Here is a 57,125-nt window from a genome sequence, read left to right on the forward strand (position 1 = left end):
TATTTTAGGAACAGGAAACCCAGTCCGACTGCCCATGCCAGCGCGAACCAAATGTAGTTGTCGCGCGTACCCAGCCAAGTGTAGGCAAGGCAGATTATCAGGCAGAGCGTTGAGTTGGTATAAATCTTCAGGCGCGGCAAAGGCTGCCACAGGCGTGAAGAGAATTCGGTTTTAAAGATGAAAAACAGCCAAAAAGCCGTTGCGCTGGCCATAGCTGCACCTTTTGCACCAAATTTCGGTACCAACAGATAGAGCAGGGCGGTATTGACGATAAAGGCAACGATGTTGATGACAGTAATCAGCCAAGTCGAGCGGACGACGTTCAAACCGATGCCGCTGACTTCGGTCAGCGTGTAAAACAGGGGGAAGAGCATACACGAGAGCAGGATAAATTGAACCTGCGTGTATTTTTCCGGCAGTATCCAGGTCGCCATCGGCGAGAAAATTCCGATGAGGCAAATCATTGCGCTGATGAGGACGGTCATGGAAAGCGTGATGTCGCCGATTTTGTCCAGATTGGTTTTTTCTTCTACCCATTTGAACACCAAAGGCGCCCAAATGGTGGAGAACACGCTTTGGAAAATCAAGGCGACGGCACCAAAGCTGACCGCCATTGAATAAATACCCAACTCGTCCAAGCCTGAGATGTTTTTGAGGACAAAACGGTCAATCGAAGTCAGCCCCCAATAGGCCAAGTTGCCGAATGCCAGCGGCAGGCCGTAGCGTAGGCCGTCCCGATGCAGATCGGACGACCATTTTGCATGGGAAACGGCTTGCAAGTCTTGGCGCAGCTGATATATCAACAGTACAACGGTCAGCACTTGGGCGGCGGTGTAGGCAAAAACCAGCGAAGTGGTATTGGCGGGCAGGCCGGAAGCAATCACGGCAAAAACCAACACCAAAATCAAAAATTTCGGCGCAAGCTGGCTGAGTGAAAAAGCCAGTGCCTGCTCTTTCATCCGCAAAATCAAGGCTAAAAAACGGATAATCAGCGTGGTGGCCAAGAAAATCAGGAAAAGAATCCCCAAATTCGCACTGGGGATGTCGAAAATGATTTCAGACGGCCATGATGCGTTTATCAGCAACACTAAAACCACAACCGCCACCGTCAGAATCAATGGCGATAAAAAAACGGATTTGAACAGCGCGGCCTTGTCTTTAACGGCGTAATAGTCGCGAATATAGGACTGGTCCAGCCCCAAGCCCAAGAGCAGAATGCTCAGTCCGGCAATGGTCTGCAAGAGTACGATACGGCCGATGTCTTCCGCAGGGAAGTACCATGAGATGAGCGGCAGGGAAAGCAGGCCGAAGGCGGCGCTTCCTACCGGGCCCAATGCGTAGCCGAGGATTTTTTTCGCGTTCATATTATTTGTTTTCAGACGGCCGGAAGTTCGAGCTGAGCGTTTTTCGTAAGAGATGCGTTGTTACCGTTGCCGGTTTCCCAAGGCCGTCTGAAAAACAAATGGCCTTGGGAAACCGGCCGCCGTCCCGGTCGGGGAAACCGGAGGCAGCCGGATGCGTCTGAAGCAAGATTATGCTTTGATGACTTTAGGATTTTTCACTGGGAATTTGCCGCGCGTATCGACAATCAGTTTGGCATGTTCGGTGATCATGTCATAGTCGAATTTGTCGTGATCGGTGGTCAGAACCACGCAGTCGTATTGGGCGACAGTTTCAGGGGTCAGCGCTTCACTCTTCAAGTCGAAGTAGTGGTGGCCTGGGATGTGTGGGAACTCTGGAACGTGCGGGTCGGAGTAGGAAACCACTGCGCCCAGTTTGTGCAGGCGGTCCATCACTTCCACAGACGGGCTTTCACGCATATCGTCCACGTTTTTCTTGTAGGCGATACCCAATACCAAGATTTTGCTGTCTTTGATAGAACGGTTGTGATCATTCAAAGCCAGGCCGACTTTTTCGATAACGTAGTCGGGCATGTGGGAGTTCACTTCACCTGCCAATTCGATGAAACGGGTGTTTACGCCGTATTCGCGTGCTTTCCAAGTCAGGTAGAACGGGTCGATAGGGATACAATGGCCGCCCAAGCCAGGGCCTGGGTAATAAGCAACGAAGCCGAACGGTTTGGTTGCAGCGGCATTGATGACTTCGTGAATGTCGATGCCCATTTTGTCGGCAACGATTTTCATCTCGTTCACCAAGCCGATGTTTACGGCGCGGTGGATGTTTTCCAAAAGTTTGGTCAGCTCTGCCGCTTTGGTGGAGCTTACTGGAACAACTTTATCGATGGCAGGTTGGTACAGCGCCAGGCCGACTTCCAAACAAGCAGGGGTATGGCCGCCGATGACTTTTGGAATGGTACGGGTTTCAAAGTTAGGGTTACCCGGGTCTTCACGCTCAGGAGAGTAAACCAAGAACACGTCTTGACCGACTTTCAAGCCGCCTTCTTCCATGCGCGGCAGCAATTCTTCTTCGGTAGTACCGGGGTAGGTAGTGGATTCCAAAGACAGCACTTGGCCGGCGCGCAGGTAAGGTTTTACCGCATCGGTAGTGTCGATCACAAAGCTCATGTCCGGCTCGCGGTATTTGTTCAGCGGAGTCGGTACGCACAAAATGACGGCTTCTACTTCGCCGATGCGGGAGAAGTCTGTCGTTGCTTCAAACAGGCTGTTGGAAGCAGCGGCAATTTTGTCGGAAGGGATATGCTCGATGTAGCTTTCGCCTTTGTTGAGCTTGTCGACTTTGTTGGTGTCAATGTCGAAACCCAAAACTTGGTAACCGATATCCACATAGCGCAACATCAGTGGTAAACCGACGTAGCCTAAGCCAACGATGCCGATTTTTGCGGTCTTATCGGCAAATTTTTGTATCGTAATGTTTTTCATGATGTCTTTCGTGTAATGAATGAGTAAATCGGGAGTGTTTGCCCGATGCCTGAGTTGTTTGCTGCAACCGCATAGCCATAGCCGGCTGCCGTATCGTGTGAAGCCTTAAAACCATACTTATAATTACATTAGACAAAATCATAAGCACTTATCTGATTCGTCTCAATCAAAAAAGTTTAACGGTCGTTCAGGCGGCCTCTATGGTATGGAAACGGTATTTTTGAATGCTTAATTTTTAGAAATTACATTCAACCACATGTTTTGATTTTAGATATTGTTTTGTCAAATGTATGATTCATGAAATGAAACTACCGTTTATGCCGTTTAAAACCCTTCTAGAATAAAAACTTTTAATAAATTTTCGTGGCTTAACTTATCTTAATAATCCATTATTTCGTGATGAAAAAAAGGAAAATTTGTCGACAATCGGCTTGAGGATAGTTAACTTAAGTCAAAGTTTTAAATTGGAATACGCTAAAGTCATTATAATATATTGACGAAAAAATTACATTTATTGCTATATAAATGATAGATATATTCTATTTACAATGGTTTAATTATTAAGTTGAGGCAATTAGACGGATTTTTTTTCGGAGAACCCATTTAATGTCCTGCCCGATGATTTCTACCGATTGACTTTGCCAAGGGCCGTCTGAAAGTAGGGCGGCCGGATTTTCAGGGAGGGAGAAAAGAGGTTTGCCTGCGCCTAACAGTTTCGGTGCTTGGTAGAGGACGATTTCATCCACCAAGTCATCCTTCAGGAAGGCTGAAGCAAGTGTTGAGCCGGCTTCTACCAGAACTTCGCCAAAGCCAAGTTCTGCCAGTTGCGGCATGAGTGAAAGAAGATTGATGCGGCCGTTGATGTGCTCAGACGGCCTGATGATGCGGATATGTTCAAATTTACCCAGCGCCTGCAAACGTTGTTCGTCTGAGGAAAGGGTAACGATAACGGTCGGGCTGTCGGTATCGGTCACGAGGTGGCAGTCCAAAGGGATTTGCAGTCGGCTGTCCAAGACGATACGCGCAGGTTGGCGCAGGGTGGGGAAGCTGCGAACGTTGAGTTTCGGGTTGTCGGCAAGTACGGTACCGATACCGGTCAAAACGGCGCAACTTTCGGCACGGAGAATTTGTACGTCTTCGCGTGCTGCTTCGCCGGTAATCCAAAAGCTGCGGCCGTCTGAAAGGGCGGTTTTGCCGTCCAAACTGGCGGCGCACTTGAGACGGACAAACGGTCTGCCGCGTTCGATACGCGACAGGAAACCGCGGTTGAGTTCGCGCGCCTGAGCTTCCAGCAAACCGCTTTCGGTACGGATTCCGGCGGCTTCCAGCATGGATAAGCCTTTGCCTGAGACCAACGGGTTAGGGTCGGTCATGGCGGCAACCACGCGCGTTACACCGGAATGAACCAGCGCTTCGGCGCATGGCGGTGTGCGGCCGTAATGGCTGCAAGGTTCCAGCGTGACATAGGCCGTTGCGCCTTTGGCCGCCGCTCCGGCCTGCCTCAACGCATGAACTTCAGCGTGCGGCTCGCCTGCTTTGACGTGGAAACCTTGTCCGACGATTTGTGCGCCGTGTGCAATTACGCAACCGACGCGGGGATTGGGGGAAGTAGAAAACCGCCCAAGCTTGGCCAGCTCGAGGGCGGTTTGCATCATTTGGGTATCAAGTGCGGAAAACATGGTTTCAGACGGCCTTATTTGGCTTTGCATTCGGCGATGACTTGGGTGAATTCGGAAACGTCTTTAAAGCTTTTATAGACGGACGCGAAGCGGACATAAGCAACTTGGTCGATTTTTGCCAGTTCCTCCATCGCCATTTCGCCAACGATGTGCGAAGCGACTTCTTTTTTGCCCAAACGGTAGAGGCGCTGCTCGATCAGGGCAACGGTTTCATCGATTTGTTCTTGTGTGACAGGACGTTTGTGCAGCGCGCGCTCAAGGCTGGTCTGCAGTTTGTGCGCATTGAAGGGAACCCGTGTGCCGTTGGATTTGATGACTTGCGGCATCCGCATTTCAACGGTTTCAAAAGTGCTGAAGCGTTGTCCGCATTCCAAGCATTTGCGACGGCGACGGATGCTGTTGGTGTCTTCCAGCCATCGCGAGTCGGTTACTTGTGTGTTGGGGTGTTGGCAAAACGGGCACTTCATCGGGTTTCCTTGTCATACGCTCGGCAAGGTCGCTAAGCAATTGAATTTATTGTTTGTGAACTATTATTGTAGCGGATTGCGTTATTTTCGTATAGTAAAGGCTTTTGCGTAGAATTTATGTATAAAAAGGCCGTCTGAAAGGGCAACTTTGGCGAAGTTGAGCCTTTCAGACGGCCTTGAGTTTTTCAGCCAATCAAACGTCAAACCGATACGCCGACGGCACGGGCGATTTCCAAACCTTCTTCCGCGCTCATGTAAACCGGATTGTCGGGGCGGTCGCTGAGGACAATGTCGCCGTCTTGAAACATCACCAATTCATTGACTGCCAATTGCGACCAGGTTTCATCTCGCGTCAGGGGCAGGGTGGCGATGACGGAAACTTTATCGTTCGGTGTGGTCACTTCTGAAAAATCGACCATCACATCATCGTCCAGCAAACGCGCTTTGCCAAACGGGGCTTTGCGCACGATGTAGTGCAGTAAGGTACTGGCGTGGGCAAACAGGCAGTCGCCGTTGGACATGACGAAGTTGAACAAACCGAAGCGGCGGATTTCATGAGTCAGGCCGGCAATGGCGTCAAACAAAACTTCAGGTTCGGGTTTGGTGGCAAAGCGGCTGCGCAGGCGGTTGAGGATAAAGCAGAACGCGCGTTCGGAATCGGTCGTGCCGACCGCGTGGTAGTACTCTCCCTGCTCGGGGAAAAAATCAATCAAATGGCCGTTGTGTGCAAACAGCCAATATTCGCCCCACATCTCGCGCATGAAGGGATGAGTGTTCGCCAACGAGGTCTGGCCTTGCGAGGCCTTGCGGATATGGGCGATAACGTTTTCAGACTTGATCTGATAGGCGCGCACCAAGTCGGCAACGGGAGAGTTGGCGCTGGGCTTGTCGTCGTGAAACAAGCGTACGCCTTTGCCTTCAAAAAAGCCGATACCGAAGCCGTCAGCGTGGTGGTCGGTAATGCCGCCACGGCGGCGGAAGCCTTCAAAAGAGAACATGATGTCTGTGGGAGTGTTGCAATTCATGCCGAGCAGTTGGCACATGGCGTTAACCTTTATTTTTGGGGTATTTATGGGGTTATTATGGTGTATCGGGCAGGCAGTTTCAATATGTAGAGTGTGATATGTTTATAACTGTCTCATACTTGGCGGGCCGTCTGAAAAATTGCTGTCAAAAATTCAGACGGCCTTAAAGTGTTCCCAGACCGGGTGGCATTGTTCGGGTAAGTCGGGGCAGGCGCCGAGTATGCCGCCGCTGAAGTCGTTGGGGCGGTGGAAGTCGCTGCCTGCACTGGCGAGAAAGTCGAAGCGGTCGGCAAGCAGGGCATAGTTGAGGCGGTCGTTTTTACAGCAGTTGCCGCTGTGCACTTCAATCCCTGCGCCGCCGAGATTTTTAAATTCTTGGAACAGGTTTCGTTTGGCGGTGGCGGATAATTCATAGCGCATTGGGTGGGCGATAATGGCCATGCCGCCCGCGCCTGTAATCGCGGCTACGCAGTCTTCCAGTGTGGCCCATTCATGTCTGACGGAACAGGATTTACCGTCGCCCAGATATTTGGTAAATGCCTGCTGTTTGTTTTTAACATGGCCTTCGCGGATGAGGAATTCGGCAATGTGGGTGCGGCTGGCCATTTCTTTGTTGGCGGCCAATGCCAGCGCGCCTTCATACGCGCCTGTTATGCCTTTTTTCTCCAGTTTTGCCGCGATGGCTTCCAATCGTTTCAGACGGCCTTTACGGACTTCGGCAAGCAGGTTTTGCAGGGTTTCGTTGTGTTCGTCAAAGTCCAAACCGACAACGTGGATGGTGCGGCCGCGCCAAGTGACGGATATTTCCACGCCGTTGACGAAGGGGAGGCCGAGGGTATCGGCTTCGGCGCGAGCTTCGGCCAGTCCGCCGGTGTGGTCGTGGTCGGTCAGAGCGAGCAGGGTGCAACCGTTTTGACGGGCGAGTCGGACGACTTCGGTTGGGGAGAGCATGCCGTCTGAAACGGTCGAATGGCAGTGTAAATCAATCATGGTTTTGCTTTGAATTTTCTCAAAAAAGGCCGTCTGAACGTTTCAGACGGCCTTGCTTTAGAACATTAGAACAGAGAGTCCAGTTGTTGTTTGTTATTGTTGCCGGTATTGCTTGGCAGAACTGGGGTTTCGTCTGATTCTTCACGGGCTGGCGCATTGCCGCTCTCGGTGCGGCGGCGGTTTTCATTCGGAACCGCGCGACGGGCAGGTTGAGCGGGACGTGGTGCAACGCCACTGTTGTCCAAGGCCAGGTCGGAGCTGGTGGTCATGCGTTCGCGCATGTACACTTCGCCGCCGTTTGCAACCACGCCTTCAGGTGCTTTCATCGGTTTGACACTGGTGCCTTTCAGGGCAAAGCGCATGTATTCTACCCATACCGGTACGGCGATTGTACCACCGTAACCTGCACGACCCATGCTGCGCGGTTTGTCAAAGCCGATATAGACGGCAGTTACAACGCTAGGGTTGAAGCCGACAAACCATGCGTCTTTGTTGTCGTTGGTAGTACCGGTTTTACCGGCGATGTCGGCGCGGCCAAGTGCGGCTGCACCGCGTGCGGTACCAACACGGACAACGTCTTGCATGATTTTGTACATGATGTAGGCGTTGCGCGGGTCAATGGCCTGAGGTGCGTTTTCACCGGCTACCAAAGGTTGCATTTGCGCTCTCAGACGGCCTTGGCTATCGTAGATTTTGTCGATGACGTGGGCGGACACTTTGTAACCGCCGTTGGCAAAGACGCTGTAACCTTCTGCAATACGCAACGGCGTGGTTTCGCCTGTACCCAAAGCCATAGACAGGCTGGCAGGAATTTCAGATGGCTTGAAGCCGAAGCGTTGGATGTATTGTTGCGCGTAACCGATACCGATAGACATCAGGATGCGGATGGACACCATGTTTTTTGACGCGGTCAAAGCCTGGCGCAGCGTGATGTAACCGGAATAGCGGCCGTCTGAATTTTTCGGGTTCCACGCTTTACCGTTAGCACCTTTGCCCGGCAGGGAAATCGGCGCATCGTTAATCATGGTGGAAGCAGTCATGCCTTTTGCCAAAGCGGCGGAATAAACGAACGGTTTGAACGTCGAGCCGGGTTGGCGCATGGCTTGAGTTGCGCGGTTGAAGGTTTTGCTGTGGTAGTCATAGCCGCCGACCAATGCACGGACTGCACCGGTTTTCGCATCTAAAGACACCAATGCGCCTTGCAACAAAGGCTCTTGAACGACGGTAAAGGTATCGCCGCTGCCTTTAACGCGAATGACGGAGCCGCGACGGATGCGGTCATCACCCATTTTTTCGTTGTTGACGGCACGGGCGGCAAAGCCTAAAGCGTGGCTGTTCAGCGTGACTTTACGGCCGCTCGGCAATTGAATCTGTACACCTTTGCGGGAGGCTTCCAATACAACCGCCGGAATCATTTTATCGACGGTGTAAAGTGTAGAAAGGTATTGGCTGACGGTTTCTTCTACGTTGTCGCTTTTGCTCAGGTCGATGTAGTTTTCTGCACCGCGGTAGCTGCTGCCGCGGTCGAAATTGCGCAGGACTTTACGCAGGGCCTCGGTGGCCACGCGCTGGTGTGCGGTGTCGACGGTGGTATATACCTTGAAGCCTTGAGTGTAGGCATCTTCGCCGTATTTCTCAAACAGCTCTTGACGCACCATTTCGGCAACGTACAGGGCGCTTTGATCGATGTTTTGTACAAAACGCTCGTAATGCAACTCTTCTTTCAAAGCCTGATCGCGTTGCTGCAGGGTAATCATGCCTTCTTCCAGCATATTGTTCAGAATATAAGCCTGACGCAGTTTGGCGCGTTCAGGATTTACAATCGGATTGTAGGCGGAAGGGGCTTTGGGCAAGCCGGCCAACATGGCGGCTTCGGCCAATGTTAACTCGTTAACATTTTTGTTGAAATAAATTTGGGCTGCAGATGCAAAACCATAAGCGCGTTGACCCAAATAGATTTGGTTGAAGTACAGCTCCAAAATCTTGTCTTTGCTCAAAGACTGCTCGATTTTGTAGGCCAACAGGGCTTCGTTGAATTTACGGGTGAACGAACGCTCGCTGCTCAGGTAGAAGTTTTTAGCAACCTGTTGCGTAATCGTACTGGCACCGGATTGGACGCCGCCGGCCATGACGTTGCCGATCGCGGCGCGCGCCACACCCCAAACGTCCACGCCCCAGTGGTCGTAGAAGCGTTTGTCTTCGGCGGCAATCACGGCATTTTTCAAAACTTTGGGAAAGTCACCGATTTTGGTGAATTCACGCCGTTGCTCGCCGTAAACGCCAATCACTTGGCCGTCTGAAGAATAAATCGTCAGCGGCATTTTGGGTTTGTAGTGTTGTAAAGTGTCCAAAGACGGCAGTTTCGGATAGGTGACCAAAATTGCAATTGCAATCAGCCCCACGCCGAAAAGAGCCAGTCCCAATAAGAGACCCAGGCAGGTCGTTATAATCTTTTTAATCATGACTAAGTAATAATTTGCCATTAATGGCGATAAATAAAGTAAAATGGGAAACGATTTCTATCAGCCACAGTTAATACTGTGCAAAGAATAAGAAGTCCTTTACGGATAACGAAACAGTTACTCACTCCTAAATGATACAGGGAAGTCAAATCATGCGCTTATTTAAAAGCACGAAAGATACCAAAACAGGCAAGGCTTCTAGTGGATTGAACAACCGCTCTGCCATCGGTGTCGATATCAGCCAACATGCCATTAAGATGGTACAACTGACAGGCCGTAGTTTAAACCAAATTCAGCTGGAAAAATACGTTATTACCAAATTGCCTAAAAATATTGTCAAAGGCAACAAAATTCAAGACTACGATCAGCTTGCTACTTACATCCAACATACTTACACACAATTACGCAGTTCTTGCAAAAATATTGTTGCGGCCGTGCCACAAAATTTGGCGACAGTCGAGCAAATTATTTACAACCCGCGTGATACCGATTTGGACTTGGAAGAGTTTGTCGAAGCGGAAGTCGGCCAATTTGCGCCTATTGAAGAAATGAACTACGACTTTCAAGCCGAAGAAGTCGGTTCAGGCCAGCATGTTTTAGCTGTTGCCGCCAAAAAAGACGATGTCGAGCCACGCATTGAAATGTTTGAGAATGCGGGCTTGCCTTTGTCCGCTTTGGATTTAGACTTGCTGGCGCAACGCAATGCCTTTGTTCATTGGATGAATACGCATGCTCCCGAAATGGCAGATGAAAAAGTTGCCGTGTTTGGCATTCATGCGACGCAAATGTATGCCCTGATCCTGCAAAACGGCCGTATCCTCTACAAACAAGAAACGCCGGTCAGTACAGAGCAGCTCAATCAGCTGATTCAGCGTACTTATCAGGTAACTGAAGAAAAAGCCGCACAAATGATGGCTTCCCAAAACAAGCCTTCCGACTACCAGTCTCAGATTGCCGACCGTTTTAATGTGCAGGTTGCGCAGGAGGTTCAGCGTGTTTTGCAATTTTACTATACCACGCAGGCCACTGATTCTTTCTCCAATATCAAACACATCCTGCTGACCGGCTTTACCGCGCAGCAGGCAGGTTTGGCGGAAAGCATTTTCTCGCAAACCAATACGGCAACAGAATATCTGCATCCGATTTCATATGTGGAACGCAGTGCAAAAGTAGAATTGCCGCAGTTTCAAATTGATGCGCCGTCACTGACTTTGGCGTTCGGATTGGCATTAAGGGGGCTTTGAGAACATGATCGAATTAACCAGAATCAACCTTCTTCCGTATCGGGAAGAGATTAAACAGCGCAAGCAGCAGCAATTCAAAGTATTGATGCTTGGCGCTTTTGCAGTGGGTTTGGGCTTGGCGGCCGCTACCTATCTCGGTATTGACAGCGCCATCAGTAATCAAGAAGGGCGCAACAACTTCCTGCAAACCGAAATCGACAGACTTGATAGAGAATTGGGCGAAATCGATAAACTTCAGCAAGAAAAAGAAGCCTTCTTGGCCAAGAAACTGAAAGTGGAAGAGTTACAGGAAAAACGCTATCAAGCGGCCTATATCCTTGATTCTTTGAATGCGCTTACACCCGATAATACTTATTTGACTGCGTTGGAAGCGGAAAGCTCGACCAGCTATAAAATCAGCGGCCATGCCGTCAGCGACAATAAAATCGCCGTTATGATGCGCTCCCTGCCAAGTACAGGTATTTTCTTGCAGCCTGAATTGTTGAGCATTAAAAAAGTAGATAACTACCAAGAATTTACTTTGAAATCTTCAATCAACCAAGTGAATACGCCGGCTCCTGCACCGACTGCCCAAAGCAGCGGTGAAATGGCCGAACCTGTGGCAGAACCTGCTCCGGAGGCTCAATAATGGCATCTAAAAACCTGAAACAATTGGACGTACAAAACCTGTACCTGCTCAATATGCCTTCAAAACTTTTGCTGGCGGGTTTATTGATTGTCGGTGTGTTGGCTTTGGGCTATGTCGGCGTATTTAAAGATCAGATTGAGACCCTGAATACGCAGGAAGCTAAAGAGGAAGAGCTGAAGGAAACCTTTACGCGTAAAAGCATTCAGGCGGCAAGCTTGAATAATCTGAAGGCTGAATTGGCTTCGATCCGCTCTGCATTTGATGTTTTGTTGAAACAACTGCCGACCGACGCGGAAATTCCGAACCTGATTCAAGAGCTTCATCAGGCAGGTTCAACCAACGGGTTGCGTTTGGATAGCGTTGCACCGCTCCAACCTGAAAACGATGGTCCGATTCAAAAACTGCCGTATCAGATTTCCATCACAGGCAAATACTCACAGATCAGTCAATTTACCCGTGATGTAGGCGATTTGTCGCGCATTATTACTTTAGATTCTTTAAAACTCGTGAATGCAGGCGAGGACAAAGAAGGCAAAGGCAATAAAGGCGAGTTGACATTGAGCGCGATTGCGACGACTTATAAAGCACGTCCGGCCGAAGAGATTGCTGCCGAATTGGCTGCGCAACAGGCACAAGAAGAAGGCAAACCTGCCGAGAATGAGCAAAAATAAAAGAATAGGGAAATCATGAAAAAAATCATCTTACTCTTAAGTCTTCTTCCCTTGGCAGCCTGTACGCAAAGCTATGAAGATTTGACTCAATGGATGACGCAAACCCGTCAGGAAGCAAAATCCAAGATTATTCCGTTTGAAGAGCCGACGGTTACATTGCCTAAGCCGTATAACCCGCCGAACTTTAAAGGCATGAATGCGTTTGATTCACGCCGTTTGGACACTGCCCCTAAAGGCGGCAATGCGCCGGATGTGAACCGTCCGAAAGAAACATTGGAAGCCTTCAGTTTGGAAAATATGGCCTTTGTCGGAACGCTGCAAAGCGGCGGCAAAGTTTCCGGATTTATCAAGGTCAACGACCATGTTTATACCGTTTATCCCGGAAACTACATCGGTCAGAATTACGGCAGAATCCAAAGTATTACCGAAGATAAAATTATCTTGACCGAGCAAGTTGAAGACAGCTACGGCAACTGGGTGTACCGGAAGGCCGAATTGCCATTGAACAGTAAAGAGGCGGATTCTTCCAATAGCTCAGATAGTTCGAATTCAAATTAATTTAGGGGTCTCACTCGATTATGAAAACCAAGCACATGACAAAATTATTTGCCGGCTTCAGCGTTGCCCTCGCTGTTCAGACGGCCTTTGCAGGCAATATTACCGATATCAACGTTTCCACTTTGCCTGACAACCAAAAAATTATCAAAATCCGTTTCGACAAAGACGTCACTACACCTCATGGTTTTGTAACATCTACTCCGGCGCGTATCGCATTGGATTTTGCCAACACCAATATCCGTTTGCCTCAGCCTGTTTTGGAATATGCCGACCCATTGCTGAATCAAATTACTGCGGCACAAAACAATGACCGCGCACGCGTGGTTTTGGGTTTGAACAAAATCAGCCAATACAATACTGAGATTCGCGGCAACGAAGTTTGGGTGTTTGTAAACGAATCTACTGACCAAACCAATGCAGCCGTTGCAAATGAACGTGCGGCTACGCCGTCTACCGCGCGCGCTGCTCAGACTTATCAAGCCGTTTCAGCAGCCAATATTGATTTCCGCAAAGGCGCACGCAATTCCGGCATTATTGAATTGTCCGCCCCAGGTTTCAGCGGACAGCCGGACATTAAACAGCAGCGCGACCGCGTGGTTGTTACCTTGAAAAACCATACGCTGCCGACACAAGCGCAACGCAGTTTGGATGTGGCTGACTTCAATACGCCTGTACAAAACGTTACGCTCAAACGTATCGGCAATTCTACCCAGCTCATTATCCGCAACAGTAATGCGAATTGGGACATTAATACCAAAGCCTCTTCCGGCCGTTTTGTATTTGAAGTATCGCCTAAAGCCGCCAATACCGAATCCGGCGGCTTGAACCAAAATGCAAACAAATCGTTTAAAGGCCGTAAAATTTCCTTGGACTTCCAAGATGTAGAAGTCCGTACCATTTTGCAGATTTTGGCGAAAGAGTCCGGCGTGAATATTGTTGCCAGCGATACCGTCAAAGGCACCATGACCCTGTCCTTGAAAGATGTGCCTTGGGATCAGGCTTTAGACTTGGTCATGCAGGCGCGCAATTTGGATATGCGCCGTCAAGGCAACATCATCAATATCGCACCTCGCGATGAATTGTTGGCAAAAGACAAAGCCTTCTTGCAGGCGGAAAAAGAGATTGCCGAATTGGGCCCGCTGTATTCTCAAACCTTCCAGTTGAAATACAAAAACGTGGAAGAATTCCGCAAAATTCTGCGTTTGGAAGAATACGACAGCAATAATTCCAATACCCGCAACACTCTGTTGAGCAACCGAGGCAGCGCCTTAATCGATCCGGCCACCAATACGCTGATCGTGACCGACAACCGCGGCGTGATTGAGAAATTCCGCAAACTGATTGATGAATTGGACGTTCCAACCCGTCAAGTGATGGTGGAAGCGCGCATTGTGGAAGCAGAAGATACCTTCTTCCGCAACTTGGGCGTTAAATTCGGTTCCGGTGGTGCAAGTGGCCGTAACGCATGGGGTAGCAACTGGAGCAATGCACAAACCAACTACAATACCAATGCCTCATTTAACCGTGGCGACGTAGGCTACCGCACATGGACTTTGGATCCGAACGTCAGTCTGCCGACCGCAGCCGCAGTCAACAGCATTGCGCTGGTGCGTGCGTTCTCATCCGGTGCATTGGGTTTGGAAATCAGCGCGTCTGAAGAACAAGGTAAGAGCAAAACCATTTCCAATCCGCGCGTGCTGACACAAGACCGCAAAGAAGCCAAAATTGAATCCGGTACGGAAATTCCTTATCAAGAGGCTTCTTCCAGTGGTGCGACTTCGATTACCTTCAAGAAAGCCGTTTTGGGCTTGACCGTAACGCCGAATATTACGCCTGACGGTCAAATCATCATGACTGTGAAGATTAATCGAGATACCCCGATCGACTGTACCGTGGATTCTCTGACAACCAAGTGTATCAACACCAAACACTTGAATACCCAAGCCATGGTTGAAGATGGCGGTACGCTGATTGTCGGCGGTATTTATGAGGAAGAAAGCACCAATGCAGTGAACAAAGTCCCTGTTTTGGGCGATATTCCTGTTGTCGGCAATCTGTTCAAATCACGCGGCAAACGTGAAAACCGCCGTGAGCTGTTGATCTTCATCACGCCGCGCATTATGGATAATGTGGGTAACAATCTGCGTTATTGATTTTAGAATGACAAACAGGCATATCTGCAAAGGTATGCCTGTTTTCGTTTTCAGACGGCCTGAGATGAAAAGGCCGTCTGAAAAACGACGAACTTTTCCACGAAACCACCATATCGTATAAAATGACCCACATGGAAAAAATCAACGGCAATTTAATCTTAATCGGGCTGATGGGCGCGGGCAAAACCACTTTGGGCAAGCAGCTTGCCCAAATGTTTGAATGCCCGTTTTACGACAGCGACTACGAAATCTGCGCTTCTTCGGGCGTATCCATTCCGACCATTTTTGAGATGGAAGGGGAGGAAGGCTTCCGCAACCGTGAAACCAATATGCTGAAGAAGCTCGCTTCCCGGCGCAACATCGTTTTATCGACCGGTGGCGGCTCCGTATTACGCAGTGAAAACAGACAGATTTTGTGCCAAAACGGCACGGTTGTTTATTTGCATGCCAGCCCCGAAACCTTGCTGGAGCGTACCCGTTACGACAGCAACCGGCCGCTGTTGCAAGTTGCCAATCCTTTGGGCAAACTGCAAGAGCTGTATGACCAACGCGATATGCTGTACCGTCAAACCGCCCATCTCGTCATCGAATCCGACAGCTGTCACAAAACGCTCAAACGCCTGATACAGGCTTTAGGCGAATAAATACGCTTTGCAAAGGAATACTATGCGCACACTGACTGTCCAAACCCCGTCCCATCAATACCCCATCTTTATCGGGCATAAGCTGATTGAGCAGGCCGATATGCTGCTTCAGCCCTATCTAGGTAAAAAAGCAGCCATTATTACCAACGAAACCGTTGCGCCGCTTTATCTCAAACAGCTTCAGACGGCCTTAGACAGACTGGGCGTGCCGCATTTCAGCATTATCCTTCCCGACGGCGAAGAATATAAAAACTGGCAGACGCTCAACCTGATTTACGATGGCCTGATGCAAAACCGTGCCGAACGCAAAACCACTTTAATCGCTTTGGGCGGCGGCGTGATAGGCGATATGGTCGGTTTTGCCGCGGCGACTTATCAGCGTGGCGCACCTTTTATCCAAGTACCGACCACATTGCTCAGCCAGGTCGATTCCTCGGTCGGCGGTAAAACCGCCATCAACCATCCGCTCGGTAAAAACATGATTGGCGCGTTTTACCAGCCGCAAGCCGTTTTGGCCGATTTGACCGCCTTGCAAACGCTGCCGCAACGCGAACTTTCCGCAGGCATGGCCGAAGTCATCAAATACGGCGCATTGGGCGATGCCGAATTTTTTGCCTGGTTGGAAGAAAATATGGCCGACCTGATGGCGCAACATCAAGAAAAAATGGCGGAAGCCGTTTACCATTGCTGCAAAATGAAGGCCGATATTGTTGCCCAAGACGAAACCGAGCAGGGCATCCGCGCATGGCTTAATCTCGGCCACACTTTCGGCCATGCCATCGAAGCCGAAATGGGCTACGGCGTATGGCTGCACGGAGAAGCCGTTGCCGCCGGTTGCGTCCTCGCTTCCCGTTTGTCGCAAATCTTGGGCAAAACCCGACAGGCCGACACCGACCGCATTGCCGCTTTAATGGAAGCCGCTTCCCTCCCGTCTGCGCCGCCCGTTTTCTCCTTTGAAAAATGGATTGAACACATGAGCCACGACAAAAAAGTCAGCAGCGGCATCATGCGTTTTGTCGGTTTGGAATACTTGGGCAAAGCCAATATTACCGAAATTACCGATATGGAAATCCTCCGCCAAACCTTGCAACCGTATTTGTGAGGAATGAAGTAGGTTTGCTTCAAAATATAAAAAGGCCGTCTGAAAGTCATTTTCAGACGGCCTTTGGTTTTAAAACGTTTTCATTTATCGGATTAAAGCTAGATAAACCAATTTGGGCGGGTCAATTATTTAAAGCATCTTTTTATCCAACTCGGCAATAATCAACAAGCCGCTGTCAAAGCGTCGGCTGTCGGCCAGTTTCAGACGGCCTTGATGGCGTTTGACAATGGTGTCTGCGATGGACAGGCCAAGTCCGGTGCCTTGTTGTTCGGTGCCGAGAATACGGTAGAAAGGGTCGATAACGCGTTGGCGTTCGCTTGGGGGAATGCCGGGGCCGTTGTCTTCCACCCAGATGTTGAGGTATTCGGCGGTTTCGTCAAAGCCCAAATCGATGCGGCCGCCTTTGGGAGTATAGCGGATGGCGTTGTCGGTAAAGGTTTTGATGAGGGTGTAGATTTCGGTGTCATCGGCGTGGATTTGGCAGTCGTTTTCAACGGCGACGCCGATGTCTTGACCTTTGGCCAGCGCCAGCGGCATGAGTTCCTGCAAGACACGGCGGAACTGGTTTTGCAGGCTGATCAAGGTTTTAGGGCGTTGGGTTTCGGGCGCTTGGGCGCGTGCGAGGGAAAGGAGTTGCTCGAGCAGGTGGCGGTTGCGCTGTATGCTTTGTTGCAACAGGGCGGACTGCTCGCGCGCTTCGGCGGACAGCTGCATATTGTTGAGCCGCTCTGCCTGAAGGGAAAGGGCGGTCATGGGGCTGCGCAATTCGTGTGCGGCATCGGCGATAAAGCGTTGCTGTTGGCGGACGTTTTCGTCGGTACGTTGCAACAGGTTGTTGATGGCGACGACAAAGCCTTGGATTTCGCTGGGAATGTCTTGCGTGTCCATAGGCGAGAGGTCGTTGATTTTGCGCTGTTCCAAATCGTTGGACAGGGTTTTGACGGAACGCATGGCGCGGTGGGTAATCCAGACGGTGAGCAGGATAATCAGGGGTAGGGCGAGGAGCATGGGGAGGATGCTCTGTACGGCGGCCATTTCGGCCAGCTCTTCGCGGTAGTCGCTTTCCTGCATGACGGCGATGCGGCCTTGCTTGGTGTCGCGGGTATAAACGCGGTAGTAATCGTCATCGTCATCGGCCTGAATGGTGTGCAGGCCGTCTGAAATCTTTTCAGGCAGGCTGACAATGGGGTTGGGCGTATTGGGAAATTGAACGGAAATCTTGTTGTCGTTGTCGAGAGAGTGTTTCTCGTCATCGGCATCGCTCGGGTCGAGATAGTTCGCGACTTGGCGCAACAGATCGTCTTGAACCTCTTGGGTCTCGTGATAAGTATCGTAATATGAAAATATGCCTGCAAGAATGGAGAGGGGTAGGAGCATGCAGATCAGGGCGAGGCTGATCCGGACTTGCAGGGATTGTTTGATGGTGTGGATAAGGCGTTGCATGGTTTGTGTGTTGATATTGTTGTGGTTTTTCAGACGGCCTGGTTGTTTTGTGCAACCAGCCAGCCGACCCCGCGGACGTTTTGAATCGCTTCTTTGCCGAGTTTTTTGCGTAAGGCGTGAATTAGGAAGTCAACGGCGTTGCTTTCGACTTCTTCGCCCCAGCCGTAGATTTTGTCTTCTAAATCACTGCGCGACAGAATCATGCCCGGACGCAGCAGTAGGGCTTGGAGGACGGCAAATTCTTTGTTGCTGAGCATGATGGCCTGTTCCTGCCCGACCACTTCCGCCTGATGGGTGGAGGGGTTGAGTGTGATAATGCCGTTGCTCAGCAGCGTTTGCGCCTGTCCGCCGTGTCGGCGCAATACGGCGCGCATACGGGCTTGCAGCTCCGCCATGTCGAAGGGTTTGACGATGTAGTCGTCTGCGCCGCCGTCTAGGCCGTTGAGGCGGCTGTGCAAATCATCGCGCGCGGTCACGATTAAGACGGGAACGGTACAGCCGCCGTTGCGGATTTGCGCCAATACGTCCAAACCGTCTTTGCCGGGCAAACCCAAATCCAAAAGCAGCAAATCGTATGCCTGCGCCGCCACTGCTGCGGCAACTTCCGAACCGCGGCTGACCCAATCGACAGCGTAGCCGGTGTCTTTCAGGTTGGCACTGACGGCTTGGGCAATCATGGCATCGTCTTCAACCAATAATACGCGCATGGAAGTTCTCCGTGAGGATGGGTGGACAGTGATTATAACCGCACTCAATTAGTAAAAATTTAGGAGCTGTCTAAAAACTGATTTTTTGTAAAAGATGAGGCCGTCTGAAATTTCGTTTTTCAGACGGCCTGTATACTTCAATCCCGATTATTTAGGGTTTTTCTCAATCAAGGCAACCAATTGGTCGATATAGCCTTGAACAAAGCCGCGCGCGGATTCGATGAGCTGGCCGTTGTCGTCAAACAGGGTAGGCGAGTTGCCGAGGAACACTTCCGGTTGGCCGGTCAATGGCATATCGAAATACGAAAGGGCAAGGCGCAGATTTTTTTGCGCGCTATAACCGCCCATTTTGCCGACAGAATGACTGATGATGCCGGCAGGTGTTTTTTTCCAGGCAACATCGGCATTGGGTTTGGAGCCGATGTCGATGGCGTTTTTCAGGCAGGCCGGTACGGTACGGTTGTTTTCGGAAGTCACGAACAATACGCCGGCAGAGGCTTTGATGGTTTCACGGAACTCGGTATAGCTGGATGGAGTGGGGAAGTCGGTAACGGCAGGATCGTCGTAGTCGAAGTTGTATAAAGGTAAATGGCCGATTTCGACGATTTGCGCTTCGTAGCCTTCGGGGAACATGGGAATGACGTTTTGTGCGACTTTTCGTGCGAACGAGCCTTTACGCAGGCTGCCGACCAAGATGCTGACTTTCTTTGACATGTTTTTCTCCTGTTTAATAATAAAAATGAAAACAATTCTAAATTTTAGTGTTATCTGGAGAAGCGGTCAAGGTTTCAGACGGCCTGTCAAAATGGTTTATGCTAAAATAACGGTTTCGCTGATATTTCAAATTATTATGCACGCTTCTGATTCGCAAGAGGGTGAAACGGCACACGAATACTACGCCGACGATACCGACTTTCCTGCTAAAACCATTGTCGCCACCTTATTCATCGGCGCATTTTTCGGCTATCTCAACGACACGCTGTTGAATGTCGCGCTTACGCCGATTATGAAGGATTTTGGTGTCGATAAGACCACGGTTCAATGGCTGACAACGGGCTTTTTGCTGGTCATGGGGGCATTTACGCCGATTACGGCAGGCGTGATTCAATGGTTTGAAACGCGCAAAATGGTGCTGTTTACGCAGGCAACGTTTTTAGCAGGATCGCTGATTTGCGTGTTTGCACCGACGTTTGGCGTATTGGTGGTCGGTCGGATGGTGCAGGCAGTGTCTGCCGCGTTTTTTGTCCCGCTTCTGTTTAACGGTGTGTTGTCGATTTTCCCTCCCAACAGGCGCGGAACGGCGATGGGTGTGATTACCATGATGTTTACCGCCGCGCCTGCAATGGGGCCGACGCTGTCGGGCATCATCATCGACCATACGCATTGGCGCGTGCTGTTCGGTTTTACCGCGCCGTTTATGTTGGCGGCGATGGTGCTGGCGGGCAAATATTTAACGGTCAATTTGAGCAACATCAGCCGTCCGAAAATTGATATGTTGTCGGCTGTGCTGTCGATTGTGGGCTTCGGCGGGTTGGTTTATGCGAGCAGTAATTTTGCCCATATGCCGCTGCTGGAATTTATCCTGCTCTTTGCTGCTTCCGTTGTACTGGTGGGGTGGTTTGCGCGCCGGCAGTTCCGTTTGGCTACGCCGTTGTTGAACCTTCGTGCGTTTGAATACAAACAGTTCAGATATTGCGTTGTGATTTTGGCCGGTGCGATATTCCTGTTTTTGGGCTTGGAACTGATGGTGCCGATGTACACGCAGCAAGTGTTGATGCTGACCGGTACGGCAACTGGCCTGATCCTGATGCCTGCCAGTATTGCCCAAGCGGTTGCCGCGCCTTTGTTCGGCAAATTGTTGGACAAAAAGGGCGGACGCTTTGTCGTTTTGCCGGCAACAGTGATGCTGGTGGTGTCGTTGGCGGTATTGTGGCTGTTTTTGCGGATTGATACGCAAGTGGTGATGTTGACGGCGATGTTTACGCTGTTGGCGCTTTCCGTGTCTGCTTGTGTAACCGGCGAAACCCATGGTCTGAACGCGTTGCCGAAAATGCTCAATCCGCACGGTGCGGCGATTCTGACCACCATCAACCCGATTGCCGGTGCCATCGGCGCGGCGTTTTTTGTTGGTGCGACCAATATCGGCGAGAAACTTTCCAGCGCAGATATGCCGCAACAGGCAATGCTGGACGGTATCCATTTGGCGATGGGTTGCGCTTTGGTTGTCGGTGTTGTGGTCGTCATGTTTGCTTTACGTTTGAAAGCGCATCAGAAATAAAGAAAAAGGCCGTCTGAAACGTTCAGACGGCCTAAGCACCTCGTAAGAATTTATAAGATTTTGTAACACAATGAAGTTAAAATGTATTTTATCAATCGGCCTGATGATGGCGGTTTGTCCGTCATGGGCTTTGGATTTCGGGCGTATTCCTGAAAATGAGATTTCTGTTTATGTGCAGGAATTGGACAGCGGCAACGTGATTGCCGAACACCGTGCCAATGAATTGCGCAATCCTGCTTCGACCATGAAGCTGGTAACGGCGTTTACCGCGTTTCGTATGTTGGGCGGTGATTATCGTTGGAAAACTGAGTTTAAAACCAACGGCCCAATCAAAGGCGATACGTTGAAAGGCAATGTGTATTGGGTGGGGAGCGGCGATCCTGTGTTTGACCAGCATGATCTGGTGCAAATGCAGCAACAGATGCGCGATAAGGGCATACGCCATATTGACGGACATCTGATACTCGACCGCAGCCTGTGGGGCGATGTGAAGAATCCGGATGATTTTGCTTCCGATTCTGCCGAAAGCTTTATGACGCCGCCCGATCCTAATATGTTGGGGTATAAAACCGTTGAACTGCGTGCTGAAAAAGAAGAAGACGGAAGCTTGGTCATCCGTACCAATCCGCCGCTTCCGAATCTGAACATTCAAAACAAATTGACACTTGAGAATAAAGAAGGGAAGTGCAGTGTTTTAAAAAACCACATGAAGACTTCCTATAAAAACAATACGCTGACCGTATCGGGCAAGCTGCCGGAAAGCTGCTTGGGCAAAGAGCTGTATCTGAATATGTATAGCATGAAAGAATTTGTCGGCAAAAGTTTTGTCAACCAATGGCGCCAACAAGACGGCACGATTTCAGACGGCCTGACGACAGGTGCTGCGCCTCATGACGCGCATGTGTTGGCGAGTCATCAATCCAAACCGCTTGCCGATATCCTCACCGATATGAACAAGCATTCCAATAATCTGATTGCCCGTTCGGTTTTCCTTAAATTTGCCGGACATATATCTGATTACAAGCAGGCGCAGGCCAAGGCCGCGTCTATCGTAAAAAGTGAGCTGGCGGTTGCCGGTATCAATACGGAAGGGCTGGTGTTGGAAAACGGCTCAGGCCTGTCCCGCGTAGAACGGCTCAATGCGCGAATGATGGCGCAAATGTTGGAAAAAGCCTACTTCAGCCCGTTTAAAAACGAGTTTATCAGTACGCTGCCGATTGCCGGTAAAGACGGCACGCTTAAAACACGCTTGAAACAGCCCGGTGAAAACCTGCGCCTCAAAACCGGTACACTCAAAGATGTCCGCGCACTGGCTGGGTATTGGTTGGGCGAAAAGCCGTTGTTGGTTGTCGTCATTATCAACAGCCAAAAGTCAACCGATTATTTACGCGACTTGGATAAGCTGGTGTCTAAAATTGTTCAGCCCGGTGGCGAACATTGGATTGATGCTAAGGCTTCCTGCATGATTAGGTATCAGGCTTGATAAGCTAAAAAAGGCCGTCTGAAAATGTATTGACGTTTTCAGACGGCCTTTGTGTAAGAAGGACAAGTATTTATGTCTATTTTGAAGGATAATTTAGGGATTTAATGGATAAGCGTTTGGTGTAAATCCGCTTGAGAAAGATGGTTTTATCTTCGGTATTTAAGACGTATGTTTTAAGTTTTATTCCCACCTTCTCTTGTCTAAATAATCGGACTTTTTACGAAAAGGCATAAGGTACAGACGAAAAAAATACCGGTAAAAACCGGTATTTTTTATTTTTAACTTGATGGCGCGGCGGACGGGGCTCGAACCCGCGACCCCCGGCGTGACAGGCCGGTACTCTAACCAACTGAGCTACCACCGCGCATCCATTGTCAGGGACAATGAAAAGTAAAGTGGTGGGTGATGACGGAGTCGAACCGCCGACATTCTGCTTGTAAGGCAGACGCTCTACCAACTGAGCTAATCACCCAAAAAAGGGAGATACTGAAGAATCAGTATTTTTAAATAATGGCGCGGCGGACGGGGCTCGAACCCGCGACCCCCGGCGTGACAGGCCGGTACTCTAACCAACTGAGCTACCACCGCGCATCCACTGTCAAAGACAATGAAAAAGAAACTTGGTGGGTGATGACGGAGTCGAACCGCCGACATTCTGCTTGTAAGGCAGACGCTCTACCAACTGAGCTAATCACCCATGCGCAAAATTGCGAAGACGTTATTAAACCAAAAAATCCTGATGCGCGCAAGATTTATTTGCCGATAATTAGATGTCTCCCTGCAAGCACCAGTTTTCAAAGGAAATAATTTCTTCCTGTTTGCCTGCGACAACCAAAATGTCGCCGGTTTCCAGAACGAAATCAGGGTCAAGGTCTTGGATTTTTCCGGTATTGCGGCGGATAAACAATAGTTTCAGATGATGGGCGGTCAAGGGCAATTCACGGATGGTTTTACCGATGGCATGTGCCTCGCCTTGCAATGGGAAGGCATGGCGGCAGACGGCCTTGCTGTCTTCGTCGGAGAAGCTGTCATCATCACTGCCGACAAACAAGTCTTGCAAAGATGCATAGCGGCTGTGACGGATGTGGGTTATGGTTTGATAAACATGGTTGTAGGAAAGGCCGTGGCCCAACATGGCATAGCTTGCCAGCACCAGGCTGGTTTCTTTGGTATCGGAGACGGTTTCTTCAGCACCCATTTCGGTAAAGGTTTTAACGTAATCGTCATTGGTGGCGCGAACATAAACCGGCATGCTCGGATGCATGGACATGATGTTGCCGAGAACATGTTGGGTTTCATGCATATTGTTCAGCGTGATGACCACCATTTTGGCACGTCCCAAGCCGGCGGCTTCCAAGACTTCACGGCGTTTGGCATCGCCAAAGGAAACCGGTTCGCCTGCGTTGCGTGCCACTTGTACGCGGGCAATATCCAAGTCAAGGGCAAAGTAGGGGATGCCTTCTTGCGCCAATACACGGGCAACCGATTGACCGCCGCGTCCGAAACCGATAATTAGGACGTGTTCGGATTTGCTCATGGTTTCCACCAGCATGGAGTGCAAGTCCAAGGCTTTCATGTCCCAGTCGGATTTAACAAAGCGGCTGACGATGGCATCGCTGCTGCCCAAAATGAATGGTGCGGCAATCATGGAGAGCAAGACGGCTGCAGTGGCTGCTTGTTCCAATTCGGGCGAAACCATATTGATTTTGCTGGAAATAGCCAGCATCACGAAACCGAACTCGCCGCCTTGTGCCAAATAAAGCGCACTCTTGAGGCTGTCGCTCGTAGGGTTTTTCATGCGCAAAGCGATGATGAAGACGACCAGTGCTTTCAAGACCAACAGGATTGCCAACAAAATCAGGATTTGCTGCCAGTTGCCGATCAGCGCCTGAATATCCAGCTTCATACCGACGGTAATGAAGAAGAAGCCCAGCAGGATATCGCGGAATGGACGGATGTCGTCTTCCACCTGAATACGGTATTCGGTTTCGGAAAGCAGCATACCGGCAACGAATGCGCCCAATGCCATAGACAGGCCTTCAAGCTCCGTCAGATAGGCCACGCCCAAAGTAACCAGCAAAACGTTGATCATAAAGAGTTCGGACGATTTGCGTTTGGCAACCAGTCTGAACCAGCGCGACATCACACGGCTGCCGACAACAAACAAAATGCCCAAGGTCAGCAACATTTTCAAACCGGCCAAGCCCAGTTCTACCCACAAGTTGCCTTCGCTGCCGCCAGCAAGTGCCGGAATCAGAATCATCAGCGGTACCACGGCAATATCTTGCATCAGCAAAACACCCATGGCCATTTGTCCATGTGGCTGACCCAGCTCGGTTTTCTCCGACAGAATGCGGCTGACGATGGCGGTGGACGACATGGTCAGTGCGCCCGCAGTGGCAAACGCCCAGTTAAACGGCGTGCCCATTGCCATCAAAATGCCCATAATCGAGAGCATGGTAATGATGACTTGCAAACCGCCCAAGCCGAATACGAGACGGCGCATGGCTTTGAGTTTGGGCAGGGAGAATTCGAGACCGATGCTGAACATCAAGAATACAATGCCTATTTCGCCCAAATAGTCGGTGGCATGGCTTTGCGGAATCAGTTTGAACATACCCGGACCGGCAATAAAACCGACCAAAAGATAACCGAGCATGGAAGGAATGTTGAACTTGCGACAGCAGATAACTGTAATGACGGAAACCAACAAGACAATGACAATGGGTCCGAGGGAGAATTCGTGCATAGAGTGGGCGGCCTTTCGTTAAGAGTAGCTATTGTTATATAGGCCGTCTGAAACACGTCGAAAACCGACAGCAAACCCAAATAAAAACGCACAGAATGAACTTCATTTCTGCGATTTGATTTCCCGTATCATGCTTATTTGGACTTACTGTTTCGAGCGTTATCTAACGGATTATTAAGATTATATCAAGATAGAATGTAAAGTAGTGTTTTGATTGACAAAAAAGGCCGTCTGAAATATTCAGACGGCCTTTAAATAAATGGTTTAAGGCATCAACATGCCGCCGTTGACATGAAGTGTCTGACCGGTAATGTATTTTGCCTGATCAGAAGCCAAGAACAAGACTGCATCGGCAATATCTTGTGCTTCACCGAATTTGCCCAAAGAAGTTTGCGCTTCAAAGGTTTTGCGGGTTTCTTCCGGTAGGGCGCGGGTCATATCGGTGTCGATAAAGCCGGGGGCAACGCAGTTGACGGTAATGCCACGGCTGCCGACTTCACGCGCCATAGATTTGGAGAAGCCGATTAAGCCTGCTTTTGCGGCTGCATAGTTGGTTTGGCCGGCATTGCCCATCACGCCGACAACGGATGTGATGTTGATGATGCGGCCGGCACGCTGTTTCATCATGCCGCGCAATACGGCTTTAGAGGCGCGGAAGACAGATTTGAGGTTGACCTGCATGATGTCGTCCCACTCTTCCTCTTTCATGCGCATTAGGAGGTTGTCGCGGGTAATGCCGGCGTTGTTGACCAGAATATCCAGTTTGCCGAATTCTTTTTCGATGTCGGCAATTAGATTTTCGATGGTTTCAGGTTCGGCAGAATTTAATGCACGGCCTTCGCCACCCCATTGTGCCAAGCGTTCGCCGATTGCAACCGCGCCACTCTCACTAGTGGCAGTGCCGATAACTTTTGCACCGGCCGCAGCCAAAGTATCGGCAATTGCCGCACCAATACCGCGCGATGCGCCGGTTACCAAAGCGATTTTGCCGCTTAAATCTTGTGTACTCATGTTTTATTCCTTAATTGCGATTGGAAAAATGGTTTCAGACGGCCTTATTTACCTGGGGAGGGTGCTTGATACCGTCGTTTGTTGATTCTTCGTAATAAATATTCTCTGTAGTATGCCCATGCTTGCTTTTTTTGTCCTTGTTTCCAAAGCCGTTTGGCTGCTTGTCTAAATTTCCTTTTAGGATTTGGAAAGGGCAACCAAGTTGATAGAGGTTGTTCTAGATATCCGTTATTCCATGGGGAATTCTTAAAATATTGATCATATGCAGGGTGGAAGCCTAATTGATGCCACGGTTTGATATGACCAACAAAATGGACTAAGCGGATATTGTTGGGATTGTCGATTAATTCACTGTATTTTTGATGCCAATGTATCCAGTTAAAGTTTTCTGAAAGCCAGTGTACATGACCTATACAGGCTAAATTCAAAATATCTTGGTCTGGACAGGAGAGTTTAAAATTCTGTTTTTCTACGGCTTGCATTTTTTCAGACAAAATTTTATCTATTGCCATATCATTCCATTTGTCAATATTGAATAGAATGACCCCAGAGTTGAAATAAGGCTCAGTATCTGTAAAACCAAATTGATTGAGTTGTTTTATATATGCTCTGTATAAGATTGCATCAGGTACGGCAGCAATCAAAGAATTTGAAATGTCGATTTCAAATAAATCATCAATGTTGCCCAAGCACAGTACATCAGTATCTAAATAAAGCGCAGTATGAGCAATACCTTTTAATAAGCAAGGGATACTCATACGGTAATACATAGCGATAGTAAAATAATGGGTAGTCTGCAGGGTAGAAAAGTATTCTGTATTTAAATGGTAAACGCTTATTGCGTAGTTTTGATTTGATGTTTCAATTTGATCGAAAATATTAAAATCATAACCTTCTGAACCACTAACTAACAAATGAAAATGTATTGGATTGGTATTGTTTTGCAGCACAGAAAGTAACGCAGTGCCGATGTGTTTGATATAGTTTTGATCGGCTGCATAAACAATATGTCTCGGCTGTTCAACGAATTCTCGTTTGCGGATATGAGCAGTTTCTAATACTAATTTTTCTCTATCAAACATTTAAATTCTCCACAACGTCTCTATCGATTTCAGGCAATCCGATAGGGATATTCGGTTCAATATCAAATGCGCAGCTGATCCAGTTGCTGAAGCTGTATTTGTGCTTCAAACCTGGGGCAAGCGATACATACGGCAAGGTCAGGAAGGCTTTGAGTTCTTCAAGGTTGCTTCCGTCCCAGTAGAACATATTGTTCGGGTGATAAAAATCGTAATGTACGATGGTAGGATTGGTCGTAATCAGTTTTTTGTCCAAACCAATCGCTTCGAAAATCCGCAAAGAGAGACCGTAGTGCTTGCGGTTGAGGAAATCCACCAATACGGAGGATTTGGCCGCTTCTTCTAAGTTTTGACGATAGGAGAGGGCGTTTTCAAAGGAGAAAAACTCGACTTCGGGAATGCCCAAAGCCGCTTTTTCTTCTTCGATTTTCTTGCTGGCCAAGCGGAAATCTATTTCTAAACCGATTGAACGTGCAGCTTCGCAAAATGCGCGGATGTCGTTGTTGCGGTCGGCGGCGTACGAGCCGATAAACAAGATTTTGTTTTGCGGGTTTTCAGACGGCCTGAAGCAGTCAAAGTAGAAGCTGGTGGTTGGAAAGAGTTTTTCGGTGTATTCGGGATGTTTGCCCTGGTCAAACGGATCGAAAAAGTAAAACTTGTCAAAAAATTCGATGTTGTCGAAGTCTTCTTTTAAGAAGGTCAGGGCTTCCCAGTTGTAATACACCATTAATTTTGAATGTGCTCTGAGCTTGGCGATGAAGTCTTTCGGATAGGCCCCCAGCCAAATCATGAAGCAATAATCCGCTTGTTCGGGATGTTCGCTTAACAGGGTATTGAGGCGTTCTTCTACGGCGCGGAACATGGTCCGTTTTTTGAAGTCTTTTTGCCCAAGAATATTTCGATACCAGATTTTTTTCAGCCGTTGAAATACATTTTTGTATTTGAACTCTTTTTCTTCATAGGTCAGAGACAGCACTTCAAATCCGCATTTTTCCAAGTTCTCAATAATGAGTTCGTGGATTTTGAAGAGTTCCGGCATGGCGAGAATGACTTTTTTCTTACTCATAATGTATTTAATTTAATATTTTGTCAGGCAGGTATATTTGCCATAGGCAATAGGGTTAATCAATGCCGAGCAGGCGGTTCAGCCATTGTGTAAATGAATAATAGGCTTTAATTTCAGGGGCAGGTTGCTGATACGGGCGTGCCAAAAATTCAGGCAATGCGTCTAAACTACCGCCGTCCCATACGAACACGCGGTCTGGGTGGTATAGGTCGGTCTCTAAGATATGTTTGTTGGTGGTAATCAGTTTTTTATCGAAACGCAACGCATCAAAGATACGGAATGATAAGCCGTAATGTTCGAATTGTGCAAAATCGACGACTGCACCGCAACTTTGCACTTGGCTGAGGTTTTCTTCAAAGCTGAGGATGCTGCTGCGGTCAAGATAGCGGATGCCGTTGTGTCCAAAGGCTTTTTCAGCCCTGTCGTCTTTGCAGTAGATATGAAAATCCAAGGGTAAATTGAGGCGTTCGGTTTCTTGGATAAAGCGTTTGGTTTGTTCTTCGCGTCTAAGTTCGTAGCCGCCCAAAAAGTAGAGTTTGTTGGTGGGGGCATATTCCGCCACGGGAAAGTCAAAGTAAAAATTGGTGGTGGCTTTGAAACGGCATTGTGGATATTTTTGAATATCGTCGGGATCGAAAACCCAACATTGATCAAAATAATCCAAATATTCAATAATGTCTGGGAAACGACCTACGCCATCCCATTGATAATTCACGCAAACATTGCTGTATTCGCGGATGGTGGCGATGATTTCTTTGGGGTAAATATTGGCGCGGATACAGAGCGCATAATCGGCTTTTTTACCGTTTAGCGAGGCCAATTTTTGCTGAATGTCGTCGAGGTGGCGGCTGTATTTGAGGTATTTTTTATAGTTGCCGTCTTTGGTGATGTGTTTGTGATAGAGGTTTTTGAGTCTGCTGCCCAAGTTCGGGTAATAGGAATCCCGGTCGTCATAGCACAGGTTAATGACCTCAAAACCAAGAAAACGCAGATTTTTTTCGATACATTGATCCAGTCCGTACATGTAGGGAACGGCAAGAATAATGGTTTTTTTCATAATGTATTCGGATTGGAGTGGAGCTGATTTTTCAGACGGCCTTGCCTGACAGGATAAGGCCGTCTGAAAACGTTTTAATGGGCTTCGATAAATGCAGCCACTTGGTCGGCATTGGTCAATGCGCTGCATACGGCTTCTTTGTTAATGCGTTTGGCGAGGCCTGCGAGGACTTTGCCGGGGCCGCATTCGGCGGATTCGGTGATGCCTTCGGAAACAAGCGCGTTGACGGTTTCTGTCCAGCGCACCGGGCTGTACAGTTGGCGTACTAGGGCATCTTTGATTTTGTCGGCATCATCGTAAGAGGCAACATCGGCGTTATGGATGACGCGGATTTGCGGTTGTTTGATGGTGATGTCTTTCAATGCTTCGGCAAGTTTTTCCGCTGCGGGCTTCATGAGGCTGCAATGCGAAGGAACGGAAACAGGCAGCGGTAGGGCGCGTTTGGCTCCGGCTTCTTTGGCGGCAGCCATAGCGCGTTCGACTGCGGCGGTGTTGCCGGCAATCACGACTTGGCCGGGGGAGTTGAAGTTGACGGCTTCAACGACTTCGCCTTGTGCGGCTTCAGCACAAATGGCTTTGACTTGTTCGTCTTCCAAACCCAAAATAGCGGCCATTGCACCTACGCCTTGCGGTACGGCAGATTGCATGAGTTCGGCGCGCAGGCGGACCAGTTTGACTGCGTCTGCAAAATCCAATGCGCTGGCGGCGACGAGGGCGGTGTATTCGCCGAGGCTGTGGCCTGCAACGACGGAAGGGGTTTTGCCGCCTGCTTCTAAGTAGGCGCGGTAGGTGGCAATGCCGGCAGCCAGCATGATGGGCTGGGTGTTGACGGTTTGTCCGATTAATTCGGCATCTTCGCCGTTAATCATTGCCCACAGGTCTTGACCCAATACGGCGGAAGCTTCGTCAAATGTGGCTTTAACGATGGCTTGCTCGGCAAAGCCGTTCATCATGCCTAGGCTTTGTGAGCCTTGTCCGGGAAAGAAGAATGCGAAAGACATGGTAATTCCTTATTGGTTTGAATGTTTGAGGGTGTCTGCCAGCAGAAGGAGGGTGGCGGCAGTATTGGTTGCAGCACTCAGCCGGAAGGTGCGGACAAAACTGAGTTTGCTGGTTTTATGCCGGAATGCGAGGCTGCTGCAATAACCGCCCGGTCAGCCGCCAAGCAGATTGAGCAGGTGCAATTTTGCTTCGGGTATGCGTCTGCCGTGGTTGCGTGCGCGCTGTTTGTCTAGGTAGTAAAGCAGGAAAACGTATGCACTCAGTGCGAGATAGGCGATTGCCAGTTTGGGCAATATTATAGCCGTTATGCTTAAAAACAGGCTGCTGATGCAGAGTGCAAACGTTAGGGATTTCATGGGTTTTAGCAGAATAGGCTGTCTGAAAGGGATGTTCAGACGGCCCAACCGTTAGTATTTTACTAAGACCGCACCCCAGGCAAAACCGCCGCCGATGCCTTCGAGCAAGAGGTTTTGTCCGCGTTTGATTTGGCCGTTTTTAATACCGACATCCAGTGCCAGCGGAATAGAGGCAGCGGACGTGTTGCCGTGGTCTTGGACGGTCAGGATCACTTTGTCCATGCTCAAGCCCAAGTGTTTGGCGGTAGAGTCGATAATGCGCTTATTGGCTTGGTGCGGCACAAGCCAATCGATTTGATTGGTGGTATAACCGGCTTCTTCGATAACGTCATCTGCGATTTTGGACAGCATTTTGACGGCAAACTTGAATACGCCGGGGCCGTCCATGCTGATGTAGGGCGAACCGCAAATCTGGCCGTTGGCAATTTGTCCCGGGACGTTCAAAAGGTTGAGGTAGTTGCCGTCGGCTTTGAGTTTGCTATGGATAATGCCCGGTTCGTCAGATGCACTTAAGACAACCGCGCCCGCACCGTCACCAAAGAGGACGCAGGTGGTGCGGTCGTTCCAATCGACGATGCGGCTGAAGGTTTCAGCGCCGATAACCAAAGCGTTTTTCGCCATGCCACTTTTGATGTAGGCATTGGCAGTGGTCAGGGCATACATAAAACCGGCGCACACGGCTTGTACGTCAAAGGCAGGGCAGCCGTTGGCAATGCCCAATTTTTGCTGCACGATGGTTGCCGTAGAAGGGAACTGCATATCGGGGGTAGCTGTGGCGACGATAATCAGGTCGATATCGTCAGCCTGCAAACCGGCATCTGCCAAGGCGCGGCGCGCTGACTCGGCGGCCAAATCGCTGGTTTTTTCGCTGTCGTCTGCAATATGGCGAAATTTGATACCTGTACGCGTGGTAATCCACTCGTCGGAAGTGTCCACTTTTTTGGCAAGGTCGTCATTGCTGACGCGGTTGGCAGGAAGGTAGCTGCCTGTACCGGAAATTTTGGCATATTGCATGAGAACGGCCTTTTTAGAGAGTTGATTCAGATAGTCGGGTATTGTAAGCGAAAATGGGAAAATTCCCAATATTAAGAATGAAGTCGGTGATTAAAGATAAAAACAGGCCGTCTGAACTTTTTGGAGTTTCAGACGGCCTGTGTATATCAGCCTTAAGCTTCCGTTGCTGGAGTAGCGGTTTCTTCCAGTTCGGCTGCTGCTTTGGCGGCTTCCAAAGCAGCCAACTGGGTGGCTACGCCTTGTTCGATTTTAGCGAGGCCGGCGGATTTGGCTTCGTGGTAGGCTTCTTCCAAAGCATAACGGAAGCCGACTTCGTCGGTTCCACCGTGGCTCTTAATCACAATACCGCGTAAACCAAGCAGGATGGCGCCGTTAAATTTGCGCGGATCCAGTTTGCCTTTCAAACCTTTGAGTGCGGGCAGGGCGGCAATGGCGGCAAGTTTGTTGAACAGGGTGCTTTTGAATTCACGACGGATGGCGCCGCTCATGAATTTAACCGCGCCTTCGATGGTTTTGAGCATAACGTTGCCGACAAACCCGTCTGCGACAACGACATCGGCTTCGCCATACAAAACGCTGTTGCTTTCGATATTGCCGATAAAGTTGAGTTTGCTGCTGCTCAACAGTTTAAAGGTTTGTTTGACGGCATCCGTACCTTTGATGTCTTCTGTACCGACGTTCAAGAGGGCGACGCGCGGGCTACCTTTTTCGGGGTGTAGCGCGTGTACCAGCTCGCTGCCGATGATGGCAAATTGAACCAGTTGTTCGGGCGTACAGTCGACGTTAGCTCCCAAATCCAAAGCCAGAGTAACGTGTTCGCTGTCGGAAGGCAGGAATTTGGCGATAGCAGGGCGCTCAATGCCGGGAATGGTTTTGAGGACGAATCGGGCGGTCGCCATCAGTGCGCCGGTATTGCCTGCCGATACGGCAGCTTGCGCGTTGCCTTCTTTAACTTGGTTGATGGCGATGCGCATGGATGATTCTTTTTTATTTTTCAGCGCAGATTGCGGTGCTTCATCCATTTCGACGACTTGCGCTGCATGGCAGACAGTAATGCGGTCCATAGGTGCGCCTGCCGAGCTTAATGCTTGGCGGACTGCTGCTTCATCTCCGACCATAATCAGATGTACGTCGGATTGCTGTTTCAGGAAATCCACTGCACCGGGGACGGTAATCGCAAGGCCTGCATCTCCGCCCATGGCATCTACGGCCAGTGTAATCATGTTGTTCTCCGGTTTGTGTGTTTCAGACGGCATCAAACAATCGGAAAAGCACACTCATCCGATTTTCAGGAGATTAAATGGAAAATCAGATGAAAAGGCTTGTTGCGATGGTCGTACCAGATTTATTGGTTTTGCGCGGCCAATTTGTTGTGTTCGTCGATGTCCAGCGCGTCCCAAGGATAGTTGATCCACCAGTCTTCAACGGTGATGCCGCTGAAATAAGGGATGCCTTCGGGAATCTTGCCAACTTTGGCTTTGATTTTTTCATGCAATACTGCCACGCCGATAGTGCCGAAATCTTCTTTCAACAATTCGTTCAGGCAGAATTCCATGGTAACGCGGCTGTCGTCCACTTCGTCAACAACCAGTACGTTTTTGCCTTTCAGTACATCGGGAACGGGATCGAGCCATTGGACTTTTTTCACTTCCTCGGTCACTTGACCTTCGTGATCGTTGTCGTAGTAGGCTGTGGTCACGGCGTAAATCGGAATTTCCAAGAAGCAGCGCAACATGCGGGCAGGGATAAAACCGCCGCCGCCAATGGCAATCATGGCATCGTATTTGGTGCCGGAGTTTTGGATTTTTTCCGCCAATCCTTTGATTACGCGGTGGATGTCGTCGTAGGTGTACCAGATTTTACGTTTCATGGTGTGCTTCCGAAGAGGAAAATACAGGGTGCAATGCAAAAAAGCCAGTCATTGCATGGCAATATTCTGGCTTTTTCAGTCAGACGAACGGATTATTCGCCTTTAGCTTTTACCACTTTACGGCCACGGTACATACCGTTTGGAGAAATGTGGTGTGGACGATGCACTTCGCCGGTTGCGCTGTCAACAGACAGAGAAGGCGCAGTCAGAGCGTCGTGTGAACGGTGCATACCGCGTTTAGAAGGGGATTTTTTGTTTTGTTGAACGGCCATTTCAAGCTCCTAGATAAATAAACTGTGTCCTAATTAACTGCTTTTCAAACCTGCTAAAACAGCGAAGGGGTTTGGTTTGTCCCGATTGACTTCGTCCAGTGTTCCATTGTTGCCGCAGTCTTCGTGTCGAGGGGAGAAAGGGAGCGACATCAGGATTTGGTCTTCAACCAGAGTCCGCACGTCAAGCTCTTTTTCGAGCAGCATGCCTTCCAATTCTTCATCGGTAAGCATGGCTTCGTCCAAACTCTCTTCATCGGCAAACAGGACGATACGGCTGGTTTCATCGAGTAGAAACGGCATGGGCGTAATGCAACGCTGGCAAATCAGGGGCATGTCGGCTTTGACGTTTAAATCGAGAAACAGACGTTGCAGCCGGTCGCGACCGCCTTGCAGCGTAAACGACACGCGTGTCTGTTTGTCGGCCGGATAATCGTGCGAACTGACTCGTTCATCCAATTCTTCGAGCAGGAAGCTGCCTTGCAGATTCTGCCCTTCGGCGGCGAAAACTTCTGGGTCAATCAAATTAGGGTATGACATAAACGGAGTATGATATAATTTTGGCAGTCTAACGTCAATGTTTTTAAGTAAAAATATGGAAGTAAAACTGCCTTTGGTTTTAGGGTCGAGTTCGGTTTTCCGCTGCGGACAGCTTCGCCGTTTGGGTATCGATTTTCAGACGGCATCGCCTGATTTTGACGAAACGCCTATTGCGGGCGAACATGCAGGCGAAACGGCGCTGCGTTTGGCGGAAGGCAAAGCCCGTTCATTGGCGGCAGCTTTTCCTGCCGCGCTGATTATCGGTGCAGACCAAGTGGCATGGTGCGAAGGACGTCAATTGGGTAAGCCGATGAACGTCGCAAATGCACAACAGATGCTGGAAAACTTAAGCGGAAAACGGATTGAATTTTACAGCGCAATCGTGCTTTTGAATACTGCTACGGGCAAGGTTCAGCATCATGTCGATCATACGGTGGTTGCCATGCGCCAGTTGTCGCAGGAACAAATCAGCCGATATTTGGAACGCGAGCCGGATGCAGTTTATTGCGCCGGTGCGGCGAAAAGCGAGGGTTTGGGCGCCGCTTTGTTGGAGCGGATTGAAAGTACGGACCCGAATGCTTTGATCGGCCTTCCGATTTTCCGTCTGATTGATTTTTTGAAAAACGAAGGTGTGGAAGTTTTATAGTTTGAGGCCGTCTGAATGTGTTCAGACGGCCTGAGATTTTTTGGAGTTGCAAGAATGAAACCGATTTTGTATTTGATTCCTACCCCTTTGGGTGCGCCTGATACGCCATGCCTGTTGCCGCATGAACAACAGGCGATTGTCGGGCTGACGGATTTTGTCGTAGAAGCGGAAAAAACAGCGCGCGCGCATTTGAAACATTTGGGCGTAACTACGCCTATCCGCGAGCTGAATCTGCAAACGCTGAATGAACACACGGATTTGAAGACTTTGCCGGAATTGCTGAAACCTTTGCAAGAAGGGCGCAGTATGGGTATTGTCAGTGAGGCAGGTTGCCCGGCTGTTGCCGACCCGGGCGCGAATTTGGTGGCGTTGGCGCATAAACACGGTTTTGAAGTACGACCTTTGGTCGGGCCGTCCAGTTTGTTGCTGGCGCTGATGGCTTCGGGTGCGAATGGTCAGAACTTTGCGTTTAAGGGTTATTTGCCGTCTGAAAAAAATGAGCGGATTCAGTGTTTGAAGGCTTTGGAACAACGTTCGCGCCAGCAGAATGAAACGCAGCTGTTTATCGAAACGCCGTATCGCAACGATGCGTTGTTGGCTGATGCGGTGGAAAACCTGCATCCTGAAACGCGATTATGCGTGGCCACGGACTTAACCTTACCGACACAGGAAATCATCAGCCAAACGATTGCGCAGTGGCGGAAAAGAAAAGAAATGCCGAATTTGAAAAAACGCCCGACGATTTTTGTGCTTCATGCCGCTTAAAACTGGATTGGGTTCAATCTCAAACTGTATTTGTTTGAGGAAATAAAAAAGGCCGTCTGAACAACAGACGGCCTTTATGTTGCCTAAGCTTTTATCAAGAAACGACTTCGCCTTGGGCGCGTTGTTTTTCGATGCTGCGGTTGATGTGCCATTGTTGGGCGATGGTCAAGAGGTTGTTGACTACCCAGTACAGAACCAAACCGGCAGGGAAGAAGAAGAACATGATGGAGAAAATCAAAGGCATGACTTTCATCATTTTCGCCTGCATAGGGTCGGTTGACGGCGGATTCAGATAAGTTTGTGCAAACATGGTCGCCGCCATAATCAAAGGCAGGATGTAGAAAGGATCCGGACGGCTCAAGTCGGTAATCCAACCCAACCAAGGCGCTTGACGCAATTCTACGGAGGCGAACAATGCCCAGTACAGACCGATGAAGACGGGGATTTGCAACAGCATAGGCAGACAGCCGCCCAGCGGATTGATTTTCTCGTCTTTGTAAAGCTGCATCATGGCTTGTTGTTGCGCCATGCGGTCATCGCCGTATTTCTCTTTGATAGCTTGCAATTTAGGTGCAGCGGCACGCATTTTTGCCATAGAGCGGTAAGAGGCGTTGGTCAACGGGTACAGCACGGCTTTGACGATGATGGTCAAAACGATGATTGCCCAGCCCCAGTTGCCGATGATGTTGTGCAGTTGGTTCAAGAGCCAGAAGAGCGGGGAGGCGAACCAGTGTACTTTGCCGTAGTCTTTGGCCAGTTGCAGTTTGTCGGCGATGTTGGCGATAACGGAAGTGGTTTGCGGACCGGCATACAGGTTGATGGCGGTTTCGGCTTTCGCGCCGGCTTGAATGGCGGCTAAAGGCACGCTGACGCTTGCGCTGTACAGGTTGTCGTTGCGACGTTTGATGTCGATACGGCAGTCGCCTGCGGCGCAAACGCTTTGGCCGTCTTTAGGCTGCAAAATCCAAGTGGACATGAAATGGTGTTCAATCATGCCGAGCCAGCCGGTCGGCATTTTGCGGATGTATTCGGCTTCGGATTTGCCGGATTTGGCATCGTCGTCCAAATCAGAGAAGCTGACTTTTTGGAAGCCGCCTTCAGGGGTGTAAACCACCGGGCCGACGTAAGAGCGGGTAAAGTAGCCTTGGCCTTCAGGTTCGCTGTGGTCGCGGACGATGCGGTAGTCTGCGCTCAGGTTGACGGGTTGGCCTTTGCTGTTGGTAATGTCGAAACGGACGTTAACCAAGTAGCTGCCTTTGGTAAAAGTATAAACTTTGTCGATTTTCAGGCCGTTGGTTTCAGGTGCGCTCAGGCGGACTTCAACTTTGTCGCCTTCCAAACTGTATTGTTTTTGCGGAGCGGTAAAGCTGATGCCTTTTAGTACGTTGTTACCTTGTGCGTCCAAAAGCTCGGATTGGGCAACGTAGGTGTATTCCTTGCCGTCGTTAAACAGGACGAAAGGTTTGTGTTCGTCACCGGTTGCTTTGTATTGCAAGAGGGTCAGCTGGCGCAGATCGCCGCTTTTTTCATCGATGACGGCTTTGACCGTGTCTGTGGTAACGGTAATGGGGGTGGCTGGAGCAAGCGCGGCTTCGGCAGCGGCTTTTGCCGGAGCAGCGGCCGTTTGCTGTTGCGCGGCTTGTTGCGCCGGATTAGGTTTGGGGCTGGGGAAAAAATGTTCCCAGCCGGCAAAAATTGCCACTGAAATGGCAAAAAACGCCATTAGTCTTTTAAAATCCATAAGAGATTCCTGGAATTGACGGATAGGTAATCGAGATGAAAACTGCTTCAGACGGCATTATATAGAAACCGACGGGAAATTAAAGGAAATCGTGTTCTTTAAATGGTTGACAGCAGCATTATGGAACAGGGTCATGTCCGTGTCCGCCGAAAGGATGGCATCGTGCGATGCGTTTGATTGCCAGCCATCCGCCTTTGAATGCGCCGTATTTTTTGACGGCTTCGACTGCGTATTGTGAACAGGTCGGGGTATAGCGGCAGCGCGGCGGAATGAGGGGGCTGATGCAGTATTGGTAAAAGCGGATGAGTGCAAGGAGGAGCTTGGAAAGCAGGGTATTCATCAGCGTTTTTTCATCAGCTGGGCAAGTTGGTTTCGAGCTTCCGGGGCAGTTTCCCGATTAAACGCCTGACGCACGCGCACAACAAAATCATGCGGCGGCAGCTGGTGTTGATTCAGCCTGAACCAGTCGCGGATGACGCGCTTCATATAATTGCGGTCATGGGCGCGTTTGGCGGTCTTTTTGCTGACGACCAAACCAAGGCGCGGATGGCCGAGCGCGTTGTCTGCGGACTGGGAGACTTGCAGCAAATCGCGGCTGCGTCGGTTTTTCAACGCAAAAACGGATGAAAAATCATCCGTTTTTAATAAGCGATACTGCTTTGAGAAGCCGTAATTCAAAATTATACAGCCAAGCGTTTGCGGCCTTTGGCGCGACGGGCAGCCAATACTGCGCGACCACCACGAGTTTTGGAGCGAACCAAGAAGCCGTGGGTGCGTTTGCGTTTGGTAACGGAAGGTTGATAAGTGCGTTTCATGATGTTTCCTAAAAATTGGTAGATAATTAAACCGTGAATTACACTCCAATTTGCCGCTTTTGTCAATCAATATAAAAACTTTTCGTTGGCCAAAGTGTGACAACGGGTTTTATGCATTGATAGAATTTGTGGATAAAATTTTGCGGCGGTTGTGGATAAAAAAGAGCAGAATGGGTATAATCGCCCAACCTTGCTTTTCTCTGTGCGCAAGGCCGTCTGAAAGCAGCGGGAGTATCGTAAGAATTTGATTTTTATCGGATTGCCTGTCTGCTCTGCCTTCTTGTATTTCCCAAATCTTCCATTTTCCGAGCTTAATCTCATGACGTTAGCTGAATTTTGGCCGCTGTGCCTTTGCCGCCTTCACGAAATGTTGCCTGCCGGGCAGTTTGCGCAATGGATTGCGCCTTTGACCGTGAGCGAAGAAAACGGCGTATGGGTGGTGTATGGTAAAAACCAATTTGCCTGCAATATGCTCAAAAGCCAGTTTGCCGCCAAAATTGACGCCGTGCGTGCCGAATTGGTGCCTCAGCAGGCTGCTTTCGCGTTTAAGCCGGGCGTAGGTACGCATTATGAAATGGCGGCTCAGACTGTTGCGCCGGTGCAAGTGCAAGAAGTCATTGAAGTTGAAGAATTTGTAGAGCCTGTTCAAATGCCTTTGCAAACTGCTGCGCCAATGGAAGAAGATAGGCCGTCTGAAACGGTTTCCAAGCCTGCCACTGCCATGACGGCTGCCGAGATTTTGGCACAACGCATGAAAAACCTGCCGCATGAGCCTCAAGTGCAAACTGCCGCTCCGGCTGAGTCTAAAGCAGTTGCCAAAGCCAAAACCGACGCACAACACGATGCGGAAGAAGCGCGCTACGAACAGACCAATCTGTCGCGCGACTATACATTTGAAACTTTGGTGGAAGGTAAGGGCAACCGCCTTGCCGCCGCAGCCGCCCAAGCGATTGCTGAAAATCCGGGGCAGGGCTACAACCCGTTTTTCTTATACGGCAGTACTGGTTTGGGTAAAACCCACTTGGTGCAGGCCATCGGCAACGAATTGTTGAAAAACCGTCCTGATGCCAAAGTGCGCTATATGCACTCGGACGACTATATCCGCAGCTTTATGAAGGCTGTGCGCAACAATACTTACGATGTATTCAAGCAACAATACAAACAATATGACCTGCTGATTATCGACGATATTCAGTTCATCAAAGGCAAAGACCGCACGATGGAAGAATTCTTCTATCTGTACAACCATTTCCACAACGAGAAAAAACAGCTGATTCTGACGTGCGACGTATTGCCTGCCAAAATCGAGGGCATGGACGACCGTCTCAAATCCCGTTTCTCATGGGGTTTGACGTTGGAACTTGAACCGCCCGAATTGGAAATGCGCGTGGCGATTTTGCAGAAAAAGGCAGAAGCAGCCGGTATCAGTATCGAAGACGAAGCCGCTCTGTTTATCGCCAATCTGATCCGCTCCAATGTGCGTGAGCTGGAAGGTGCGTTCAACCGTGTCAGCGCCAGCAGCCGTTTTATGAATCGTCCTGTCATCGACATGGATTTGGCGCGTACGGCTTTACAGGATATTATTGCCGAAAAACACAAAGTCATTACCGCAGACATCATCATCGATGCGACAGCCAAATACTACCGTATTAAAATCAGCGATATATTAGGCAAAAAACGTACGCGCAACATTGCCCGTCCGCGCCAAGTTGCCATGAGCCTGACCAAAGAGCTGACCACGCTCAGCCTGCCTTCTATCGGCGATGCCTTTGGCGGCCGCGACCACACGACCGTGATGCACGGTGTCAAAGCGGTGGCGAAACTGCGTGAAGAAGATCCCGAATTGGCACAAGACTACGAAAAACTGCTGATTTTGATTCAGAACTGACCCAATGCAATATTCAGACGGCCTGATGTCAATGTGAGGCCGTCTGAATACAAAAAATATTTTAAAATACCCAAATCAACCGATTTCAAATTCAAAGGAATGGAACATGCTGATTTTACAAGCCGATCGCGACAGTCTGCTCAAGCCGTTGCAAGCCGTTACCGGTATTGTCGAACGTCGCCATACTCTGCCGATTTTGTCCAATGTGTTGCTGGAAAGCAAAGACGGACAAACCAAACTTTTGGCAACCGACTTGGAAATCCAAATCAATACCGCCGGCCCTGAAAGTCAGGCAGGCGATTTCCGCATTACGACCAACGCTAAAAAATTCCAAGACATTTTGCGCGCCCTGCCTGACAGTGCGTTGGTGTCACTGGATTGGGCGGACAACCGTTTGACTTTGCGCGCGGGCAAATCCCGTTTTGCCCTGCAAACCCTGCCTGCTGAAGACTTTCCGTTGATGAACGTCGGCAGCGACGTCAGCGCGACTTTCTCGCTGACTCAAGAAACCTTCAAAACCATGCTTTCGCAAGTGCAATACAGCATGGCGGTTCAAGATATCCGCTATTACCTCAACGGCTTGCTGATGCAGGTTGAAGGAAACCAATTGCGCCTTGTTGCAACCGACGGCCACCGCCTTGCTTATGCGGCCAGCCAAATTGAGGCAGAACTGCCGAAAACGGAAGTGATCCTGCCGCGCAAAACGGTATTGGAGCTCTTCAAGCTGTTGAACAATCCGTCCGAGTCCATCACCGTTGAGCTTTTGGACAATCAAGTACGCTTCCAATGCAATGGCACGACTATTGTCAGCAAAGTCATCGACGGCAAGTTCCCTGACTTTAACCGCGTGATTCCTTTGGATAACGACAAGATTTTCCTCGTGTCCCGTACCCAGCTTTTGGGTGCGCTTGAACGTGCCGCCATTCTTGCCAATGAAAAATTCCGCGGCGCACGACTGTTTCTGCAGCCTGGTTTGCTGAGTGTCGTATGTAGCAACAACGAGCAGGAAGAAGCGCGCGAAGAGCTGGAAATCGCTTACCAAGGCGGAGAACTGGAAGTCGGTTTCAACATCGGCTACTTGATGGACGTGTTGCGTAACATCCACTCCGACGATATGCAGCTTGCTTTCGGCGATGCTAACCGTTCAACGCTGTTTACCGTGCCAAACAATCCGAACTTCAAATACATCGTAATGCCGATGCGTATTTGATTCGGAAAACAAACAAAAAGAGCGTGTAGGGTACACGCTCTTTTTTATAGGCTTGAATCAAAAGGCCGTCTGAAAATTGTTTTTCAGACGGCCTTTCTATCAAACCGGGATGATTCGGCTAAATAGGAAGACTGGGATTAACGTGGACGTGGTTCGCAGTTTTTCACCAGGAATGAGCCGTTAGGGGCGTTCACGCCAACTACTTCAGAAGTAGTGTGGGTGTTTTTGTCGATGAAACCGGCAGACATTACATAGCCGCGACGGTTGGTGAAAGTAGTGCCAGTGCTGTCAGAACGTTTTTTGTCGACAACCAAAGAGGCTTTTTTACCACCGGCGTTTACGTCGGCAGTAACTGCGCGACCGCTGCGGTCGAAACCGTACATCACGTTCAGTGATTTGCCGCCGTCACAACGGTAAGAAACGAAGCCGGCAGGCGCAGCGGCAGCAGAGAAGGAAACAGTAGCCAATGTGGCTGCAGTGATAACAGAAAGTAATTTCATGATCTAAGCTCCATATGAGGGTTGTGTGTTATCTTGCAAAGTGAGAAAGGGTTTCCGTTTGCAGATGAAGCGTATTTTAGGCGTTTTGTCGGTAGTGGCAATTAGGTAAATTGCAAAACAGTGTTTACTTATGCTTACCCGATTGTTTATTAATAGAAAGTTGTTCGTAATTTGGTGTTGCAAAGTGGTGATGCGGGTTGTTGCGGAATATATACATTAATGATTCTTTAAGAAATATAGCGAAAGAATACAAAAAAGGCCGTCTGAATATTCAGACGGCCTTTGATATGAAGCTGTTTACAAGAAGAAAATTGAAGCGATAGTCACAGCGATGATGCCATAGATGCTCATCGGGATCACAGTTTTCTTGATGATGGCGCCTTCGGCGTTGTTTACGTTCAACACGCTGCACACGGCGATGATGTTGTTGATGCAGACCATGTTGCCCATTGCGCCGCCAACGGATTGCAGGGCGAGGATGAGGGTAACGGACAGGCCGGTATCAAGCGCGATTTGTTGTTGAATCGGACCAAAGGTCAGGTTGGATACAGTGTTGGAGCCTGAGAAGAATGCACCGATTGCACCCAAGTATGGGGAGAAGTACACCCAGTGTTCGCCGGCCATATTGGCAAATTCTTTACCGATGATTTTCACCATGGAGTCGTCGCCGCCAACCATCATCAGTTGAACCATAATCAGCGCACCCATCAGGGCAAGCAGAGGTTTTTTGGTTTGGTTGAAGGTTGCAGCGTAGAAAGACCATGCGTCTTTGAATTTGGTTTTGTACAGCAGGATGCAAATCCAAACGGTGAAGACAAACGGAATCCAAGCCGGAACGTAGAGGGTTTGGTAGGAAGCGTTGACGCCTTGGCCGAAGATGTTGCCGAAGGTGATGGTCAGGGAGTCGCTGACGGTGATTTTGGACAAATCAAACGGCAGTTGGAAGCTGAACCATTCTTCTTTGCTGGTCAGCAGGCCTTTGATGCCCAGCTGTTTGATGCGGGTGACCACCAGCATGCCGATCAGCATACCCAAAGGAGCCAGTGCTTTGGCAACTTGTGCGAAAGGTACTTTTTCTGCATTCGGGTCTTTGGCGTAATCTTTGCTCAAGCCCCAGCCGCGGTTTGCTGCGAATACGGAAACCATCAGGCCGATTGCGCCGGCAACCAGAGATGGGAATTCTTCATTGACCATTGCCAATGCAACGTAAGGAAGGGTACAGGAGAATACGGCGATACCGATAAAGCCCAAGTTTTTGCGGATTTCAGCCCAAGGTACGATGAAGCTCAAGCCGATCACAGGGATGATGAAACCAGCAAAGAAGTGCATTACGCCGGTTTGCATACCGATTTCCATAATGCTCTTTTGATCCAAGCCCAAAGGCGCGAAGCCGAACCAAGTCGGGGTACCTACTGCACCGAAGGACACGGGTACGGAGTTCATGACCAAAGTGAAGATGGCTACTTTTAACGGGTTGAAGCCCAAGCTCATCAGGATTGGCGCGGCAATGGCGGCAGGCGTACCGAAACCGGATGCGCCTTCAATCATAAAGGCGAAAGACCAGCCGATGATCATCAACTGGGCAATCGGATTCGGGCTGATGGTAGCCAGCCATTTGCGGATGACGTCGATACAGCCGGTGGTTTCCATCATGCGGTTGAACATAATGGCACCGAAAATCACGGTAATCGGGGTCAGGGTAGAGACGAGGCCGGACGCTGCCGTTGCGTTGAGCAACATGGCATTGTCGCCGAAATAAAACAGTTTGATGGCATAAATCAGCGCGGCGGTAATCGGTAGCGCGACATAGGACGGCATACTGTTTTTCTTAACCATCAGCCAAATCAGCAGCACGATGGGAAAAATACTGAGAAAGAGAGCCATAGGAATATCCTCGGGGCAACGGGCACCATAACCGTCAATCAATGGCGGTTTGATGCGATGTGTTGAGTAATAGATGTTTTTCGAATAAAGATTGCCACTTTTTTAGATGCAACCAGTTATCAGGTAAATTGGTTTTACCAATTTATGAAAACTGTTGCACACTTTACGTAATCTTATGTAATCGGTCAAGAGGTTTGTAACAAAAAAGGCCGTCTGAAATTGGGTTTTCAGACGGCCTGAGAGCTTTGCCAGTAGTGCATTTGGTCGAATATCGAATGGTATTTACATTCAATATTTTGTAAAGGTTTTGTTTTTAATTGATTTCAAACGAATTATTCTATTCCTGCCCATTTATGCGTTTGTACGCTCAATTGCCAATGGACGGGGGCGTCGGGTCGGCTGTTTAATACGCCGATTTGGCGGATGGTGTCGTAGATATTCATCACACCGTCTTGCTCGCAAGGCGAGAGGTAGTAATGTTGGGCGCGGATTTTGCGTTCCATCTCTTGGCAAAACGCAATGACATCGCCGTCGGCAACAATGCGCACTTCGTCGGCTTTTTCGATGCAGCCGGATTCATATTTGGCGGCGTAGCAGGCTTTAGGGCTGGTGGCAACGTAGTCGATTTGCGGCGGTGCGGGGTTGAGGCCGTTGGTTTCGATACACAGGAAATAGCCTTCGGCTTTGAGTGTGTTGAGCAGGGTATCCAAATGCGGTTGGATGGTGGGTTCGCCGCCGGTAATGATGATATTGCGCGCCGTGTAGGTTTTCAGACGGCCCAAAATATCGGACAGGCTCATCATGCCGAATTTGAGGTAGTCGGTATCGCACCAGCTGCACGCGAGATTGCATTTGCCCAAACGGATGAAAACGGCGGGCATGCCTGTATTCCAGCCTTCGCCTTGCAGGCTTTCAAATATTTCGACAATGCGGTATTGGGGATTGTTCGGCGTGATGTGAATGGTCATGAATGTCGGGTGTGCGGGATTGAATCGTTGTGGTGAAGCGTTTTGAGAAATCGGTTGAGGCAGCCATTCTTTCTGTCAGTTCAATAGGAAAGAATGGCTGGTGTGTGCTTAAGCGGCAATGACGGCTGCTGCGGCCAAAAATGCCGGCAAGCCTTGTTTGAGCAAAATGCCTTTATTGCCGGATGAAAACGCGCCCCATGCGGCGGCGATGAGGACAAAGCCGAGGAACAGGATGGTCGCGCCGTAAACGGCGTTGTCAGGTGCGGCAAAGCGAGCCCATACCAAGCCGATGGCGAGGAAGCCGTTGTACAGGCCTTGGTTGGAAAACAGGGTTTGTACGCGTTTTTGTTCCATAAATTCGTAAGGCATATTGAACAGCTCTGACGCTTTTTCGCTTGGGATTTGCGTCATTTCGAGCCAGGCGATGTAGAAATGTTCGACAGCGATGAAGAGGACGAGGAGGGTGGAGATGATTTTCATGAAGATTCCTTTTGATGTTTAGCGGATGGGTGTGTTTGGGGAACAGGCCGTCTGAAAAATACAAAATGCCGGTTTATTCTCTTTCATATTCCGCACATGAAGTCGGCGTTTCCCATAATTTCACGCTGCACACTTTGACACCGGCGTTTTTCAGACGGCCATACATTTCTACGCTCATGTTTTCGGCTGTGGTGCGGCAGGGCAGGCACAGGGTTTTCATGTTCCAGCCTTCCAAAAGCGCGGCGATTTGGCTTTCGCGTTCGTTGTTGCCGTGATAGATGAAGGCATGGTCGAACGGGTCGGTAATGTGTTGTTTGACGATGGCTTTCAGGTCGGTAAAGTCCATCACCATGCCGTCTTTTGCGCCGCCTTGGATAACGGGCGCGGAGACAGTGATTTCGAGTTTGTAGGTGTGGCCGTGCAGGTTTTGGCATTTGCCGTCATGCCCGTCGAGCATGTGCGAGGAATCGAAGGTAAAAATTTTGGTGATTTTCATGAGATGAGGGAAGCTGATGAGGCCGTCTGAACGGTGTAAAACCTGTTTCAGACGACCTTGGGATTATTGTTCGGAAGGGAGTTTGAGGAAATGCTCGCGATAATGGCGCATTTCTTCGATGCTTTCGAGGATGTCGTCCAATGCCTTGTGCGAACCGCGTTTGACCACGCTTTTGGCGACGGCCGGATTCCAGCGTTTGGCCAACTCTTTCAGCGTGGACACGTCTAAGTTGCGGTAGTGGAAATAGGCTTCCAAACGCGGCATGTATTTGACCATGAAGCGGCGGTCTTGATGGATGGAGTTGCCGCACATGGGCGTGGATTTCTCGGGTATCCATGCGGACATGAAGTCCAACAGGTTTTGCTCGACTTCAGCTTCGGTCAGTTTGGATTCGCGCACGCGTTGGGTCAGACCGGTGCGGCCGTGGGTGGCGGTGTTCCACTCGTCCATGCCGTCGAGCAACTCGTCGCTTTGATGGATGACGTAAACGTCCGATTGTGCCAGTACGTTCAAATCGGAATCGGTAATGATCATGGCGACTTCGATAATGCGGTCGTGTTCCGGGTTGAGGCCGGTCATTTCCATATCGAGCCAGCAGAGGTTGTTTGCGTTTTGGGTCATTTCAGACGGCCTTGTGTTTTCAGTTGGCAGTATTATAAAGGATAAAGGTTCGGGCCGTCTGAAAGCATTTGTAACAAGTTGTGCAATCTCTTGATATAATCGTCCGTTACACAAAAAATCACCGCCAAAAATCATGAACCCAAGCCCTTTGCTCGATATTATCGATACGCCTCAGGATTTGCGCTGTCTGGAGAAAAAACAGCTGCCGCAAGTCGCCGCCGAATTGCGCGAATTTCTGTTGGATTCCGTCGGTAAGACGGGCGGCCATTTCGCCAGTAACTTGGGCGCGGTCGAGCTGACGGTGGCGCTGCATTATGTGTACGACACGCCAGAAGACCATTTGGTCTGGGATGTCGGCCATCAAAGCTATCCGCACAAAATCCTCACCGGCCGCAAAAATCAAATGCACACCATGCGCCAATACGGCGGTTTGGCGGGTTTCCCAAAACGCAGCGAGTCGGAATACGACGCGTTCGGCGTGGGGCATTCTTCCACATCCATAGGCGCGGCTTTGGGCATGGCCGTTGCGGACAAACAGTTGGGCAATAACCGCCGCAGCGTCGCTATCATCGGCGACGGCGCCATGACGGCGGGTCAGGCGTTTGAAGCCCTGAACTGCGCAGGCGATATGGATGTCGATTTGCTGGTTATCCTCAACGACAACGAAATGTCGATTTCCCCCAATGTCGGCGCGCTGCCGAAATATCTTGCCAGCAACGTCGTGCGCGATATGCACGGCCTATTGAGCACCATCAAAGCCCAATCGAGCAAAGTATTAGATAAATTGCCCGGAGCGATGGAGCTTGCCCAAAAAGTCGAAAACAAAATCAAAACCTTGGCAGGCGAAGCGGAACATGCCAAACAGTCGCTGTCTTTGTTTGAAAACTTCGGTTTCCGTTACACCGGCCCGGTGGACGGCCACAACGTTGAAAATCTGGTGGACGTATTAAAAGACTTGCGCGGCCGCAAAGGCCCTCAGTTGCTGCACGTCATCACCAAAAAAGGCAACGGCTACAAATTCGCCGAAAACGACCCTGTCAAATACCATGCTGTCTCCAAGCTGCCGAGCGAAGTGCCTGCGCCGGAAGTCAAACCTGCCGCGGCTAAACCGACTTATACGCAAGTTTTCGGCCAATGGCTGTGCGACCAAGCGGCGGCTGACGAGCGTTTGGTTGCCATCACGCCTGCCATGCGCGAGGGCAGCGGCTTGGTTGAGTTTGAACAGCGATTCCCCGACCGCTATTTCGACGTCGGCATCGCCGAGCAACACGCCGTTACCTTTGCCGGCGGTTTGGCATGTGAAGGCATCAAGCCCGTCGTGGCGATTTACTCCACTTTCCTGCAACGCGCTTACGACCAGTTGGTACATGACGTTGCTTTGCAAAACCTACCTGTTTTGTTCGCCATCGACCGTGCAGGTATTGTCGGTGCAGACGGCCCGACCCATGCCGGTTTGTACGACTTGAGCTTTTTGCGTTGCGTGCCGAATATGATTATTGCCGCACCAAGCGACGAAAACGAATGCCGCCTGCTGCTCTCAACCTGCTATCAGGCAAATTCGCCGTCTGCCGTCCGTTATCCGCGCGGTACAGGCACGGGCGCAACCGTTTCAGACGGCCTGGAAACCGTTGAAATCGGTAAAGGCATCATCCGTCGCGAAGGCGAGAAAATTGCCATTATCGCCTTTGGCAGCATGGTTGCCCCATCATTGACCGCCGCCGACAAGCTGAACGCGACCGTTGCCGACATGCGCTTTGTCAAACCGATAGATGAAGAACTGATCGTCCGTCTTGCCCGAAGCCATGACTACATCGTTACCGCTGAAGAGAATGCCGAACAAGGCGGCGCAGGCAGCGCGGTGTTGGAAGTGTTGGCGAAACACGGCATCTGCAAACCGGTGTTGCTGTTGGGTGTAGAAGACAAAGTTACCGAACACGGCGACCCGAAAAAACTGCTGGACGACTTGGGTTTGAGTGCCGAAGCGATTGAAAAACGCATTGCCGGCTGGATTAAGGCCGTCTGAAAAATGATTAAAACCTATCAATACATTGCATAATTTATGGGAAAAAAACTAATCAGCATCAGCATGGTGCGCAACGAAAACGACGTTATCGAATCGTTTGTCCGTCATAATCTCGAGCTGATGGATGAAATGCACATCATCGATCACGGCAGCAGCGATGGAACAAGGGAAATCCTGATTCAATTGAAAGAAGAAGGTTTGCCGATATTTATCTATCAATATCAAGCGCTCAAGTACAATCAAGAGCAATTGGTAAACCTGCTTATGAAGCAGCTTGTAGCAAAAGATGAAGCGATAGATTTCGTTTTTCCGCTGGATGCGGACGAATTTATTTCATGTCCTAGCCGTATCATGCTGGAACAACTTTTGGATGTCATCGGCGAAAACAGGATCGGCATGTACCTTTGGCGCGGCTATTTGCCGACATCGTTGCAATACAATCCCGATTTCACCACTCAATTTACCGAGCAACGCCTCGAAACGCTCTTTACCCCCAAAGTCATTATTCCTAGATGGGCTGCCGAATCTTGCAGCGTGATTATCGGCTGCCATTACATGTTGGATAAAGATGGCAACAAGGTTAAATCAACCCTGTTTCATTCGCCGGATTATCGAGGTTTACATTCCTGGTTTATCGAGCAGTTTTCCGCCCAATTTGCGGAGACCGATTTGTTGTGGCTGGGGCATTTCCCAATCCGCTCCTTGAACCAGCACATCAAAAAAATCCTCGAAAAGTCCATCTTGATTGCCATTAAAGACGGAAGCAACGATATTGCCTGGGAAAACCAGTTGCGCGAATTGCTGGACAACGGCATGAAGATGGACTTGAACGATTTACGGCTGTTGGCATACAGATACCGCGCCGGTTCTACAAGTTTGGAAGACCCGCATTGTAAAGTCAGCCATTACGAACCCTTGCGTAAAAAACCGCTGATGCTGAAATACACCTCGCCGGAAGCAGGTGATCCTTTGATGACTGTCGGACATTTGGTACTTGCATTGGCAAGCGGCGCACAAGATTCCTCTTTAGGCCTTAAGGCCGTCTGAAAAACACAGCCCGCACACACAATAATAGGAAAATTATGATCAGCATCTTTGATATTTTCAAAATCGGCATCGGCCCGTCCAGCTCGCACACCGTCGGCCCGATGAAGGCCGCGGCCGCTTTTGCTGATTTGCTGAATGCCGAAAACTTGGATACACAAGTGGCGCGCATTGTCATTGAAGTGTACGGTTCACTTGCTTTGACCGGTATCGGACACGGCACATTCGACGCATTATTGCTCGGTTTGGAAGGCAGCCTGCCGCACGATATCCCGCTTGCGGACATCCCTCAACGCTTGGAACGTATCCGCACGCAGCACGTTTTAAAACTCAACGGCCGTGAAATGGCCTTCAATCCTGAAAAAGATTTGGATATCCGCGGCGACAAAGTGTTGCCCAAACATCCGAACGGTTTGAACTTTATCGCCTACCATTCAGACGGCCTGAAGCTGAAAGAGCAGATCTATTATTCGGTCGGCGGCGGTTTTGTCGTTACAGACGAAGGGTTTGCACAAGAGGCGCAGGAAAATGCCGATGTGCCGTATCCATACAAAAACTGTGATGAGTTGCTGGCACAATGCCGTCTGAACCAGTTGAATATTTCCGAAGTCGTGTTGGCCAATGAAGCAGCGTTGGCAGGTTGCGATGAAGTGGAAGTGCGCCGCCGTGTGGCTGCCGTGGCCGATGTGATGGAAAACTGCATCAAGCGCGGCTTGGGTGCGGAAGGGCAATTGCCGGGCGGCTTGAATGTGCGCCGCCGCGCGCCGCAGTTGGCAGCTAAACTCAAAGTCCTACGCGAGAGCGAAATCGTCAATACCCAACTTTGGCCGATGGTGTACGCCATGGCGGTCAATGAAGAAAACGCCGCTGGCGGCCGCGTCGTAACCGCACCGACCAACGGCGCGGCAGGCATTATTCCTGCCGTCTTACACTATTTCCGCAAATTTAATCCGCACGCCAACCAATCGCGTGTAGAGGACTTCCTGCTGACTGCCGGCGCCATCGGTATTTTGTACAAAACCAATGCGTCGATTTCCGGTGCGGACGTTGGTTGCCAAGGCGAAGTCGGCGTGGCATGTTCTATGGCAGCAGGTGCATACGCCGAAGTTATCGGCGGTACCCCGAAACAAGTGGAAAACGCCGCCGAAATGGCGATGGAACACCACTTGGGCTTGACCTGCGACCCTGTCGGCGGCTTGGTGCAAATCCCCTGTATCGAGCGCAACGGCATCGCCGCCGAAAAAGCCCTCAAGCTCGCCACCCTCGCGCTTTTGGAAGATGGCATAGACAAAAAAGTCTCACTTGATGAAGTGATTCAAACCATGTTGCAAACCGGCCGCGATATGAAGGCAACCTATAAAGAAACCTCGCTCGCAGGCTTGGCCATTACCTTGCAGAAAAAAGCCATACCTGTATCCGTGCGCGTGGTGGAATGTTAGCAATAGGGTAGGGGATATGCCCGATAAAAAAAGGCCGTCTGAGAAACTTTCAGACGGCCTTTTTTTGTATGGATTGAATAACTAACCGTTTTTTTGATAAGGGTTTTCCAGCCCGGCCATTAAGTCGCGGAAGTATTCGCGCAACTGTTTTTCGGAGCAACCCATCAGCAGGGCGTCTTCAAAGGCGTCCTGCGCTATTTGGTACAGTTCGTTCAAGTTTTCGGTCATGACTTTGACTTTTTCGGTGCAGGAAACAATCTGACCGTCGTCGTCATACCATTTGGGCATTTGCGGCATTGCCATAGCTCACCTCAGTTTAAGAAACGGGAAGGGTCGTTTTTCTTTACACGGCGGCCGAAGGCGTATTTCGCGCTCCAATATTTGTGGCCGAGGCTGGTAATTTCGATACGTTTGCCCGTCCTCGGTGCGTGAATGAAATTGTTGTTGCCGATGTAGAGGCCGACGTGGGAAATACGGCCGCGACCCATGGTGCGGAAAAAGACCATGTCGCCCGGCTGTAATTCGGAACGGCTCACGGCAACGCCCATTTGCGCTTGTTCGGCAGAAGTGCGCGGCAGGTTCAGGCCCATGGCGCGTTTAAAGATGTGTTGCATAAAGCCGCTGCAGTCAAAGCCGGTGGAAGCCGATGTGCCGCCGTAGCGGTAGGCCACGCCGAGCAAGCCCATGGCGCTGCCGATTAACTCATCTGCGTTGCCCGAAGGTGCGCGCGTATTGTTGCTTGCGGCAGAATAGGTATTGGTGGGATGGACAGGGGTTGCCTGACGCGTATTGCCGTAAACATTGGCATTGTCGTTGAACTGGTTTAAAACACGCTGACGGGTGGTAATCAGGTTTTCCAAATCATCAGCGTAAGAAAAATTGACGCTCGCGAGCATGGCGACCGAAGTCCAAACTGCTGCGAGCCGGAGTAAAAAATTCATTGTACAAACTTCCGTTTCAGAAGGCATTCCCTGCCGATTGCAGGCACATTGCCGGTTTCTGAGATGTTATCCCGTATCATTCTCTTGTTATCTGCTTGATTGTATTAAAAAACTGTCTTTTTGGCAAAAAAACTGCTGTTATTTTGCGTTAAACCCTTGTTTCCAAACGAACTAGAAAAACATCGGGCGCGGTTTCGCTTGATTTATCCGCCGCTGCAACCATATAAGCGGCATTCATTGATTTATTTTCAGAGACTGACATGACACAAAATCACAGCGATATCCGTACACGCTTTATCTTTGACGATATGCCCATCCGCGGTATGCACATCCGCCTTGAAAAGGTTTGGCAACACATCGTCAACCAAAAACATTATCCTGTCGCCATCCGCCGCGCTTTGGGCGAGTTGCTGGCCGCCGGATCTTTATTGTCTGCCAACCTTAAAAACGAAGGCACGCTGATTGTTCAGGTTCAAGGTCAGGGCCGTCTGAAAATGTTGGTGGTGGAAGCGACTTCTGAAAATACTGTCCGCGCTACTGCCCGTTGGGACGAAACCGCTGAAATCCGTGATGACGAAAGCCTGACTGCGCTGTTGGGCGAAAACAGCGTGTTCGTTTTAACCCATCAGCCTAAAGATGCCGACCCTTGGCAAGGTGTTGTCCCACTGGAAGGCGACAGCATTGCGCAAATGCTGGTCAACTATATGAAACGTTCCGAGCAGCTCGATACTTATATTACGCTTGCCGCCGATGACCACGCCGCAGGCGCATTATTGCTGCAACGTCTGCCGGAAGAAGAATTGGATGATGCCGCGTGGGAACATGTGACCACGCTTGCGCAAACGCTTACTCCGCAAGAATTGACCGGTTTGGACGCTCATCACGCCCTTTACCGCCTTTACCATGAAACCCCGCCCCGCGTTTTTGAACCGGAAGCCATTGAATTTGCCTGCACCTGTTCCCGCGGCAAAGTCAGCGATATGCTGTTGATGCTTGGCGGTCAGGAAGTCGGCGGCGTGGTGGCGGAGCAAGGCAGCATTCAAATTGACTGCGATTTCTGCCATAGCAAATATGTGTTTGATGAAACCGATGTCAACGCTTTGTTTGGTGCGGACGTGGTGAATGCCGTCCGTCAAGAGAATGAGCGTTTGCAGTAATCGCGCGATAAAAGTTGCTTAAAAAATTAGATTATTTAATAGGAGGGCAGGTGTAAAACCTGCCCTTTCTTTTTGGGAAAACTGAATATCATCAATATAAAATGCCGTCTGAAAAAAAGCGAGGGCTGATTTCAGACGGCATGATTGTTTTAAACGATGCGTTTAATGTTTAAAGATTATTTCCAAACCAATAAAGCGTGGTTGCGTTTGCCGCGGCGGACGATGGTGTATTTGCCGAAACGTTTGTGTTCGTCGGTCAGTATATAGGCATCGTCAGGTTTTTCAGCGGCATGGTTCGGATTGTTGGCTTCGGCAGGTTTGCCGTTGAGCAAAACCGCTTTGCTGTTGACAAAGCCGCGCGCTTCTTTGTTGGAAGACGCCAAACCGGTTTTCACCAAAGTTTCCACCACGTTGAGGCTCTCGGAAACTTCAAAAGTCGGCAGGCCGTCGAGTGCCAGCTGCTCGAAGTCGCTTTCGGTGAGATGGCTTTGGTCTTCGGCAAACAGGCTTTCAGAAATGCGTTGGGCGGCGGCAAGGGCTTCTTCGCCGTGAATCAAGCGGGTCATTTCCTCTGCAAGAATGCGTTGCGCTTCAGGTTTGGTGCCGCTGGCTTTGTCTTTGGCTTCGATGGCGTCGATTTCTTCGATAGACAGGAAGGTAAAGTATTTCAGGAATTTATACACATCGGCATCGGCCACTTTCAGCCAGAATTGGTAGAACTGATACGGAGAAGTTTTCTTCGCGTTCAACCATACTGCGCCACCTTCGGTTTTGCCGAATTTGGTGCCATCTGATTTGGTTACCAAAGGCAGGGTCAGGCCGAATACTTGTTTTTGGTGCAGACGGCGGGTCAAGTCGATACCGGCAGTGATGTTGCCCCATTGGTCGGAACCGCCGATTTCCAAAACCGCGCCGTGGCGTTTGTTCAATTCGGCAAAGTCGTAGCCTTGCAGCAGGGAATAGGCGAATTCGGTGAAGGAAATACCCACATCGTCGCGCTCGATACGCTGTTTGACAGATTCCTTGTTCAGCATGGCGTTGACGGAGAAATGCTTGCCGATGTCGCGCAGGAAGTCGAGGCAGTTCATGCTGCCGAACCAGTCGGCATTATTGGCCATAATGGCCGCATTGTCGCCATCAAAGCTTAAGAAAGGGGTCAGTTGGTTGCGGATGCTTTCAACCCAACCGGCAACGGTTTCGGCAGAATTCAAGCTGCGTTCGGCGGCTTTAAAGCTTGGGTCGCCAATCATGCCGGTCGCGCCGCCCACCAAAGCAATCGGCGTATGGCCGGCTTGTTGGAAACGGCGCAATGCCAATACAGGCAGCAAGTGGCCGATGTGCAGGCTGTCTGCTGTCGGGTCAAAACCGCAATAGAGGGAAATTTTTTGTTCGTTCAACAAAGCGTCTAAGGCTTCGATGTCGGTAGTTTGGGCGATTAAGCCACGCGATTGTAGGTCTTGGATAACTGATTTCATTGAAACTTCCGTTGATTAAAATAGGCTAGATATTGATTTAGCAATTTCATGAATTTAATTATTTCTAAATTTTTGATCTTTTGAACATTATTTATACGGTCAAGTTATGTTTTTTATATAATTTAGCTACGGTCCATTTGTGAAAAATTGTTTCTATGTAATGAAGCTCAGTTAATGCTTGGAATCTTAAAAATCTTATTTTTATTTTGTCAGCTATTTTAGCAGCTTCTTCTAAATGTTTCGGATAGTTAGCGGGAAAATGCTCTCCTGATGGATAAAAACTTTCAGCTTTCTTATTGAAATACCACGCTGATTTTCCATTATCGTCATTGTATCTAGGCTCCCATTCCGGAACTTGTATGTAGCTTCTTAGGTTGATATATTCATTTATAATTTCTTTTAGTTCGGTATCGAAATAGCATGAAATATGACTGGAAAAGCGTGTGCATTGTTTTTTCTCGCTAATATCATTACTTAAAATATCTATATCTACAAAAAATTCACTAGAAACACAACGATGGGAATAAATACTTGAATCTAAGTATAAAATCCTATTTTCTCCAATTCGTTCAATTATTTTCCTAGCATTTTGAATATCTTGTTGAAGTTTGCTTTCAAATACTGGGCGAAGAACCGCAAATAATCCTGCTGACGAACCAATAAAATAAAATATATTTTTTACAATATCTATAAGATTGATATTAGACATTTTCCCTAAACTTTGAAGGAAGGTAGGCTAAGAAAAGCTTAGCCTACCAAATTTGATTTGCATTCTTTATGCTTTCAGACGACCTTACTTACACGTTAAACAAGAAGTGCATCACATCGCCGTCTTGTACGACGTATTCTTTGCCTTCCACACGCATTTTGCCTGCTTCTTTGGCTTTGGCTTCGCCGCCTAAAGCGATGAAGTCTTCGTAGGAGATAACTTGGGCACGGATGAAGCCGCGTTCAAAGTCGGTGTGAATTACGCCGGCGGCTTGTGGCGCAGTGTCGCCTTTGTGGATGGTCCAAGCGCGGACTTCTTTGACACCGGCGGTGAAGTAGGTTTGCAGGCCCAAGAGGTCGTAGCCGGCACGAATCAGGCGGTTCAGGCCCGGTTCTTCCAAGCCCATTTCAGCGAGGAATTCGGCTTTTTCGTCGTCTTCCAATTCAGCGATTTCGCTTTCCATTGCAGCGCATACTGCCACAACCGGCGCGTTTTCTTTTGCAGCCAATTCTTTCAGGCGGTCGAGGTGCGGGTTGTTTTCAAAACCGTCTTCGGAAACGTTGCCGACGTACATGGCGGGTTTGGCAGTCAGCAAGAACAGCGGCTTGAGCATGGCGAGTTCTTCTGCGTCCAAACCGAAGGAGCGTACAGGCTTGCCTTCGTCCAAATGCGGCAGCAGTTTTTTGCACAGATCGACCAGTTTTTGCGCGTCTTTGTCGCCTGAGCGTGCGCGTTTTTCTTCGCGGACGATGGCTTTTTCGACACTGGCCAAGTCGGCCAGTGCCAACTCGGTGCCGATGGTTTCGATGTCGGCGATCGGATCGACTTTGCCTGCAACGTGAACGATGTTGTCGTCGTCAAAGCAACGTACGACGTTAACAATCGCGTCAGTCTCGCGGATGTTGGCAAGGAACTGGTTTCCCAAACCTTCACCTTTGCTCGCACCTGCAACCAAACCGGCGATATCGACAAATTCGACGATGGCAGGCTGCATTTTTTGCGGATTGACGATTTTTGCCAATTCGGCCATACGCGGATCGGGGACTTCAACGATGCCGACGTTGGGTTCGATGGTACAGAAAGGATAGTTTGCCGCTTCGATACCCGATTGGGTCAGCGCGTTAAAGAGGGTGGATTTGCCGACGTTGGGCAAACCGACGATGCCGCATTTCAAGCTCATGGTTTTTCCTGAAAAGATAAAAGTTTAACGGCGGATTATAGCATATTGTGAAGGTACTCAAAACAGCCGCAATGCTGGTGTATATTCATCATAAAAAGGCCGTCTGAAAATTGTTTCAGACGGCCTTTTTTCCGTGCTGCCTTAACCGGTATTTCGCAAACCTTGCGCTACGCCGTTGATGGTCAAGTGAACCATCAGCAGGGCGTGCGGATTGTCGGGCTCTCTGCGCAGGCGTTTGAGCATGGCGACTTGCAGGCCGTTGAGGGCGTTCAGGTATGGAATCCTCAAGGCAAGCGAACGGGCGAGGCTGCGGTTGTCGCGTAGGAGCTCTTCGGTTTGCAGCAAGTCGAGCAGTGCTTTGCGGCTGCGTTGGTATTCTTCCTTGATCATGCCGAAGATGACTTTTGCTTTATCGGGTGATTCGCTTAAGCCGGCATAGTTTTCCGCCAAGGTGATGTCGGTTTTTGCCATTACTTGCTCCATATTGGAGAGCATGGCTTGGAAGAACGGATTGCTTTGGGCGTGTTCGCGCAGGGCAGTGAGGGTTTCGGGTTTGCCTTCGCACAAGGTTTCCACTGCGCTGCCGAAACCGTACCAAGCCGGCAGCATGAGGCGGTTTTGCATCCATGAGAATACCCACGGAATCGCGCGCAAGTCCTGAATCCGCGCCAAGGTTTTGCGGCTGGCGGGACGGCTGCCGAGGTTGAGAGTGGCGATTTCCTGAATCGGGCTGGTTTGCAGGAAGTAGTCGATGAA

The 57,125-nt window shown here is 49.7% G+C and carries 55 protein-coding genes and 4 tRNA genes (2 of these 59 only partly in view); 17 read left to right on the plus strand and 42 right to left on the minus strand.

Features of this window, described 5'->3' with window-relative positions; genetic code table 11:
- The 7 genes from ACTHUR_RS07925 to ACTHUR_RS07955 form a co-directional block, all read right to left on the minus strand.
- Positions 1-1,364: the 5' portion of an oligosaccharide flippase family protein gene (locus ACTHUR_RS07925; protein WP_070695471.1), read on the minus strand. The gene continues 64 nt to the left of window position 1, outside the view; only the first 1,364 of its 1,428 coding nucleotides appear in the window; it begins with the start codon at positions 1,362-1,364; its stop codon lies beyond the left edge, outside the window.
- Between the two features lie 168 nt (positions 1,365-1,532).
- On the minus strand, positions 1,533-2,840 hold the full coding sequence (locus ACTHUR_RS07930; protein WP_004520865.1) for a nucleotide sugar dehydrogenase: 1,308 nt from the start codon (positions 2,838-2,840) through the stop codon (positions 1,533-1,535).
- A 560-nt stretch (positions 2,841-3,400) separates the two neighbouring features.
- Positions 3,401-4,519, minus strand: coding sequence for a bifunctional diaminohydroxyphosphoribosylaminopyrimidine deaminase/5-amino-6-(5-phosphoribosylamino)uracil reductase RibD (gene ribD, locus ACTHUR_RS07935; protein ID WP_049344287.1), 1,119 nt, complete (start codon positions 4,517-4,519; stop codon positions 3,401-3,403).
- A 14-nt stretch (positions 4,520-4,533) separates the two neighbouring features.
- Entirely contained in the window at positions 4,534-4,986 is a 453-nt protein-coding gene (gene nrdR / locus ACTHUR_RS07940; protein WP_004520863.1) for a transcriptional regulator NrdR, read from the minus strand.
- A 200-nt stretch (positions 4,987-5,186) separates the two neighbouring features.
- Positions 5,187-6,029, minus strand: coding sequence for a class II glutamine amidotransferase (locus ACTHUR_RS07945; RefSeq protein WP_039862509.1), 843 nt, complete (start codon positions 6,027-6,029; stop codon positions 5,187-5,189).
- Positions 6,030-6,164: 135 nt separating this feature from the next.
- The gene (locus ACTHUR_RS07950) at positions 6,165-7,001 is read right to left on the minus strand and encodes a PHP domain-containing protein (protein WP_039862508.1); all 837 of its coding nucleotides are present in this window, start codon (positions 6,999-7,001) and stop codon (positions 6,165-6,167) included.
- Positions 7,002-7,066: 65 nt separating this feature from the next.
- Complete coding sequence (locus ACTHUR_RS07955) at positions 7,067-9,463, minus strand: penicillin-binding protein 1A (protein ID WP_070503954.1); 2,397 nt, start codon at positions 9,461-9,463, stop codon at positions 7,067-7,069.
- Between the two features lie 152 nt (positions 9,464-9,615).
- Between ACTHUR_RS07955 and pilM the strand changes: the two genes are divergently transcribed.
- The 7 genes from pilM (at position 9,616) to aroB (ending at position 16,463) form a co-directional block, all read left to right on the plus strand.
- Positions 9,616-10,707 (plus strand): type IV pilus assembly protein PilM, encoded by a 1,092-nt coding sequence (pilM, locus tag ACTHUR_RS07960; protein WP_049336959.1) that lies wholly within the window; start codon positions 9,616-9,618, stop codon positions 10,705-10,707.
- A 4-nt stretch (positions 10,708-10,711) separates the two neighbouring features.
- Positions 10,712-11,335, plus strand: coding sequence for a PilN domain-containing protein (locus ACTHUR_RS07965; protein WP_049336960.1), 624 nt, complete (start codon positions 10,712-10,714; stop codon positions 11,333-11,335).
- Positions 11,335-12,006, plus strand: coding sequence for a type 4a pilus biogenesis protein PilO (locus ACTHUR_RS07970; RefSeq protein WP_049336961.1), 672 nt, complete (start codon positions 11,335-11,337; stop codon positions 12,004-12,006). The genes ACTHUR_RS07965 and ACTHUR_RS07970 overlap by 1 nt, the downstream gene beginning before the upstream one ends.
- A 15-nt stretch (positions 12,007-12,021) precedes the next feature.
- Complete coding sequence (locus ACTHUR_RS07975) at positions 12,022-12,564, plus strand: pilus assembly protein PilP (RefSeq protein WP_049336962.1); 543 nt, start codon at positions 12,022-12,024, stop codon at positions 12,562-12,564.
- 20 nt (positions 12,565-12,584) lie between these two features.
- Positions 12,585-14,717: a type IV pilus secretin PilQ gene (pilQ, locus tag ACTHUR_RS07980; RefSeq protein ID WP_049336963.1), complete on the plus strand. Its 2,133-nt coding sequence runs from the start codon at positions 12,585-12,587 to the stop codon at positions 14,715-14,717.
- A gap of 122 nt (positions 14,718-14,839) precedes the next feature.
- Positions 14,840-15,361 carry a shikimate kinase gene (locus ACTHUR_RS07985; RefSeq protein ID WP_083296575.1) on the plus strand — a complete coding sequence of 174 codons (522 nt, stop codon included), beginning with the start codon at positions 14,840-14,842 and terminating at the stop codon, positions 15,359-15,361.
- Between the two features lie 22 nt (positions 15,362-15,383).
- Positions 15,384-16,463 carry a 3-dehydroquinate synthase gene (gene aroB, locus ACTHUR_RS07990; protein ID WP_070503951.1) on the plus strand — a complete coding sequence of 360 codons (1,080 nt, stop codon included), beginning with the start codon at positions 15,384-15,386 and terminating at the stop codon, positions 16,461-16,463.
- Between the two features lie 129 nt (positions 16,464-16,592).
- On the opposite strand, the gene ACTHUR_RS07995 is transcribed toward aroB, so the two are convergent.
- The 3 genes from ACTHUR_RS07995 to ACTHUR_RS08005 all read right to left on the minus strand — a co-directional run bounded on the left by ACTHUR_RS07995 (position 16,593) and on the right by ACTHUR_RS08005 (position 19,327).
- Complete coding sequence (locus ACTHUR_RS07995; RefSeq protein ID WP_070695464.1) at positions 16,593-17,906, minus strand: sensor histidine kinase; 1,314 nt, start codon at positions 17,904-17,906, stop codon at positions 16,593-16,595.
- Positions 17,907-17,935: 29 nt separating this feature from the next.
- Positions 17,936-18,613: a response regulator gene (locus ACTHUR_RS08000; protein ID WP_070460434.1), complete on the minus strand. Its 678-nt coding sequence runs from the start codon at positions 18,611-18,613 to the stop codon at positions 17,936-17,938.
- 147 nt (positions 18,614-18,760) lie between these two features.
- Positions 18,761-19,327 carry an NADPH-dependent FMN reductase gene (locus tag ACTHUR_RS08005; RefSeq protein ID WP_070587528.1) on the minus strand — a complete coding sequence of 189 codons (567 nt, stop codon included), beginning with the start codon at positions 19,325-19,327 and terminating at the stop codon, positions 18,761-18,763.
- 136 nt (positions 19,328-19,463) lie between these two features.
- Between ACTHUR_RS08005 and ACTHUR_RS08010 the strand changes: the two genes are divergently transcribed.
- Together ACTHUR_RS08010 and dacB are read left to right on the plus strand one after the other, a co-directional pair.
- On the plus strand, positions 19,464-20,891 hold the full coding sequence (locus ACTHUR_RS08010) for an MFS transporter (RefSeq protein ID WP_049336971.1): 1,428 nt from the start codon (positions 19,464-19,466) through the stop codon (positions 20,889-20,891).
- Between the two features lie 70 nt (positions 20,892-20,961).
- The gene (gene dacB / locus ACTHUR_RS08015) at positions 20,962-22,374 is read left to right on the plus strand and encodes a D-alanyl-D-alanine carboxypeptidase/D-alanyl-D-alanine endopeptidase (RefSeq protein WP_049336968.1); all 1,413 of its coding nucleotides are present in this window, start codon (positions 20,962-20,964) and stop codon (positions 22,372-22,374) included.
- A 287-nt stretch (positions 22,375-22,661) separates the two neighbouring features.
- Here dacB and ACTHUR_RS08020 read toward each other — a convergent pair.
- The 16 genes from ACTHUR_RS08020 to ACTHUR_RS08095 form a co-directional block, all read right to left on the minus strand.
- Positions 22,662-22,738: transfer RNA gene (locus tag ACTHUR_RS08020), tRNA-Asp, on the minus strand.
- A 32-nt stretch (positions 22,739-22,770) separates the two neighbouring features.
- Positions 22,771-22,846: transfer RNA gene (locus ACTHUR_RS08025), tRNA-Val, on the minus strand.
- Positions 22,847-22,885: 39 nt separating this feature from the next.
- A tRNA-Asp gene (locus tag ACTHUR_RS08030) sits at positions 22,886-22,962 on the minus strand.
- 33 nt (positions 22,963-22,995) lie between these two features.
- A tRNA-Val gene (locus tag ACTHUR_RS08035) sits at positions 22,996-23,071 on the minus strand.
- Positions 23,072-23,140: 69 nt separating this feature from the next.
- Positions 23,141-25,123, minus strand: a complete 1,983-nt coding sequence (locus tag ACTHUR_RS08040; protein ID WP_049336355.1) for a monovalent cation:proton antiporter family protein — start codon at positions 25,121-25,123, stop codon at positions 23,141-23,143.
- 264 nt (positions 25,124-25,387) lie between these two features.
- A complete protein-coding gene (gene fabG, locus ACTHUR_RS08045; RefSeq protein WP_049336356.1) occupies positions 25,388-26,134 on the minus strand; it encodes a 3-oxoacyl-ACP reductase FabG in 747 nt (248 codons plus the stop codon).
- Positions 26,135-26,178: 44 nt separating this feature from the next.
- Positions 26,179-27,216, minus strand: a complete 1,038-nt coding sequence (locus tag ACTHUR_RS08050; RefSeq protein WP_070695462.1) for a glycosyltransferase family 8 protein — start codon at positions 27,214-27,216, stop codon at positions 26,179-26,181.
- On the minus strand, positions 27,209-28,279 hold the full coding sequence (locus ACTHUR_RS08055) for a hypothetical protein (protein ID WP_440361209.1): 1,071 nt from the start codon (positions 28,277-28,279) through the stop codon (positions 27,209-27,211). The genes ACTHUR_RS08050 and ACTHUR_RS08055 overlap by 8 nt, the downstream gene beginning before the upstream one ends.
- 55 nt (positions 28,280-28,334) lie before the next feature.
- Positions 28,335-29,336 carry a hypothetical protein gene (locus ACTHUR_RS08060; RefSeq protein WP_440361220.1) on the minus strand — a complete coding sequence of 334 codons (1,002 nt, stop codon included), beginning with the start codon at positions 29,334-29,336 and terminating at the stop codon, positions 28,335-28,337.
- A 74-nt stretch (positions 29,337-29,410) separates the two neighbouring features.
- On the minus strand, positions 29,411-30,337 hold the full coding sequence (gene fabD, locus ACTHUR_RS08065) for an ACP S-malonyltransferase (RefSeq protein ID WP_440361208.1): 927 nt from the start codon (positions 30,335-30,337) through the stop codon (positions 29,411-29,413).
- 153 nt (positions 30,338-30,490) lie between these two features.
- Positions 30,491-30,694: a DUF1294 domain-containing protein gene (locus ACTHUR_RS08070; protein ID WP_224783389.1), complete on the minus strand. Its 204-nt coding sequence runs from the start codon at positions 30,692-30,694 to the stop codon at positions 30,491-30,493.
- 51 nt (positions 30,695-30,745) lie between these two features.
- Positions 30,746-31,708: a beta-ketoacyl-ACP synthase III gene (locus ACTHUR_RS08075; protein ID WP_049336364.1), complete on the minus strand. Its 963-nt coding sequence runs from the start codon at positions 31,706-31,708 to the stop codon at positions 30,746-30,748.
- 152 nt (positions 31,709-31,860) lie between these two features.
- The gene (plsX, locus tag ACTHUR_RS08080; RefSeq protein ID WP_049336419.1) at positions 31,861-32,931 is read right to left on the minus strand and encodes a phosphate acyltransferase PlsX; all 1,071 of its coding nucleotides are present in this window, start codon (positions 32,929-32,931) and stop codon (positions 31,861-31,863) included.
- Between the two features lie 122 nt (positions 32,932-33,053).
- Positions 33,054-33,578, minus strand: a complete 525-nt coding sequence (locus tag ACTHUR_RS08085) for a phosphoribosyltransferase (protein ID WP_049332638.1) — start codon at positions 33,576-33,578, stop codon at positions 33,054-33,056.
- 92 nt (positions 33,579-33,670) lie between these two features.
- Positions 33,671-33,850, minus strand: a complete 180-nt coding sequence (gene rpmF, locus ACTHUR_RS08090) for a 50S ribosomal protein L32 (protein WP_002240035.1) — start codon at positions 33,848-33,850, stop codon at positions 33,671-33,673.
- A 33-nt stretch (positions 33,851-33,883) separates the two neighbouring features.
- A complete protein-coding gene (locus ACTHUR_RS08095; protein WP_049336368.1) occupies positions 33,884-34,387 on the minus strand; it encodes a YceD family protein in 504 nt (167 codons plus the stop codon).
- 55 nt (positions 34,388-34,442) lie between these two features.
- Here ACTHUR_RS08095 and ACTHUR_RS08100 point away from each other — a divergent pair, with 55 nt between their 5' ends.
- Both ACTHUR_RS08100 and ACTHUR_RS08105 read left to right on the plus strand, forming a co-directional pair.
- Positions 34,443-35,033: a Maf family protein gene (locus tag ACTHUR_RS08100; RefSeq protein ID WP_049336421.1), complete on the plus strand. Its 591-nt coding sequence runs from the start codon at positions 34,443-34,445 to the stop codon at positions 35,031-35,033.
- A gap of 54 nt (positions 35,034-35,087) precedes the next feature.
- The gene (locus ACTHUR_RS08105; RefSeq protein WP_049336370.1) at positions 35,088-35,798 is read left to right on the plus strand and encodes an SAM-dependent methyltransferase; all 711 of its coding nucleotides are present in this window, start codon (positions 35,088-35,090) and stop codon (positions 35,796-35,798) included.
- A 94-nt stretch (positions 35,799-35,892) separates the two neighbouring features.
- Here the strand turns inward: ACTHUR_RS08105 and yidC are convergent, their stop codons facing one another.
- From yidC to rpmH, 4 genes are all read right to left on the minus strand, one after another.
- Positions 35,893-37,539 (minus strand): membrane protein insertase YidC, encoded by a 1,647-nt coding sequence (gene yidC, locus ACTHUR_RS08110; RefSeq protein ID WP_049336372.1) that lies wholly within the window; start codon positions 37,537-37,539, stop codon positions 35,893-35,895.
- Between the two features lie 118 nt (positions 37,540-37,657).
- Positions 37,658-37,879, minus strand: coding sequence for a membrane protein insertion efficiency factor YidD (yidD, locus tag ACTHUR_RS08115; protein WP_003682178.1), 222 nt, complete (start codon positions 37,877-37,879; stop codon positions 37,658-37,660).
- The gene (gene rnpA, locus ACTHUR_RS08120) at positions 37,879-38,217 is read right to left on the minus strand and encodes a ribonuclease P protein component (protein WP_049343532.1); all 339 of its coding nucleotides are present in this window, start codon (positions 38,215-38,217) and stop codon (positions 37,879-37,881) included. Before rnpA ends, yidD begins: the two co-directional genes overlap by 1 nt.
- 2 nt (positions 38,218-38,219) lie before the next feature.
- Positions 38,220-38,354 (minus strand): 50S ribosomal protein L34, encoded by a 135-nt coding sequence (gene rpmH, locus ACTHUR_RS08125; protein ID WP_002214728.1) that lies wholly within the window; start codon positions 38,352-38,354, stop codon positions 38,220-38,222.
- Positions 38,355-38,673: 319 nt separating this feature from the next.
- Between rpmH and dnaA the strand changes: the two genes are divergently transcribed.
- Positions 38,674-40,242: a chromosomal replication initiator protein DnaA gene (gene dnaA, locus ACTHUR_RS08130; RefSeq protein WP_049343534.1), complete on the plus strand. Its 1,569-nt coding sequence runs from the start codon at positions 38,674-38,676 to the stop codon at positions 40,240-40,242.
- Between the two features lie 106 nt (positions 40,243-40,348).
- On the plus strand, positions 40,349-41,452 hold the full coding sequence (gene dnaN, locus ACTHUR_RS08135; RefSeq protein WP_004520410.1) for a DNA polymerase III subunit beta: 1,104 nt from the start codon (positions 40,349-40,351) through the stop codon (positions 41,450-41,452).
- A 137-nt stretch (positions 41,453-41,589) separates the two neighbouring features.
- Here the strand turns inward: dnaN and ACTHUR_RS08140 are convergent, their stop codons facing one another.
- From ACTHUR_RS08140 to orn, 6 genes are all read right to left on the minus strand, one after another.
- Positions 41,590-41,952 (minus strand): ACP-like domain-containing protein, encoded by a 363-nt coding sequence (locus ACTHUR_RS08140; protein WP_440361207.1) that lies wholly within the window; start codon positions 41,950-41,952, stop codon positions 41,590-41,592.
- A 297-nt stretch (positions 41,953-42,249) separates the two neighbouring features.
- Positions 42,250-43,836 carry an L-lactate permease gene (locus ACTHUR_RS08145; protein ID WP_070587511.1) on the minus strand — a complete coding sequence of 529 codons (1,587 nt, stop codon included), beginning with the start codon at positions 43,834-43,836 and terminating at the stop codon, positions 42,250-42,252.
- Between the two features lie 332 nt (positions 43,837-44,168).
- Positions 44,169-44,804, minus strand: a complete 636-nt coding sequence (locus ACTHUR_RS08150) for a 7-carboxy-7-deazaguanine synthase QueE (RefSeq protein ID WP_440361206.1) — start codon at positions 44,802-44,804, stop codon at positions 44,169-44,171.
- Between the two features lie 108 nt (positions 44,805-44,912).
- On the minus strand, positions 44,913-45,284 hold the full coding sequence (locus tag ACTHUR_RS08155; protein ID WP_440361205.1) for a DUF1304 domain-containing protein: 372 nt from the start codon (positions 45,282-45,284) through the stop codon (positions 44,913-44,915).
- Positions 45,285-45,357: 73 nt separating this feature from the next.
- Entirely contained in the window at positions 45,358-45,780 is a 423-nt protein-coding gene (gene queD / locus ACTHUR_RS08160) for a 6-carboxytetrahydropterin synthase QueD (protein ID WP_440361204.1), read from the minus strand.
- 63 nt (positions 45,781-45,843) lie between these two features.
- A complete protein-coding gene (gene orn, locus ACTHUR_RS08165) occupies positions 45,844-46,401 on the minus strand; it encodes an oligoribonuclease (protein WP_039862353.1) in 558 nt (185 codons plus the stop codon).
- 133 nt (positions 46,402-46,534) lie between these two features.
- Here orn and dxs point away from each other — a divergent pair, with 133 nt between their 5' ends.
- From dxs to ACTHUR_RS08180, 3 genes are read left to right on the plus strand one after another with little or no spacing between them, the layout of a single operon-like run.
- Positions 46,535-48,424 carry a 1-deoxy-D-xylulose-5-phosphate synthase gene (gene dxs / locus ACTHUR_RS08170; protein WP_004520402.1) on the plus strand — a complete coding sequence of 630 codons (1,890 nt, stop codon included), beginning with the start codon at positions 46,535-46,537 and terminating at the stop codon, positions 48,422-48,424.
- Positions 48,425-48,460: 36 nt separating this feature from the next.
- Positions 48,461-49,471, plus strand: a complete 1,011-nt coding sequence (locus ACTHUR_RS08175; RefSeq protein ID WP_004520400.1) for a glycosyltransferase family 2 protein — start codon at positions 48,461-48,463, stop codon at positions 49,469-49,471.
- A 35-nt stretch (positions 49,472-49,506) separates the two neighbouring features.
- Positions 49,507-50,907, plus strand: coding sequence for an L-serine ammonia-lyase (locus ACTHUR_RS08180; protein WP_004520399.1), 1,401 nt, complete (start codon positions 49,507-49,509; stop codon positions 50,905-50,907).
- Positions 50,908-50,988: 81 nt separating this feature from the next.
- Here the strand turns inward: ACTHUR_RS08180 and ACTHUR_RS08185 are convergent, their stop codons facing one another.
- Together ACTHUR_RS08185 and ACTHUR_RS08190 are read right to left on the minus strand one after the other, a co-directional pair.
- Entirely contained in the window at positions 50,989-51,210 is a 222-nt protein-coding gene (locus tag ACTHUR_RS08185) for a hypothetical protein (RefSeq protein WP_004519529.1), read from the minus strand.
- Between the two features lie 8 nt (positions 51,211-51,218).
- On the minus strand, positions 51,219-51,848 hold the full coding sequence (locus ACTHUR_RS08190; RefSeq protein WP_049343546.1) for a C40 family peptidase: 630 nt from the start codon (positions 51,846-51,848) through the stop codon (positions 51,219-51,221).
- 260 nt (positions 51,849-52,108) lie between these two features.
- Between ACTHUR_RS08190 and hslO the strand changes: the two genes are divergently transcribed.
- Positions 52,109-53,005 (plus strand): Hsp33 family molecular chaperone HslO, encoded by an 897-nt coding sequence (hslO, locus tag ACTHUR_RS08195; protein ID WP_049336392.1) that lies wholly within the window; start codon positions 52,109-52,111, stop codon positions 53,003-53,005.
- Between the two features lie 176 nt (positions 53,006-53,181).
- Here the strand turns inward: hslO and tyrS are convergent, their stop codons facing one another.
- The 4 genes from tyrS to ACTHUR_RS08215 all read right to left on the minus strand — a co-directional run.
- Positions 53,182-54,480, minus strand: coding sequence for a tyrosine--tRNA ligase (gene tyrS, locus ACTHUR_RS08200; RefSeq protein WP_049336393.1), 1,299 nt, complete (start codon positions 54,478-54,480; stop codon positions 53,182-53,184).
- Between the two features lie 91 nt (positions 54,481-54,571).
- Entirely contained in the window at positions 54,572-55,189 is a 618-nt protein-coding gene (locus tag ACTHUR_RS08205) for a hypothetical protein (RefSeq protein WP_004519533.1), read from the minus strand.
- An 88-nt stretch (positions 55,190-55,277) separates the two neighbouring features.
- Positions 55,278-56,369, minus strand: coding sequence for a redox-regulated ATPase YchF (gene ychF, locus ACTHUR_RS08210; RefSeq protein WP_049330669.1), 1,092 nt, complete (start codon positions 56,367-56,369; stop codon positions 55,278-55,280).
- Positions 56,370-56,510: 141 nt separating this feature from the next.
- Positions 56,511-57,125 carry part of the coding region annotated (locus ACTHUR_RS08215) for a phosphoenolpyruvate carboxylase (protein ID WP_440398544.1) on the minus strand (this coding region is incomplete at its 5' end). 360 nt of the annotated region lie beyond the right edge of the window, so 615 of the 975 annotated nt are shown.

The organism is Neisseria sp. P0021.S007, assembly GCF_051956855.1.

Coding starts and splice junctions, on each gene's coding strand:
- ACTHUR_RS07930 (WP_004520865.1), bottom strand. CDS start 2,840: ATGAAAAACATTACGATACAAAAATTTGCCGATAAGACCGCAAAAATC.
- ribD (WP_049344287.1), bottom strand. CDS start 4,519: ATGTTTTCCGCACTTGATACCCAAATGATGCAAACCGCCCTCGAGCTG.
- nrdR (WP_004520863.1), bottom strand. CDS start 4,986: ATGAAGTGCCCGTTTTGCCAACACCCCAACACACAAGTAACCGACTCG.
- ACTHUR_RS07945 (WP_039862509.1), bottom strand. CDS start 6,029: ATGTGCCAACTGCTCGGCATGAATTGCAACACTCCCACAGACATCATG.
- ACTHUR_RS07950 (WP_039862508.1), bottom strand. CDS start 7,001: ATGATTGATTTACACTGCCATTCGACCGTTTCAGACGGCATGCTCTCC.
- ACTHUR_RS07955 (WP_070503954.1), bottom strand. CDS start 9,463: ATGATTAAAAAGATTATAACGACCTGCCTGGGTCTCTTATTGGGACTG.
- pilM (WP_049336959.1), top strand. CDS start 9,616: ATGCGCTTATTTAAAAGCACGAAAGATACCAAAACAGGCAAGGCTTCT.
- ACTHUR_RS07965 (WP_049336960.1), top strand. CDS start 10,712: ATGATCGAATTAACCAGAATCAACCTTCTTCCGTATCGGGAAGAGATT.
- ACTHUR_RS07970 (WP_049336961.1), top strand. CDS start 11,335: ATGGCATCTAAAAACCTGAAACAATTGGACGTACAAAACCTGTACCTG.
- ACTHUR_RS07975 (WP_049336962.1), top strand. CDS start 12,022: ATGAAAAAAATCATCTTACTCTTAAGTCTTCTTCCCTTGGCAGCCTGT.
- pilQ (WP_049336963.1), top strand. CDS start 12,585: ATGAAAACCAAGCACATGACAAAATTATTTGCCGGCTTCAGCGTTGCC.
- ACTHUR_RS07985 (WP_083296575.1), top strand. CDS start 14,840: ATGACCCACATGGAAAAAATCAACGGCAATTTAATCTTAATCGGGCTG.
- aroB (WP_070503951.1), top strand. CDS start 15,384: ATGCGCACACTGACTGTCCAAACCCCGTCCCATCAATACCCCATCTTT.
- ACTHUR_RS07995 (WP_070695464.1), bottom strand. CDS start 17,906: ATGCAACGCCTTATCCACACCATCAAACAATCCCTGCAAGTCCGGATC.
- ACTHUR_RS08000 (WP_070460434.1), bottom strand. CDS start 18,613: ATGCGCGTATTATTGGTTGAAGACGATGCCATGATTGCCCAAGCCGTC.
- ACTHUR_RS08005 (WP_070587528.1), bottom strand. CDS start 19,327: ATGTCAAAGAAAGTCAGCATCTTGGTCGGCAGCCTGCGTAAAGGCTCG.
- ACTHUR_RS08010 (WP_049336971.1), top strand. CDS start 19,464: ATGCACGCTTCTGATTCGCAAGAGGGTGAAACGGCACACGAATACTAC.
- dacB (WP_049336968.1), top strand. CDS start 20,962: ATGAAGTTAAAATGTATTTTATCAATCGGCCTGATGATGGCGGTTTGT.
- ACTHUR_RS08040 (WP_049336355.1), bottom strand. CDS start 25,123: ATGCACGAATTCTCCCTCGGACCCATTGTCATTGTCTTGTTGGTTTCC.
- fabG (WP_049336356.1), bottom strand. CDS start 26,134: ATGAGTACACAAGATTTAAGCGGCAAAATCGCTTTGGTAACCGGCGCA.
- ACTHUR_RS08050 (WP_070695462.1), bottom strand. CDS start 27,216: ATGTTTGATAGAGAAAAATTAGTATTAGAAACTGCTCATATCCGCAAA.
- ACTHUR_RS08055 (WP_440361209.1), bottom strand. CDS start 28,279: ATGAGTAAGAAAAAAGTCATTCTCGCCATGCCGGAACTCTTCAAAATC.
- ACTHUR_RS08060 (WP_440361220.1), bottom strand. CDS start 29,336: ATGAAAAAAACCATTATTCTTGCCGTTCCCTACATGTACGGACTGGAT.
- fabD (WP_440361208.1), bottom strand. CDS start 30,337: ATGTCTTTCGCATTCTTCTTTCCCGGACAAGGCTCACAAAGCCTAGGC.
- ACTHUR_RS08070 (WP_224783389.1), bottom strand. CDS start 30,694: ATGAAATCCCTAACGTTTGCACTCTGCATCAGCAGCCTGTTTTTAAGC.
- ACTHUR_RS08075 (WP_049336364.1), bottom strand. CDS start 31,708: ATGCAATATGCCAAAATTTCCGGTACAGGCAGCTACCTTCCTGCCAAC.
- plsX (WP_049336419.1), bottom strand. CDS start 32,931: ATGATTACACTGGCCGTAGATGCCATGGGCGGAGATGCAGGCCTTGCG.
- ACTHUR_RS08085 (WP_049332638.1), bottom strand. CDS start 33,578: ATGAAACGTAAAATCTGGTACACCTACGACGACATCCACCGCGTAATC.
- rpmF (WP_002240035.1), bottom strand. CDS start 33,850: ATGGCCGTTCAACAAAACAAAAAATCCCCTTCTAAACGCGGTATGCAC.
- ACTHUR_RS08095 (WP_049336368.1), bottom strand. CDS start 34,387: ATGTCATACCCTAATTTGATTGACCCAGAAGTTTTCGCCGCCGAAGGG.
- ACTHUR_RS08100 (WP_049336421.1), top strand. CDS start 34,443: ATGGAAGTAAAACTGCCTTTGGTTTTAGGGTCGAGTTCGGTTTTCCGC.
- ACTHUR_RS08105 (WP_049336370.1), top strand. CDS start 35,088: ATGAAACCGATTTTGTATTTGATTCCTACCCCTTTGGGTGCGCCTGAT.
- yidC (WP_049336372.1), bottom strand. CDS start 37,539: ATGGATTTTAAAAGACTAATGGCGTTTTTTGCCATTTCAGTGGCAATT.
- yidD (WP_003682178.1), bottom strand. CDS start 37,879: ATGAATACCCTGCTTTCCAAGCTCCTCCTTGCACTCATCCGCTTTTAC.
- rpmH (WP_002214728.1), bottom strand. CDS start 38,354: ATGAAACGCACTTATCAACCTTCCGTTACCAAACGCAAACGCACCCAC.
- dnaA (WP_049343534.1), top strand. CDS start 38,674: ATGACGTTAGCTGAATTTTGGCCGCTGTGCCTTTGCCGCCTTCACGAA.
- dnaN (WP_004520410.1), top strand. CDS start 40,349: ATGCTGATTTTACAAGCCGATCGCGACAGTCTGCTCAAGCCGTTGCAA.
- ACTHUR_RS08140 (WP_440361207.1), bottom strand. CDS start 41,952: ATGAAATTACTTTCTGTTATCACTGCAGCCACATTGGCTACTGTTTCC.
- ACTHUR_RS08145 (WP_070587511.1), bottom strand. CDS start 43,836: ATGGCTCTCTTTCTCAGTATTTTTCCCATCGTGCTGCTGATTTGGCTG.
- ACTHUR_RS08150 (WP_440361206.1), bottom strand. CDS start 44,804: ATGACCATTCACATCACGCCGAACAATCCCCAATACCGCATTGTCGAA.
- ACTHUR_RS08155 (WP_440361205.1), bottom strand. CDS start 45,284: ATGAAAATCATCTCCACCCTCCTCGTCCTCTTCATCGCTGTCGAACAT.
- queD (WP_440361204.1), bottom strand. CDS start 45,780: ATGAAAATCACCAAAATTTTTACCTTCGATTCCTCGCACATGCTCGAC.
- orn (WP_039862353.1), bottom strand. CDS start 46,401: ATGACCCAAAACGCAAACAACCTCTGCTGGCTCGATATGGAAATGACC.
- dxs (WP_004520402.1), top strand. CDS start 46,535: ATGAACCCAAGCCCTTTGCTCGATATTATCGATACGCCTCAGGATTTG.
- ACTHUR_RS08175 (WP_004520400.1), top strand. CDS start 48,461: ATGGGAAAAAAACTAATCAGCATCAGCATGGTGCGCAACGAAAACGAC.
- ACTHUR_RS08180 (WP_004520399.1), top strand. CDS start 49,507: ATGATCAGCATCTTTGATATTTTCAAAATCGGCATCGGCCCGTCCAGC.
- ACTHUR_RS08185 (WP_004519529.1), bottom strand. CDS start 51,210: ATGGCAATGCCGCAAATGCCCAAATGGTATGACGACGACGGTCAGATT.
- ACTHUR_RS08190 (WP_049343546.1), bottom strand. CDS start 51,848: ATGAATTTTTTACTCCGGCTCGCAGCAGTTTGGACTTCGGTCGCCATG.
- hslO (WP_049336392.1), top strand. CDS start 52,109: ATGACACAAAATCACAGCGATATCCGTACACGCTTTATCTTTGACGAT.
- tyrS (WP_049336393.1), bottom strand. CDS start 54,480: ATGAAATCAGTTATCCAAGACCTACAATCGCGTGGCTTAATCGCCCAA.
- ACTHUR_RS08205 (WP_004519533.1), bottom strand. CDS start 55,189: ATGTCTAATATCAATCTTATAGATATTGTAAAAAATATATTTTATTTT.
- ychF (WP_049330669.1), bottom strand. CDS start 56,369: ATGAGCTTGAAATGCGGCATCGTCGGTTTGCCCAACGTCGGCAAATCC.